Source organism: Anabaena sphaerica FACHB-251 (assembly GCF_014696825.1).
Lineage (GTDB): Bacteria > Cyanobacteriota > Cyanobacteriia > Cyanobacteriales > Nostocaceae > RDYJ01.
Genome location: NZ_JACJQU010000004.1, coordinates 346,029 through 403,699, shown reverse-complemented (window position 1 = coordinate 403,699; position 57,671 = coordinate 346,029). Strand labels below are relative to the sequence as shown.

General features: G+C 39.0%; 51 protein-coding genes and 2 pseudogenes (2 of these 53 cut by a window edge). 26 read left to right on the top strand and 27 right to left on the bottom strand.

All coding sequences use genetic code 11. The features are described from left to right. The 5 genes from H6G06_RS10695 to H6G06_RS10675 all read left to right on the top strand — a co-directional run. Nucleotides 1-1,330, top strand: partial view of an NAD(P)H-quinone oxidoreductase subunit 4 gene (locus H6G06_RS10695; RefSeq protein ID WP_190559810.1) — the 3' portion only. The gene continues 359 nt to the left of window position 1, outside the view; the window shows 1,330 of its 1,689 coding nt (coding positions 360-1,689); its start codon lies off the left edge, out of view; its stop codon occupies nucleotides 1,328-1,330. Nucleotides 1,331-1,525: 195 nt separating this feature from the next. After that, nucleotides 1,526-2,437, top strand: a complete 912-nt coding sequence (thrB, locus tag H6G06_RS10690) for a homoserine kinase (protein ID WP_190559808.1) — start codon at nucleotides 1,526-1,528, stop codon at nucleotides 2,435-2,437. A gap of 289 nt (nucleotides 2,438-2,726) precedes the next feature. Beyond that, complete coding sequence (locus H6G06_RS10685) at nucleotides 2,727-4,211, top strand: DNA cytosine methyltransferase (protein ID WP_190559806.1); 1,485 nt, start codon at nucleotides 2,727-2,729, stop codon at nucleotides 4,209-4,211. 86 nt (nucleotides 4,212-4,297) lie between these two features. Beyond that, nucleotides 4,298-4,810, top strand: coding sequence for a hypothetical protein (locus H6G06_RS10680; protein ID WP_190559804.1), 513 nt, complete (start codon nucleotides 4,298-4,300; stop codon nucleotides 4,808-4,810). A gap of 266 nt (nucleotides 4,811-5,076) precedes the next feature. Next, nucleotides 5,077-6,681: an NAD(P)H-quinone oxidoreductase subunit 4 gene (locus H6G06_RS10675; protein WP_190559802.1), complete on the top strand. Its 1,605-nt coding sequence runs from the start codon at nucleotides 5,077-5,079 to the stop codon at nucleotides 6,679-6,681. 229 nt (nucleotides 6,682-6,910) lie between these two features. Here H6G06_RS10675 and H6G06_RS28115 read toward each other — a convergent pair. Next, nucleotides 6,911-7,033, bottom strand: a pseudogene (locus H6G06_RS28115) (Rpn family recombination-promoting nuclease/putative transposase); the annotation flags it as partial. 299 nt (nucleotides 7,034-7,332) lie between these two features. Here H6G06_RS28115 and H6G06_RS10670 point away from each other — a divergent pair. Beyond that, the gene (locus tag H6G06_RS10670; RefSeq protein ID WP_190559800.1) at nucleotides 7,333-7,497 is read left to right on the top strand and encodes a hypothetical protein; all 165 of its coding nucleotides are present in this window, start codon (nucleotides 7,333-7,335) and stop codon (nucleotides 7,495-7,497) included. Between the two features lie 77 nt (nucleotides 7,498-7,574). Here H6G06_RS10670 and H6G06_RS10665 read toward each other — a convergent pair whose 3' ends face one another. The 3 genes from H6G06_RS10665 to H6G06_RS10650 all read right to left on the bottom strand — a co-directional run bounded on the left by H6G06_RS10665 (nucleotide 7,575) and on the right by H6G06_RS10650 (nucleotide 12,250). Continuing rightward, nucleotides 7,575-8,549 (bottom strand): protein rep, encoded by a 975-nt coding sequence (locus H6G06_RS10665; RefSeq protein ID WP_338422928.1) that lies wholly within the window; start codon nucleotides 8,547-8,549, stop codon nucleotides 7,575-7,577. Nucleotides 8,550-8,838: 289 nt separating this feature from the next. Further along, on the bottom strand, nucleotides 8,839-10,977 hold the full coding sequence (locus tag H6G06_RS27350) for a protein kinase domain-containing protein (RefSeq protein ID WP_338422927.1): 2,139 nt from the start codon (nucleotides 10,975-10,977) through the stop codon (nucleotides 8,839-8,841). A gap of 301 nt (nucleotides 10,978-11,278) precedes the next feature. Beyond that, nucleotides 11,279-12,250, bottom strand: a complete 972-nt coding sequence (locus H6G06_RS10650) for a pentapeptide repeat-containing protein (RefSeq protein ID WP_190559798.1) — start codon at nucleotides 12,248-12,250, stop codon at nucleotides 11,279-11,281. Between the two features lie 328 nt (nucleotides 12,251-12,578). Between H6G06_RS10650 and rpsN the strand changes: the two genes are divergently transcribed. Continuing rightward, nucleotides 12,579-12,881 (top strand): 30S ribosomal protein S14, encoded by a 303-nt coding sequence (rpsN, locus tag H6G06_RS10645; protein ID WP_190559795.1) that lies wholly within the window; start codon nucleotides 12,579-12,581, stop codon nucleotides 12,879-12,881. Nucleotides 12,882-12,971: 90 nt separating this feature from the next. Here the strand turns inward: rpsN and H6G06_RS10640 are convergent, their stop codons facing one another. Continuing rightward, the gene (locus H6G06_RS10640) at nucleotides 12,972-13,301 is read right to left on the bottom strand and encodes a hypothetical protein (RefSeq protein ID WP_190559793.1); all 330 of its coding nucleotides are present in this window, start codon (nucleotides 13,299-13,301) and stop codon (nucleotides 12,972-12,974) included. A 115-nt stretch (nucleotides 13,302-13,416) separates the two neighbouring features. On the opposite strand from H6G06_RS10640, the gene aat reads away from it, so the two are divergent. Next, complete coding sequence (gene aat / locus H6G06_RS10635) at nucleotides 13,417-13,989, top strand: leucyl/phenylalanyl-tRNA--protein transferase (RefSeq protein ID WP_190559791.1); 573 nt, start codon at nucleotides 13,417-13,419, stop codon at nucleotides 13,987-13,989. 77 nt (nucleotides 13,990-14,066) lie between these two features. Here the strand turns inward: aat and H6G06_RS10630 are convergent, their stop codons facing one another. Next, nucleotides 14,067-14,969 (bottom strand): cell division protein FtsX, encoded by a 903-nt coding sequence (locus H6G06_RS10630; RefSeq protein WP_190559789.1) that lies wholly within the window; start codon nucleotides 14,967-14,969, stop codon nucleotides 14,067-14,069. A 128-nt stretch (nucleotides 14,970-15,097) separates the two neighbouring features. Here H6G06_RS10630 and def point away from each other — a divergent pair, with 128 nt between their 5' ends. The 5 genes from def to recJ all read left to right on the top strand — a co-directional run bounded on the left by def (nucleotide 15,098) and on the right by recJ (nucleotide 20,228). Then, nucleotides 15,098-15,661, top strand: a complete 564-nt coding sequence (gene def / locus H6G06_RS10625; RefSeq protein ID WP_190559787.1) for a peptide deformylase — start codon at nucleotides 15,098-15,100, stop codon at nucleotides 15,659-15,661. Between the two features lie 12 nt (nucleotides 15,662-15,673). Further along, nucleotides 15,674-15,880: a hypothetical protein gene (locus H6G06_RS10620; RefSeq protein ID WP_190559785.1), complete on the top strand. Its 207-nt coding sequence runs from the start codon at nucleotides 15,674-15,676 to the stop codon at nucleotides 15,878-15,880. 462 nt (nucleotides 15,881-16,342) lie between these two features. Then, entirely contained in the window at nucleotides 16,343-17,146 is an 804-nt protein-coding gene (locus H6G06_RS10615) for a PD-(D/E)XK nuclease family protein (protein ID WP_190559783.1), read from the top strand. Nucleotides 17,147-17,218: 72 nt separating this feature from the next. Beyond that, nucleotides 17,219-17,860 carry a GNAT family N-acetyltransferase gene (locus H6G06_RS10610; RefSeq protein WP_190559781.1) on the top strand — a complete coding sequence of 214 codons (642 nt, stop codon included), beginning with the start codon at nucleotides 17,219-17,221 and terminating at the stop codon, nucleotides 17,858-17,860. 58 nt (nucleotides 17,861-17,918) lie between these two features. After that, a complete protein-coding gene (recJ, locus tag H6G06_RS10605) occupies nucleotides 17,919-20,228 on the top strand; it encodes a single-stranded-DNA-specific exonuclease RecJ (protein ID WP_190559779.1) in 2,310 nt (769 codons plus the stop codon). Between the two features lie 44 nt (nucleotides 20,229-20,272). On the opposite strand, the gene H6G06_RS10600 is transcribed toward recJ, so the two are convergent. Next, nucleotides 20,273-21,001, bottom strand: a complete 729-nt coding sequence (locus H6G06_RS10600) for a YdcF family protein (protein WP_190559777.1) — start codon at nucleotides 20,999-21,001, stop codon at nucleotides 20,273-20,275. 320 nt (nucleotides 21,002-21,321) lie between these two features. Between H6G06_RS10600 and ctpB the strand changes: the two genes are divergently transcribed. The 4 genes from ctpB (at nucleotide 21,322) to H6G06_RS10580 (ending at nucleotide 25,429) form a co-directional block, all read left to right on the top strand. Then, nucleotides 21,322-22,662, top strand: coding sequence for a carboxyl-terminal processing protease CtpB (gene ctpB / locus H6G06_RS10595; protein ID WP_190559775.1), 1,341 nt, complete (start codon nucleotides 21,322-21,324; stop codon nucleotides 22,660-22,662). A gap of 106 nt (nucleotides 22,663-22,768) precedes the next feature. Further along, on the top strand, nucleotides 22,769-23,737 hold the full coding sequence (locus H6G06_RS10590; RefSeq protein WP_190559773.1) for a glycosyltransferase family 2 protein: 969 nt from the start codon (nucleotides 22,769-22,771) through the stop codon (nucleotides 23,735-23,737). Between the two features lie 149 nt (nucleotides 23,738-23,886). Then, complete coding sequence (locus H6G06_RS10585; protein ID WP_190559771.1) at nucleotides 23,887-24,486, top strand: DNA-3-methyladenine glycosylase family protein; 600 nt, start codon at nucleotides 23,887-23,889, stop codon at nucleotides 24,484-24,486. Between the two features lie 247 nt (nucleotides 24,487-24,733). Then, complete coding sequence (locus H6G06_RS10580; RefSeq protein WP_190559769.1) at nucleotides 24,734-25,429, top strand: response regulator transcription factor; 696 nt, start codon at nucleotides 24,734-24,736, stop codon at nucleotides 25,427-25,429. Between the two features lie 421 nt (nucleotides 25,430-25,850). Here H6G06_RS10580 and H6G06_RS10575 read toward each other — a convergent pair whose 3' ends face one another. Together H6G06_RS10575 and H6G06_RS10570 are read right to left on the bottom strand one after the other, a co-directional pair. Continuing rightward, a complete protein-coding gene (locus tag H6G06_RS10575; RefSeq protein WP_096570543.1) occupies nucleotides 25,851-26,132 on the bottom strand; it encodes an Npun_R1517 family heterocyst differentiation transcriptional regulator in 282 nt (93 codons plus the stop codon). A gap of 68 nt (nucleotides 26,133-26,200) precedes the next feature. After that, on the bottom strand, nucleotides 26,201-26,365 hold the full coding sequence (locus tag H6G06_RS10570; RefSeq protein WP_190559767.1) for a hypothetical protein: 165 nt from the start codon (nucleotides 26,363-26,365) through the stop codon (nucleotides 26,201-26,203). A 791-nt stretch (nucleotides 26,366-27,156) separates the two neighbouring features. Between H6G06_RS10570 and ndhM the strand changes: the two genes are divergently transcribed. The 4 genes from ndhM to H6G06_RS10550 all read left to right on the top strand — a co-directional run bounded on the left by ndhM (nucleotide 27,157) and on the right by H6G06_RS10550 (nucleotide 32,392). Continuing rightward, entirely contained in the window at nucleotides 27,157-27,513 is a 357-nt protein-coding gene (gene ndhM / locus H6G06_RS10565) for an NAD(P)H-quinone oxidoreductase subunit M (protein ID WP_277875196.1), read from the top strand. A 320-nt stretch (nucleotides 27,514-27,833) separates the two neighbouring features. Beyond that, nucleotides 27,834-29,768 (top strand): protein phosphatase 2C domain-containing protein, encoded by a 1,935-nt coding sequence (locus H6G06_RS10560; RefSeq protein ID WP_190559765.1) that lies wholly within the window; start codon nucleotides 27,834-27,836, stop codon nucleotides 29,766-29,768. Nucleotides 29,769-29,928: 160 nt separating this feature from the next. Beyond that, nucleotides 29,929-31,521 (top strand): CHAT domain-containing protein, encoded by a 1,593-nt coding sequence (locus tag H6G06_RS10555; protein ID WP_190559763.1) that lies wholly within the window; start codon nucleotides 29,929-29,931, stop codon nucleotides 31,519-31,521. A 232-nt stretch (nucleotides 31,522-31,753) separates the two neighbouring features. Beyond that, nucleotides 31,754-32,392 carry a hypothetical protein gene (locus H6G06_RS10550; protein ID WP_190559761.1) on the top strand — a complete coding sequence of 213 codons (639 nt, stop codon included), beginning with the start codon at nucleotides 31,754-31,756 and terminating at the stop codon, nucleotides 32,390-32,392. 259 nt (nucleotides 32,393-32,651) lie between these two features. Here H6G06_RS10550 and H6G06_RS10545 read toward each other — a convergent pair whose 3' ends face one another. From H6G06_RS10545 to H6G06_RS10500, 10 genes are all read right to left on the bottom strand, one after another. Continuing rightward, nucleotides 32,652-34,022, bottom strand: coding sequence for a PrsW family glutamic-type intramembrane protease (locus H6G06_RS10545; protein ID WP_190559759.1), 1,371 nt, complete (start codon nucleotides 34,020-34,022; stop codon nucleotides 32,652-32,654). A gap of 203 nt (nucleotides 34,023-34,225) precedes the next feature. After that, nucleotides 34,226-34,678: a nitrate reductase associated protein gene (locus H6G06_RS10540; RefSeq protein ID WP_190559870.1), complete on the bottom strand. Its 453-nt coding sequence runs from the start codon at nucleotides 34,676-34,678 to the stop codon at nucleotides 34,226-34,228. Between the two features lie 40 nt (nucleotides 34,679-34,718). Beyond that, nucleotides 34,719-35,177, bottom strand: a complete 459-nt coding sequence (locus H6G06_RS10535; RefSeq protein WP_190559757.1) for a phosphate-starvation-inducible PsiE family protein — start codon at nucleotides 35,175-35,177, stop codon at nucleotides 34,719-34,721. 219 nt (nucleotides 35,178-35,396) lie between these two features. After that, nucleotides 35,397-37,598 (bottom strand): molybdopterin oxidoreductase family protein, encoded by a 2,202-nt coding sequence (locus H6G06_RS10530; RefSeq protein ID WP_190559756.1) that lies wholly within the window; start codon nucleotides 37,596-37,598, stop codon nucleotides 35,397-35,399. Nucleotides 37,599-37,715: 117 nt separating this feature from the next. Next, nucleotides 37,716-39,215, bottom strand: a complete 1,500-nt coding sequence (locus H6G06_RS10525; RefSeq protein WP_190559754.1) for a NarK family nitrate/nitrite MFS transporter — start codon at nucleotides 39,213-39,215, stop codon at nucleotides 37,716-37,718. Nucleotides 39,216-39,336: 121 nt separating this feature from the next. Continuing rightward, on the bottom strand, nucleotides 39,337-40,182 hold the full coding sequence (locus H6G06_RS10520; protein ID WP_190559752.1) for a nitrate ABC transporter ATP-binding protein: 846 nt from the start codon (nucleotides 40,180-40,182) through the stop codon (nucleotides 39,337-39,339). A 140-nt stretch (nucleotides 40,183-40,322) separates the two neighbouring features. Continuing rightward, complete coding sequence (locus H6G06_RS10515) at nucleotides 40,323-42,299, bottom strand: ABC transporter ATP-binding/substrate-binding protein (RefSeq protein WP_190559750.1); 1,977 nt, start codon at nucleotides 42,297-42,299, stop codon at nucleotides 40,323-40,325. A gap of 146 nt (nucleotides 42,300-42,445) precedes the next feature. Continuing rightward, nucleotides 42,446-43,288: a nitrate ABC transporter permease gene (ntrB, locus tag H6G06_RS10510; protein ID WP_190559748.1), complete on the bottom strand. Its 843-nt coding sequence runs from the start codon at nucleotides 43,286-43,288 to the stop codon at nucleotides 42,446-42,448. A 129-nt stretch (nucleotides 43,289-43,417) separates the two neighbouring features. Beyond that, nucleotides 43,418-44,743: a CmpA/NrtA family ABC transporter substrate-binding protein gene (locus H6G06_RS10505; protein WP_190559746.1), complete on the bottom strand. Its 1,326-nt coding sequence runs from the start codon at nucleotides 44,741-44,743 to the stop codon at nucleotides 43,418-43,420. A 61-nt stretch (nucleotides 44,744-44,804) separates the two neighbouring features. Then, the gene (locus H6G06_RS10500; RefSeq protein WP_190559743.1) at nucleotides 44,805-46,373 is read right to left on the bottom strand and encodes a ferredoxin--nitrite reductase; all 1,569 of its coding nucleotides are present in this window, start codon (nucleotides 46,371-46,373) and stop codon (nucleotides 44,805-44,807) included. Between the two features lie 419 nt (nucleotides 46,374-46,792). Between H6G06_RS10500 and H6G06_RS10495 the strand changes: the two genes are divergently transcribed. Next, the gene (locus tag H6G06_RS10495; RefSeq protein ID WP_190559741.1) at nucleotides 46,793-47,089 is read left to right on the top strand and encodes a hypothetical protein; all 297 of its coding nucleotides are present in this window, start codon (nucleotides 46,793-46,795) and stop codon (nucleotides 47,087-47,089) included. 180 nt (nucleotides 47,090-47,269) lie between these two features. Here H6G06_RS10495 and H6G06_RS10490 read toward each other — a convergent pair whose 3' ends face one another. Further along, nucleotides 47,270-47,470 carry a DUF433 domain-containing protein gene (locus H6G06_RS10490; RefSeq protein WP_190559739.1) on the bottom strand — a complete coding sequence of 67 codons (201 nt, stop codon included), beginning with the start codon at nucleotides 47,468-47,470 and terminating at the stop codon, nucleotides 47,270-47,272. Nucleotides 47,471-47,895: 425 nt separating this feature from the next. On the opposite strand from H6G06_RS10490, the gene H6G06_RS10485 reads away from it, so the two are divergent. The 3 genes from H6G06_RS10485 (at nucleotide 47,896) to H6G06_RS10475 (ending at nucleotide 50,640) form a co-directional block, all read left to right on the top strand. Beyond that, the gene (locus H6G06_RS10485) at nucleotides 47,896-48,336 is read left to right on the top strand and encodes a QcrA and Rieske domain-containing protein (protein WP_190559737.1); all 441 of its coding nucleotides are present in this window, start codon (nucleotides 47,896-47,898) and stop codon (nucleotides 48,334-48,336) included. A 244-nt stretch (nucleotides 48,337-48,580) separates the two neighbouring features. Further along, on the top strand, nucleotides 48,581-49,522 hold the full coding sequence (locus tag H6G06_RS10480) for a LysR family transcriptional regulator (RefSeq protein ID WP_190559735.1): 942 nt from the start codon (nucleotides 48,581-48,583) through the stop codon (nucleotides 49,520-49,522). An 80-nt stretch (nucleotides 49,523-49,602) separates the two neighbouring features. Then, the gene (locus H6G06_RS10475) at nucleotides 49,603-50,640 is read left to right on the top strand and encodes an anthranilate phosphoribosyltransferase family protein (protein WP_190559733.1); all 1,038 of its coding nucleotides are present in this window, start codon (nucleotides 49,603-49,605) and stop codon (nucleotides 50,638-50,640) included. 62 nt (nucleotides 50,641-50,702) lie between these two features. On the opposite strand, the gene H6G06_RS10470 is transcribed toward H6G06_RS10475, so the two are convergent. The 7 genes from H6G06_RS10470 to H6G06_RS10440 all read right to left on the bottom strand — a co-directional run bounded on the left by H6G06_RS10470 (nucleotide 50,703) and on the right by H6G06_RS10440 (nucleotide 57,009). After that, nucleotides 50,703-51,638, bottom strand: coding sequence for an MBL fold metallo-hydrolase (locus H6G06_RS10470; RefSeq protein WP_190559731.1), 936 nt, complete (start codon nucleotides 51,636-51,638; stop codon nucleotides 50,703-50,705). Between the two features lie 11 nt (nucleotides 51,639-51,649). After that, nucleotides 51,650-52,033 (bottom strand): aspartate 1-decarboxylase, encoded by a 384-nt coding sequence (gene panD / locus H6G06_RS10465; RefSeq protein WP_190559729.1) that lies wholly within the window; start codon nucleotides 52,031-52,033, stop codon nucleotides 51,650-51,652. A 181-nt stretch (nucleotides 52,034-52,214) separates the two neighbouring features. Then, a complete protein-coding gene (locus H6G06_RS10460) occupies nucleotides 52,215-52,727 on the bottom strand; it encodes an inorganic diphosphatase (RefSeq protein ID WP_190559727.1) in 513 nt (170 codons plus the stop codon). A gap of 224 nt (nucleotides 52,728-52,951) precedes the next feature. After that, the gene (locus tag H6G06_RS10455; RefSeq protein WP_190559725.1) at nucleotides 52,952-53,140 is read right to left on the bottom strand and encodes a TLTLP motif-containing protein; all 189 of its coding nucleotides are present in this window, start codon (nucleotides 53,138-53,140) and stop codon (nucleotides 52,952-52,954) included. Between the two features lie 737 nt (nucleotides 53,141-53,877). Next, the gene (locus H6G06_RS10450) at nucleotides 53,878-54,849 is read right to left on the bottom strand and encodes an Npun_F2552 family protein (RefSeq protein ID WP_190559724.1); all 972 of its coding nucleotides are present in this window, start codon (nucleotides 54,847-54,849) and stop codon (nucleotides 53,878-53,880) included. A 35-nt stretch (nucleotides 54,850-54,884) separates the two neighbouring features. Next, nucleotides 54,885-55,340 (bottom strand): DUF29 domain-containing protein, encoded by a 456-nt coding sequence (locus H6G06_RS10445; protein ID WP_190559722.1) that lies wholly within the window; start codon nucleotides 55,338-55,340, stop codon nucleotides 54,885-54,887. 262 nt (nucleotides 55,341-55,602) lie between these two features. Further along, nucleotides 55,603-57,009 carry an aspartate ammonia-lyase gene (locus H6G06_RS10440; protein ID WP_190559720.1) on the bottom strand — a complete coding sequence of 469 codons (1,407 nt, stop codon included), beginning with the start codon at nucleotides 57,007-57,009 and terminating at the stop codon, nucleotides 55,603-55,605. Between the two features lie 117 nt (nucleotides 57,010-57,126). Between H6G06_RS10440 and H6G06_RS10435 the strand changes: the two are divergent. Continuing rightward, nucleotides 57,127-57,671: pseudogene (locus H6G06_RS10435) on the top strand (Uma2 family endonuclease); it runs 19 nt beyond the window's last position.

The following is a 57,671-nucleotide window of genomic DNA, read 5'->3' as shown; positions in this document are numbered from 1 at the left end:
GCTGGTGCTATATTCGGCACAGGTTGGGGTGTTTGTCGCCAAAGACCTGCTGTTATTTTTCATTATGTGGGAAGTGGAACTAGTTCCCGTATATCTATTAGTTTGTATTTGGGGTGGTCAAAAACGTCGCTACGCCGCTACGAAATTTATACTATATACCGCCGCAGCTTCTATATTTATCCTAGTAGCCGCCCTAGCAATGGGTTTATACGGTGATGGTAATATAAGTTTTGACATCAGCGCACTGGCTGGGAAAGATTATCCTCTAGGATTACAATTGCTGCTGTATGCAGGTTTATTTATTGCCTTTGGGGTCAAACTGGCTATTTTCCCCTTACATACCTGGTTGCCAGATGCCCACGGTGAAGCATCTTCACCCGTATCCATGATTTTGGCGGGTGTCTTGCTCAAAATGGGCGGATATGGCTTGATTCGCATGAATATGGAACTTCTGCCCGATGCCCATATTTACTTTGCACCAGTTTTAGCCATTCTCGGTGTTGTGAATATTATCTATGGTGCATTAAATTCCTTTGCCCAAACGAATATGAAACGGCGTTTGGCCTATTCTTCAATTTCCCACATGGGTTTTGTACTGATAGGTTTAGCTTCCTTCACCGATTTGGGGATGAATGGGGCAATGTTGCAAATGATATCACATGGTTTAATTGCCTCTGTGTTATTCTTCCTAGCTGGTGTTACTTACGACCGCACCCGTACAATGGTCATGAAAGATATGGGGGGTATTGGTCAAGCTATGCCCATCGTGTTTGCGTTGTTTACGATAGGTGCAATGGCATCTCTGGCTTTACCGGGAATGAGTGGTTTTGTTGGTGAACTCTCGGTTTTTGTGGGTTTGACAACTAGTGATGTTTACAGTTCCACCTTCTGTACTGTGACAGTTTTCCTAGCTGCTGTCGGTGTTATCCTCACACCTATCTATCTGCTTTCTATGCTGAGACAGGTATTTTACGGTAAAGATGCAGCCCTGATTTGTGATATTAACAATGCAGGTTTGGAAAATCTGGAAGATGAAGGAACTGCTTGTTTTGGTACAGATTGTCTGTTACCCAACCAAGCTGTTTATAGTGATGCTAGACCCCGTGAAGTATTTATCGCTGCCTGTTTTCTAGTGTTGATTATCGGTATTGGTTTCTATCCCAAAGCTGCTATGCAGATGTACGATGCTAAGACTGTGGCTGTAAATGCCCATGTCCGCCAATCTTATACGATCATCTCGCAAACCAACCCCGGTATTTATGCAAATGGGTTATTAACTCCGAAAATTGCTGAAGTTGATGTAAATTCGGTTTTGGCAACTGTAAAGTAAACCCAACTGCTAGAACAATATTAAGTTTTGTATTGTTTGCTCGACAAAATACCAAACTTGTGAATATTAGTATTTCCCGCAACCCAAGTAAATATGGTAGCGGGTATTTTTTTTAAGCACAAATGTCCCCCTGACATGGGATGCTAGTAAAGAATCAATTGTTAATTTTTAAGTTTTTAATTTTTAATTGTCACAATGTCTGTAATTTCTACTGTTACTGTTAAAGTTCCCGCCACGACTGCTAATTTAGGTCCTGGTTTTGACTGCATCGGTGCAGCTTTAAAACTGTACAACGAATTTAAGTTTACTAAAAATGAAGGTGGGTTAATTATTCAGGTGTCTGGTACAGAAGCTGAAAAGGTGCAAACTGATGAAAGTAATCTGTTATATCAGGCTTTTGTCAGATTATATGAACACATAAAGCAAACTCCGCCATCTGTAAAAATTGAGATTAAGTTGGGTGTCCCACTGGCGCGGGGTTTGGGAAGTTCAGCGACGGCTATTGTGGGGGGGTTAGTTGCTGCTAATGAGTTGGCTCTTTCGCCTTTGTCTGAGTTGCAGGTGATGGAATTAGCGATCGCCATGGAAGGACATCCTGATAATGTTGTACCAGCTTTATTAGGTGGATGTCGTCTGGCTGCTACCAGTCGCACCGGTTGGGAAATTTGTGATCTTACTTGGCATCGAGATATAGTACCAGTAGTAGCAATTCCTGATTTTGAATTATCAACTTCCGAAGCACGGCGAGTTTTACCAACAGAGGTAAGTCGTGCAGATGCAATTTTCAATGCTTCCCATTTAGCTTTATTGTTGCGGGGTTTGGCAACCAGTCGGGAAGAATGGTTAAGGGCAGCTTTACAAGATAAGTTACATCAGCCCTATCGTCAAGCCTTAATTCCTGGTTACGATGATGTGAATGTTGCGGCTGTTGCGGCTGGTGCTTATGGGATGGTAATTAGTGGTGCAGGTCCAACACTGTTAGCTTTAACGGATGCAGCACAAGCGAAAACAGTTGTGACAGCAATGGCGGAAGCTTGGCAACAAGCAGGAATTACATCTATTGTGCGATCGCTCCCCATTGATATGCAAGGGGCGGTAATTTTGTAATGGGTAATTCGTAATTTATCCATAACAGAATTTACCCACGATTTACGGATGAAACGAACCACGAAGAAACGTTCGCGAAGCGTCTCGAAGAGATAGGACACGAAGGTAAGAGGGTTTGAGAGATTTTTTTCGTCTGTATTCGTAATTCGTAATTTATCCATAATAGAATTTACCCACGATTTACGGATGAAACGAACCACAGAGGCACAGAGAACACAGAGGAATGAGGGTTTATGAGTTTTCTTGTAAGTGGTGAATTTAATTACAATCAAAGCTATCAAGATATAAAATGCCGAATAGAAGATTTACTTTTATTGATCTTTTTGCTGGAATTGGTGGATTCAAAATTGGATTAAGCAATAATGGTGGTCATTGTATAGGGTTTAGTGAAATAAATAAAGACGCAATCAATACATATTGTGAAAACTTTCAAATTGAACCTAGTTGTAACTTAGGAGATATTACCAAAGTCAAAGAATTACCACCTCACGATTTTTTAACTGCTGGAGTTCCTTGTCAAAGCTGGTCAATTGCAGGTAAAAATCTAGGTTTTAATGATGATAGAGGACAGTTATGGAACGATACAATTTATTTACTTCAACAATCTAAACCGAAGGTATTTATTTTTGAAAATGTCAAAGGATTAGTTGATCCTCGCAATAAAAATGCTTTATTATATATCTTAGCAAGAATTGAAAAAGCTGGCTATTATGCTAACTATTTTGTAATTAACTCATTTGATTATGGTGTACCACAAAATAGGATTCGAGTATATATAATTGGATTTAAGGAAAAGGAATATTTCCAAAATTTTATATTACCACAACCCCTGGAAAATAAGCTAAAATTAGGTGATATATTAGGTTTTACGTCGCCTAAACAAATAGAAAATAAAATCATTCAAAGAGACTTATTTGGAAACGTTGTTGAATCTAAAAGTATGAGTCTTTCAACAACCAACGGATTCAACGATTACTTTTTGTTTAATGATCTGAGAAATGGTCATACAACAATACATTCTTGGGATATTATTGACACCACTCAACGACAGAAAGATATTTGCTTATTATTACTTAGAAATAGACGAAAAAGTAATTATGGTGAATTAGACGGCAACCCATTATCATTAGCACATTTTCAAAGCCTAGATCCGTCAATTACACAAGCAGAAATTGATGAATTGATTAAATTAGAAATATTAAAAGCTGAAGAGTATAGTTTTATTGTTAAGCAGTATAATATTAATGAATTGACAAAAGATGAAGAATTACTACTTTCATTTACAAATAATGAAGAAATAATTGTTGACCGATTAAAAAAACAAAGAGAATTTAAACTAGGAAAGGTGTCAATTATCAAAACAATTGAGTCTCTAAAAGAAAAAGATATTATTGAGTGTGCTGAAATTCGCTATGATTTTAAGAATACTAAAATAAGTACAGGATTATTTGGCATAAATCGGATCTTTTTACCAAGTTCTGATATTTTTCCCACTTTAGTAGCAAGTGATACCAATGATTTTATAACTTTAAAAACAATTGCTGCTCAAAATCATCATGATTTTAAACAGAAATTCATCCAGGAAGTTTATAGGAAAAAAGAATTTAGAAGAATTACTAAAAGCGAGGCTTGTTTAATACAGGGATTTCCCAAAGATTTTAAATTACCAGAGTCAAGAGCAAGATGGATGAAACTAGTTGGAAATAGTGTTTCAGTACCCGTAATTGATAAACTGTGTAAAGCGATTATTGAAACTGGGGTATTTGCAAATTAAGTGCGATAGCGAAGCACTCCGTAAGAATCACCAATCTTGTAGACTGGATTAATGAAATGTAATCCTAAATTATCCACAATATATATATGGAAAAGATTCAACAAGAAATAAAAGAACTTAACTCACAAATTCAGGCACTCCAGGAGGAAAGGGCTACACTGACGAATAATAATGTAGAGTCCGGTGAAAATGATTCAGCTTTAGCTGTAGTTGAGGCTTATCGTCGTCAAGCTAGAGAAAATGCTCAATTATCTGCTGAACTAAAGGGAATAGATGATGCGATTAATTTCCTAGAACAGCAGAAACGACAGAAGGAAGCACATATCAATAGATCACTAACTTTCTCAAAGCGCCTTTCTCAACAACAAGAAGAATTAGAAGCAGCGAAAAAAGTAGCTGAAGTTCATGCCCAGCGGGTTAATGAACTCGCAAGAGAACTAGCACAGGAAATTAAAATGCTCAAAGCTTGTGCTGATGAACTTAGTCCCATGTATTGGCAGGTTTACTATAAACCGTTCATTACCGGATTTAAAACCATCTCCGTTCCCTATGTCCGTTCTGATGGACAAGTGTGGACTATTGTCAACCGCATTGTTTAGGTAATAAAACCCAATAATAAATACTTTACCAAATCAACATCAAAAATTTGGCAAAAAATTGTAACTTAAATTAGCGGCTGATAAAGCCGTTTTTTTGTTGACGTTACAAAAATTTACTATTAAGATGGCAACGAGAGGATTTTAGTAAGCATTTATTACTATTTATCCTCTCGATTGAAAATATGTAAAGGAAAATGTTTACAAAAGTAACGATTCCTTAATATAATGTAATTAAAAGAAAAACCAAAAATTGATTGTCAACAGTGATGAATCCGATACAAATCCCTTGGCTATCAGCCATAATTTTCTTGCCCTTGGTGGCATCCCTAGCAATTCCCCTCATTCCCGATAAAGACGGCAAAACAGTTCGCTGGTATGGTTTGGGAGTAGCATTTGTAGACTTTGCATTAATGATTTTTGCCTTTTGGCAAGGTTACGATTTCCAAAGTTCAGCCCTGCAAATGACAGAAAGCTACCCTTGGATACCCCAAATTGGTTTTAATTGGTCTGTAGCGGTTGATGGCTTATCAATGCCCTTAATACTGTTAACAGGCTTAATCAACACACTCGCAGTATTCGCGGCTTGGAAAGTAACCAACAAGCCGCGTTTATTTTATGCGTTGATGTTGGTGATGTACAGCGCCCAATTAGGTGTATTCCTCGCCCAAGACTTGTTAATGTTCTTCTTAATGTGGGAAATCGAGTTAGTACCTGTTTACCTGCTGATTTCCATCTGGGGTGGAAAAAACCGCCGCTATGCAGCTACCAAATTTATTATTTACACCGCCGCCGCATCTATATTTATTCTGGTAGCTGGTTTTGCAATGGCTTTCTATGGTGATAACTTCACCTTCAACATGACAGAATTGGGAATGAAAGAATATCCCCAAGCTCTAGAACTCGCACTATATACAGGTTTCTTAATTGCTTACGGTGTAAAACTACCAATTTTCCCCTTCCATACCTGGTTACCTGATGCCCACGGTGAAGCATCTGCACCTGGTTCAATGGTATTAGCTGGTGTGTTGTTGAAGATGGGTGGTTATGCTCTTATCAGGTTTAACGTTGAAATGTTAACCGATGCCCACGTTGTTTTTGCCCCCATCTTAGCAATTTTAGGTGTAGTAAATATTGTTTACGGTGCTTGTTGCGCTTTCGCTCAAACCAACCTCAAACGCCGCTTGGCTTACTCTTCCATTGCCCACATGGGGTTTGTATTAATCGGGATTGCATCTTACACAGAAATTGGTATCAGCGGTGCTGTGTTACAGATGGTTTCTCACGGTTTAATTGCTGCTAGTTTATTCTTCCTCTCTGGTGTAACTTACGAACGTACCCACACCTTGATGATGGATAAAATGGGCGGTATGGCTAAGGTAATGCCCAGAACCTTCGCTCTGTTCACTATCGGTTCAATGGCTTCTCTAGCTTTACCTGGTATGAGTGGCTTCGTAGGTGAGTTGATGGTGTTCTTGGGTATTGGCACCAGCGATGTTTATAGTTCTAGTTTCAAAGTTGTAGTCATCTTCCTATCAGCAGTTGGTGTGATTTTGACTCCCATCTATTTACTCTCGATGTTGCGTCAAGTGTTCTACGGTCAGCAAAGTGAAGAGTTACATTTAGATGCTGTAGTTGCTGATGTTAAACCTCGTGAATTGTTCATCACTGCTTGTTTGTTAATTCCTATCATCGGTATTGGTTTCTATCCTAAGTTAGCTACACAAACCTATGATGTGAAGACTGTTGAAGTTGCGGCTCATGCTCGTCAAGTGTTGCCTGTTGTGGCTCGTCAACAACCCACTAACTTGTACTCACAAATCTTTATTGCTCCAACTTTAGCTAGTTCTGAATTTGTTAATATTTCTGAGTAATTATAAAGCTCGCAAGGGCGCTGGTAAATCTTAAATAAGAGGGGTTTTAGGGGTGGTTGTAGAAACTACCCCTATAGTTTTTTAAATTCCAGAAATTGCAATACTTAACTTAATTAAACGTGAATTCGATGAACCTCTCCCCAACCCCTCTCCGACTCGGAGAGGGGCATTTTAATCATTCATCAGCAGTGTAAAATTGTGTTTTTTAAGCCTCTCTAATAATAAAAGCTAAACCGGGAACTGTGAGAAATTTCTCTGTTGGTTGTTCCCACAAGCGGATGATATCAAACTCGTGATAAGTTCTTTCTAATTTAAAGCTGTTTTCATTGACTAATTCTGATCCTGTTTTTCGCTAGAAATTTACAGATGTTGTCATACATGGGTATATTTATTTAATTGCTACATAATCGGTTTCTTTACAAATAAAGGAAACAAGCATTACTTTTAATTATTTATTGTCTTTAATCTATCTTTATAGCCGTTATTTCCTGGTTTAAATTGAAGATGATACTAAGTTTCTGTTAGTTTTAGGTAGCTTGACTACATACATATAAGGAATATATTTAACTACCTCTTACTTTAGCTTAGTATTATTCTTCTTTCTCATACGCTATCTTGTTTACCTTAGACAATAAACATTCTTTTCTTACTATGCTTACAAAAATCACTACTTTCTTTGGTTTAATTTTAATACTTGCTGGTATTTCTACTTTGCCCCTCATTGATAGAAACGATTACTTTATCTCTATGCAGGTTGTTCAAATTGGTGTTACTTTGATTACTCACAATTCTAAACAACAGTCTAATGATGATTAGTGCTTATTTACATTCCTGATTTTGTATACTTCTTTTAGTGACTGCTTTTTAGGGCTTTACTTCTCTCTTAGTTATCACTATAATTTGTACTTTTGTAATCTTTCATCCCATCTGAAAAATAAACTATCACCTGTCACCTCATCTATCTCTTCACTTTCACCAATGAGGTCTTGATTTTTCTCCTCTAATTCTCGCATATAATGTCTGAGAACTCCACCAACTGCGATCGCTCTAGTTTTGTGTAGTTGACGGGTTAACTCTAGAAACCATTCCCTATCATCCAATAAATCAGACTCTTTTACCTGATATTTCAGAATTTCAGGAATTAGCACTTTTGGATCATGGTGTTTTGCGATCGCTCTCACATCAACTACTGGCTGATAATTAACCCTTAAACACTGCTGCCATAATGATACCCATTTAGCTTGAGAAAGATAGCCATGACTGAAATATGAAGGTTTAACCATCGCTAAAAGGTGTATATGTGGGTGTGCTGATATTCTATCTTGACCTTTGGTGACTTCTACAGACTTTACCCAACCTTTAGCTGGCCATGCTTTCAATTCTGACAAACGTTTAAAAGCTTTGTTTATTTCATCTAAGGTTTGTCTGAGTTCTTCAATTTGGCAATTTCTGACAGTGAGAGTGATAAACAACCAACGGTATTTAGGATAGTCTGTAACAACTTGGGGGAGAATTTGATAAGCTTTTGCTTTCCACATCATAGAACGTCGCCACTGACAAACTGGACAGTGACGCACTCGACAAAATCGCGCATTAGTTAATTTTAATTTGAGAATATCTGCTGATTCTTCTGATACTAAGCGAAACTCTAGCCACTCAGAACAGCTTTTCAACCGATAAGCATACTCATTGAAAGTATCATTATCTGCTTTTGCGTAATATTCAGCAACTTTATCAGCATTAATTCGATGCTTTTCCCAAGTTTTACCTACAGGATCAATCTCCGTTAAATTTGGTAGATTTTGACTTGGTTGAGATTTTTTGGGAGGAGAAAAATTCAAGCTTTTATCTGAGTTTGGAGTAGACACAAATTTATTGAATGACTTTTGGAGAGAAATTAGGGATTTTTAATTATGCTTTGGTTGGGTTTCCTTGAGTCAACCCAACCTACTACTACTTACTTTTGTTTTACTTTAATTATCTCTAGTCTTTCTACTTTGCTCACCTTTGATAGACAGGATTACTATATCTCTATACAAATAGCTGTTAAGTTAGTCACCTATAATTCTAATCAGCCTTCCAATGATAACTAGCTTCTGCTTACTTATTTACATTCCTGATTTGCTATACTCCTTTTAGTGACTGCTTTTTAGGTCTTTACTTCTCTCTTAGTTTCCAAGTTCTAATTTGGATTTGGGCATCTCTGTAAGCAGAACTACCACGAGGAATTAACCTTGCAGTTTCAATACTTTTAGGAATATCAAACTCGCTTTGAGAGCGTGCCATTTGTAATATTTGCTGACTCCATTGATCAATACCGACATTAACATCCATGCGTAAAATGTTACGCTTGGGAACGCGATCAGCGATGCGGATGGCCTCAGCTAAATCTTTTGGTGTACCAGTAACAGCCACTTCTCTGGCTTTTCTCCAGTTTTCTCTAGCGCGGATCTGTTGTTCTTGCCAACTATCCACTGCTGTTTGTGCTTCACTAGCAAGCGCCCTTCCTGATGAAGCAATTTTTTGAGCTTCCCAAATGGCGGTATTTAAATCTCCGCTTTCAGCAATAATCTTTGCTTGATCTAAATAAGATTGGTCTTGAATGCGTTGAATCTTAGCAGTCCAATTGTTAATTTTTTTCTGTGCTTCTGGATATAATGCACGGACAGAGCGAATTTGACTAGCTTCTGTGATCGCTTTTTGTAAGGAAGCAATATCCTCATCATAGAATACGATTTGTTCCGCACGATATAAATATGGTGCATCTTCTTTAAGTTCTAATTGCCAACGCGCAATTAATTGTTGTGCTTCATTATAAACATCCCTAGAAGCATCTATTTGTTGAGCTAGGGAAATTGCCGCTTCTAACCCAGCTACAGTACCAATAAAGGCAAATCTTTTCGCTTCACTTAACACTATAAAATCATCAACTTCTGCCTGTAATTCAGGATTAGGAGGAATTCTGCGAGCAATTTCTAATGCTGTATATGCATCTTTCTCATTCATTTTCTCCTGTGCTAATTTGAGCATTTTTCTAACAAATTCAGATTTTAACTCTTGGGATTTTTGATATACATAACTTTCAGGTTGAATCGCCTCAGCTAATCTAATAGCTTTGAGTAAATTATCTACATTAGGACTTTTCGCTAAATCTTCTGCTTTGTAAAGTTTATCCCAGTCTTCCCTAGTTGTGACAATAATTTTGTTATTAGGTTGGTTCAATGCAGCAATAGCAAAACATCCCACACCTAAACTAATTAACCATTGCCAAGGGTTCTGTTTTTTCTGAGTTGGTTTAGTAGCCGTTGTTGTGACTGGTTTACCTGGACTAACCGCAACAGTCACAGACGCACTATTTTTAGATTGAATCTTAGTATTGTTTCTGAAAATATGAACTTGATTTAACCCTTGTTCAATTTCCTTTAATCTCTGTAAAATAACTCTTGTATTTTCAGGACGCTGATTAGCAGTAGGAGCAATTAAATTATCAATTAAATCTGCTAAAAGCGGAGAAATATTAACTGCATATTTTCGCCAATTTAACTCATTAGTCAGAGGATCATAAATAGCTTTATCCTGTGGTTCTTTACCAGTCAGTAAAAATATAAAAGTCCGTCCCAAAGCAAAGAAATCAGACTGTTGTACAGAATAACCGTTTTGTTGTTCTGGTGGTGAATAACCTTGTGAAATAATTCTAGTATGGGAATTTCCCGCTAAAATTGTGGTGGTGATTTGTCGCACTGCACCAAAATCAATTAAAACCAGTTGCCCACTAGGTCGCAGCATGATATTCTGAGGTTTAATATCACGATGAAAATATTTTTTAGCGTGTACTAAAGCCAGAATTTCTACAATTTGTTTTAACCAATTAAGAGCTTGAGTTTCAGAAATAGTTTGATAATTACGAAATTCCATCCATTGCTCTAAATTTACCCCTTCAATTTTCTCCATTACTAAACAGTGCAATGGTACAGAGCTATTTTTAGGTAAAACGGTAAAATAACCATCCGCTTCGACTTTGGGAATACCTGCACTATTTAACTGACTCAAAACCTTAGCTTCTTGTTGAAATAGTTCCACCGCTTTAGGGTTATTCTCCGTCAGCACTTTTAAAACTTTGGTTTTACCACCGTCGTCAATTTCAAAGGTATTCCCAAAACCACCTTGACCTAGTTGTTTAAGTACCCGATAGCGATTTTGCAGCAGTAATTGTGACCCACAGTTACGACAAATAGGATTATTTGCATTTGCTAGGTCAATAGGTTTTGGACAGTGCGGGTTGATACAATAGCTCATTACGCAAACATCAGTCCCATCAATAAGTGACTGTGATTCATACCCAGTAGAGGATTTAATATTTAAAGAAAGTAATAATATGTTTAAATACGGTATTAGTATAGTAACCTTTACTACGTCTTTTTGGCAACTGGTTATAATATTTAATTTTAATATATCTTTATTTAATTTGATTAAATGTCATTTGATATGCTTATGCACAGAAGATAGTTCTTCCTCATCAAAATAAGCATAACTGGGTTTTCAGTCCGTGTCAATAGATTTGACTATCACTATTGCGAAAAAATGGCTTTTTAATGAATTACTCCAACGGGGTAATTTTCCGTAAAATTAAATCTGTATTTTCTATGATTTTGTGATACAAACTGGCAAATTCTCCAGGTACAAAATTAACATTTATAGGTCTGCGTTCAGTTTTATTCTCATCGTTAATTTTCATATACACATATTCACAAATAGCTTTTTCTAGATTTGTATTACTGTTAATATGCCAATCTTCTATACAAGCACCTGTGAGGTTTGCAGCGTGAAAGTTTGTAGAGATTATTCGTGCTAAACGTAAATTAGCATTAGTGAAATTAGCAAAACTACAATTAGCCTCACTAAGGTCTGTTTCAGTCAAGTCTGTTTCACTCAGGTTTGCTGAACTGAGGTTTGCTTCATTGAGGTTTGCTCCATAAAGATAAGCCCCTCTCAAGTTGGCTAAACTCATATTGGCTGAAGTGAAGTTAGTTCCACTTAGGTTAGTGTGACTAAAGTTAGTTTCACATAGGTTAGCTCCACTAAAGTCAGAGGCAGTGAGGTTAGCTTCACTGAAGTTAGATGCAGTGAGGTTAGACCTACTAAGGTTAGCGTTAGAGAGGTAACTTAAACTGAGATCAGTCCCACTAAGGTTAGCTCTATATAAATTTGTGTTCATCAAGAGTGCGTTACTGATGTTAGCTTTCGTGAGGTTAGCTTCACTAAAGTTAGCCGCAGTGAGATTAGCGTTATTAATATCAGCGCCAGTTAGGTTAGCATGACTGAGGTTAGCACCGATGATTTCAGTGTTGCTGAGGTTAGCATAACTGAGCTCAGCCCCAGTCAGGTCACTTTCAATGAGTTTAGCTTCACAGAGATTCGCACCTTGAAGATTAACTTGTTTAAGATTAGTCCATCTCAGATCAGCTTTTATCAGATAAATATCTATGTTTGGGTTTTCATCTCTCCATTTATTCCAAACCTGGAAACCTTGTCTCAGTATTGCCAATTGTTCAATGTTTGCATACATCATTAATTGTTATAAAAGTATAATATACAGAAAGCTAAGTGTATTAATTCATCTGCATTTTTTCTTTACTCACGTTGGAAGATGACAGGGTTTGTTTATATCAATAACCGTGCTGACTTATTGTTTTGTATTGCTTTTTGATTTATCGTGTTAGTGCAGTATGGATATATAAAAAATAATTACATCAGGTTTTTAGGTGCGCGTCAATGACCTGTACTGACAAAATGCGAAAAAATTTTGTGAAAAGATTTCTTTTTTGCTCTTGTAGAGACGTTCCAGACGCAGAGAGTGTAGAATAGAAAACGCTGCCTTTGAGTACATTAGGGATTTTATGGCCAAAAAGAGTATGATTGAGCGCGAGAAAAAACGCGCCAAGTTGGTGGAAAAGTATGCTGCAAAGCGGGAAGAGTTGCTAGAAGAGTTCAAATCAGCAGAATCTCCTTTGGATAAGCTGGAAATTCACCGCAAAATTCAACAACTACCTCGCAACAGTGCGCCTACTCGTCGCCAAAACCGTTGCTGGTTAACAGGTCGTCCTAGAGGAGTTTACCGTGATTTTGGACTATCTCGGAACGTTCTCCGGGAATGGGCGCACCAAGGTTTGTTACCTGGGGTTGTCAAGTCTAGCTGGTAGTCAGTGGTCAACCGCTTCGCGGAAGTCAAAAGTCAAAAGTCAAAAGTCAAAAGTATAATGACCGATGACTAATGACTAATGACCAAATTATTATTGACCACAACAATGATCAATTCCCAGGCTATCTAAGAGTAGATCGCTAACGGCGTTGGCGATCGCAAACTCTCCATAAAAGCTTTTAGAAAAATCAAATGCCTGCATCTCTGTGACAATAGCAATAACCAGAGAACCTAAATCATTTTCGCCTTCCATGCGTTGTCTAACAAAAATCTGCGCTGCACGTTGGGCAATTTTTTGATTAACTACTTCGGGAAGAAATTCTGTATCCAGCCACCGCAACAGGCGCTTTTGCAACCATTCGCCTTCTAGTTGAGGATTTTCAGATGGTGGTAGGGTAATGGGTGGAATTGGCTGAGTCATGTTTGTATATCTTAAATAGATTTTGTGTACCAAGGTAAACTCAGAAGAACGCATAGGAAAGTTGATAACAGCAAGTTGTTTTCCTCTGAGGCTTATTGTGATTGTTAACTGAACTATGGAATATGATGTTGCTGCTATTATTCGAGGTTATGCTCAAGGCTATTTTCTCATGGCTGATGAGTATGATCACCTGGGATGGTATGGAAGTAAGGAACATACTTTGATTCCCTTAGATGAGAAATTTCGCTACCCTAAATCATTAAAGCGCGTTCTTAACCAAGAAAGGTTTACAGTAGCGATTAACCGTGACTTCCTGGGTGTAGTTGCTGGATGCGCTAACCGTAAAACAACTTGGATTTCTCCAGAATTACAAAAAATTTACTGGCTACTTTACCAAACTGGTTATGCCTATAGTTTTGAAACGTGGCAAGGTGATAAACTTGCGGGGGGAATTTTAGGGATTGTGATTGGTGGTGCTTTTATTGGTGAATCGATGTTTTACAACATTCCCGAAGGTTCTAAGGTAGCAATGGTCAAGTTAGTAGAAAGGTTGCGCCAAAGGAAATTTTTACTGTTTGATGCACAAATGATGAATCCTCATTTAGAGAGATTTGGCGCTTATCCCATCAGTAACCAAGAATATGAGACTTTATTGAGACAGGCTTTACAAATACCTTGTTCTTTATGATTGGGGACTGGGGACTGGGAAAAATATAAATAACTTCCCCCTGCTCCCTGCTCCCTGCTCCCCTGCTTCTTCACCTGTCACCTGTTAGCAAAACGGTGGACAGCAAACAAGCTGCCCATCAATCCTACAGATGCGCCAAAACCCAAGAGAATCAGGGGTAATAGTAAGGTTTGGGAAACAGTTAGCTGTAAACCGTGACTAATAAATTGGATAAACTCAGGCTGATTAACTAGTAAGCGGTTGATAAATTGTTGAGTGACAGAAATAAAACTCCAAGCGATCGCCCCACCAACCAAGCCAAAAGAAATTCCCTGTAAAATAAATGGTAGGTAAATCCAAGCGTAAGTAGCACCTACCAGTTGCATAATTTCAATTTCTCGACGACGCGCCATGACAATTAGGCGTATAGTAGTTGTAGTCACAGCTATGGCTGTTAAAGTCAAAATAACGGTAATTGTCAGAGTCAGCCAACTCAGACCCTGATGTAACTGTCCAATACGTTTCACCGCTTCATCTACGTACTGCACCACATCTACACCTTGCAACTTTGCTAACTGTGTTGCTAAATCGGTTACAACTTGGGGATTTGCGGCTTTTACCTTCATCTCATCCACCAGAGGATTACCCCCTAGTTGCTGGTTAGCACCTTCAATATTAGTCAAACCAAGTTCTTTAACCAACTTAGTCCAAGCTTGTTCTTTAGTAATTACTTCTACTCCAGCCACATCTGGTAAATTTGCTACTAGTGGTTCAATATTAACAGCTTGAATACCTGATTTCAAATAGACTGATAATTCTAACTGACTACCAAACTGGTTGAGAAGTCTTTCTACTTGCCAAGAAGTTTGCAGACTTAAGCCAAATAAAAATAGTAACACTGTCATGGTACTGACAGCAGCCCAATTCATCCACCCTCCCCGTAACAACCCCAGGAAAGTTTCTTTAAGTAGATAATCTAGTTTGGTAAAAAATTTAAGCATAAATTGGTAATTCGTAATTCGTAAATGATCTCCTATATTCCCTGTCACCTGTCACCTGTCACCTTAACTCCTGTCAACTAACGATAGAATTGAGTGAGTAAGACATTCATCATTAAGCCACAAGAATCATGCCCTTGGATATTGCTGTAGAGAAGAAAAAGTTAAAAAATCCACCTTTGAAGCTTCATTATTTAGGCGATCGCGTCCTGCGTCAACCTGCAAAGCGGGTTACAAAAATAGATGATGAACTTCGCCAACTGGTGCGGGAAATGCTGCAAACTATGTACAGCGAGGATGGTATTGGTTTGGCTGCACCCCAAGTCGGAGTTAACAAACAACTGATTGTCATCGACTGTGAACCAGACAAACCAGATGCGCTTCCGCTGGTATTGATCAACCCTGTCATAAAACAGGTTAGTAGTGAGCTTTGTGTGGCTCAAGAAGGTTGTTTAAGCATCCCTAAAGTTTATTTGGATGTCAAACGCCCCCAAGTGGTAGAAATTGCCTATAAAGATGAATATGGTCGTCCTAAAACCTTAAAAGCTGATGACTTACTAGGGAGATGTATTTTGCACGAAATGGATCACCTCAACGGTGTCGTATTTGTAGACCGTGTAGAAAATTCCTTGACTTTGGCACAGGAACTATCTAAAAATGGCTTCTCGTATCAAGCGGTGAAACCAGTAGCATAGGGTGGTCTAGTTGTGTATTTAACTCCAAAAAGCGGTTTATTTTTAGGTGGTTCTTGTTTTACAGCGATCGCTGCTGTTGGTTCAGTATTTGAACTCAGTTCTGGACAGCCAGATTTAGGTGTCCAAACTACTGCCATTATCCTAGCTTTGAGTATTCCTCTCACCGTATTATTTTTTATTGCGGCCGTCAAGGATGCACGGGCTAACAACTCTAACTAAATAGTTGGATCAACAGAGAAGTTGTTACACTTGTGATAACGCGAAAACCAGGTAAAAAATAGAAGGCTTGAGACCCTGTACAAAACTTCTGAGAGTAGGCCACCGGCTTACAAGCGGTTGAGAAATCCAAAAACCTTAATGATGCTGAAAATAATGAACTAAAGTAGCAAATGTCCTCTTATTTTCAACAGTGCGACTAGGGTAAGCCGTATCTGAAGTCAAGCCTGGAGACTGGTGGATGCCGACACTGCCAGAAGGAAGCAGCAAGCAATCTGAGCAATATTTAACTTTGTTAAACTTTGTTTCTCTTTGCCCAAGTCTTGTAGAGCGGCTAACATGAAATAAGCATCAGGTATATAAAAAGGGTAAGAGGATGAAAGAGAAATGTAAAATTCAGCCTTTTACCTTTTATTTTTCTTTGGGAATAGGGAAGAGGGAATTTATTACACAAACAAAGCAAAAATGCTATCAACATCTACTCAACTATTTCGACTTTCCCAAGGACATCTCAACTTACTTGCAGCTTGTCCTCGTAAATTCCAGCATACCTATTTAGAACAACTTACCGCACCCACAGACCCCCAACAGGAAGAATATCAGACTTTAGGTAGTCGTTTTCACCTGCTCATGCAGCAGCAAGAAATGGGTTTACCAATTAATAGTTTCTTGCAAGCGGATACTCAACTGCAAACTTGGATGACAGATTTTGCCAATGTTGCACCAGAAATATTAACACCTGATAACGATAGTCAGACCTTCCGCGATAGTGAACACTATCGGACTTTGCAAATTCAGGATTACTTACTCACAGTAATTTATGATTTATTAATAGCAGATCAAGAAAAAGCACAGATTTTTGACTGGAAAACCTATCCTCAACCACCGAATAAAAGCTATTTAGCTAAGAATTGGCAAACCCGACTTTATATGTATGTTCTGGCAGAAACTAGCGAATATTTGCCTAATAATATATCTATGAATTACTGGTTTGTTCAAGCCAAAGACCAACCTAAAAATCTTCAATTTAAATATGATACTCGCAAACATAAACAAACAGAACACGACTTAAATGAACTGTTGAGTAATTTAACTAATTGGTTAGAACAATATCACCAAAAGGGGCCATTTCCCCAAGAACCAGCATCTAAAAAATCTTGTGAATATTGTCAATATGCTGTCCTTTGTTATAGTCAAACCAATAATCCAGTAGAAATATCGTCTCAAATTTTACCAAATATTGATAATATCCAAGAAGTATCACTTTGAATATATGAGAAAAAAGAATTTTTTTTGATAGAAAATAAGGAAAATTAGATAATAACAATTAAAGCCATAATCATGAAAGCCTTTGATGAAACTGATACCATTTATGTCCGGGATTTAGGAATTGATGATATTGCGCCTGTTTACCACTTAGGTGAAGAACTATTTACCAGCGATTTATATCCTTATTTATATCGCACCTGGGATGAATGGGAAGTAATTGGACTTTACAACACAGATCCAGAATATTGCCTGGTTGCAGAAACAGATAGCGAACTAGCAGGATTTATTTTAGGCACTATTATTAGTAAAGCATCTTGGACTTATGGTTATATTTTGTGGTTAGGTGTAAATCCTAAATTTCAACGTCAGGGAGTAGCAGACAAATTAGTTGATAAAGTTGTAGCGCGAATGATTGAAGATGGGGCGCGGTTTATGTTAGTAGATACAGATCCTACGAATATTCCAGCAGTTAAATTTTTTAATCGTAAAGGTTTTGGTAACATCCGACAACATATTTTCTTATCAATGAATTTGAGTAAACATCCATATTATGGCAGACTAATAGATTATGAACATCAAAAAGCAGAAAGGGCAGGTTATAGGCGCACTCGTCCTACTATTCGTTCTCGTAAATCAGAAGGAATTCCTGGTGAAGTAGCTATCAATCCCTTGGAGAATGAATCACCAAGAGATTTAATTATAAATGATGAATGAATTTTGGTCAGGAGTCAGGAAAAAGATAATTAATAATTAATAATCTTGAATTAATTAAATGCAGTGGATTTTATTAGAAACAGAACAAATTCCTGAATGGTTCATCCAAGCAGTTAAACAGTACACACCGCTATCAAGTGGAATTTACGCGTCCCAATTACTTTGGCAAAGAGGGATACAAAGTGAATTACAATTAGCAACTTTTGTTAACTATCAAGCTTATCAACCAGCAAAACCTGATGAATTTGGGCAAGAAATGGGTTTGGCAATGCACCGTTTAAAAAAAGCGGGTGAAGCTGGTGAAAAAGTTGCTATTTGGGGAGATTTTGACGCTGATGGTATTACCTCAACTGCTGTTTTGTGGGATGGTTTAGGACAATTTTTTATTCAAAATAAACAATTAACTTATTACATTCCTAATCGCTTAACAGAATCTCATGGACTTAATTTAGCAGGAATTGATAATTTAGCTAAACAAGGTTGTCAATTAATCGTCACTTGTGACACGGGAAGTACAAATATTGATGAAATTATTTATGCTCAAAAATTAGGTATAGATGTAATCGTTACCGACCATCATACTTTACCTGCTGAACGTCCTCCAGTCGCTGCAATTATCAATCCTCGTTATTTACCAAGAGAACATCCATTATTTCATCTTTCTGGGGTAGCAGTTGCTTATAAATTAGTAGAAGCATTATATGAAACTTTGCCAGATATACCACAACATCCCTTAGATGATTTGTTAGATTTAGTAGCGGTGGGATTAATTGCTGACCTAGTACAATTAAATGGTGATTGTCGTTATTTAGCGCAAGTGGGAATTCAAAAGTTACAAGCTGATTATAAAAAACCAGTTGCAGAGAGAAGACGGCCAGGAGTAGGTAGATTATTAGAATTATGCCAGAAAAGTGGCGATCGCCCTACAGATATTTCCTTTGGTTTGGGTCCTCGTATTAATGCAGTCAGCAGGATTCATGGTGATGCTAGTTTTTGTGTAGAACTGTTAACGAGTCGAGATATTCAACGCTGTCAGCAACTTGCAGAAGAAACAGAATTAGCGAATACCCGGCGCAAATCTTTACAAAAAGATGTGCAGAATCAAGTATTTAAAAAACTCTCCCAATTAGATTTATCAACTACTAGTGTAATTGTTTTAGAAGACCCGCAATGGCCTAGTGGTGTTTTAGGTTTAGTTGCGGGTCAAGTGGCGCAAGAAACAGGTCGCCCAACGATTTTATTAAGTACGGAAAATGGAGAATCGCAGACACTTCTAGCGCGTGGTTCTGCGCGTTCAATTAATTCTGTTGATTTATATCAATTAGTCAAAGAACAAGCACATTTATTACATCGTTTCGGTGGACATCCCTTTGCAGCAGGTTTAAGTTTATTAGTTGAGAATATTCCTTTATTTACAGATGCCATTAATCAAAAATTACGGCAATCTTTAGGGGGAATTAATCTTACACCCACAGTCCAAGCTGATGTAGTGGTAACAGTTGCAGATTTAGGGAAAGAATTATTTTTAGAACTGAAAATTTTAGAACCTTGTGGAATGGGAAATCCTGTTCCAAAATTGTTGATTAAAAATTGTTGGTTTGAAAATGCTTGGCATCGTAATCAACAGGATTTCAAGGGCAAGAAAATACAATATATTAAAACCGAGTTTGATATTCGGGATGATTCTAGTAAAAACTCTTTTCCGGGTATCTGGTGGGGACATTATAAAGAAGAATTGCCTATAGGTAGATGTGATTGTATAGCGGAAATAGACTACAACAGCTTTAAAAAACGCTATGAAATTAGATTAATTTCTGTACGTCCGTGTGCTGATTTAGAAGTAAAAACTGAGAAATCAGCGATGATCTTAGATTGGAGAAATCAGGATTATTCACAATTTCAAAAAAATAACTCCATATTGATTATTAAAGATTGTCCAACAAGTTGGGATGATTTACGGGTATGGTTGAGAAGGTCGGTTTATAATCAACAACAATTAGCTATAGCTTGGTCAAAACCACAAAAACAAACACCCAATGATATTTGGTTTACCTTAGTAGGAATTGCTAAATTTATAAATCGGACAAATCAGCTAGTTACCCGTGTGCAACTTTTAGAAAAACTGGGAATCAGCGATGTAAGTTTACATTTAGGCTTGAAAGCTTTAAAATATTTAGGTTTTACAGTTCAACGTCAAGATAGATATTTACAAATCACTTGGGATGCAATTATTAGCGATGAAAATAAAGCTGATAATGCTATTAAGCAATTTTTAGCCGCAGTCCGAGAAGAACAATTTCAAAAGGAATATTTTACCACGGTTCCTATATCTATGATTCAAGCGATCGCCTATAATGGTTTAATTTGATAAAACTATACAGGGTAGTTAGGACATCGGTTATGAAACTCCGACTACAAGAGGGTTTTACTCCTAACTCCTGCTTTGATTTTTAATTGTCCCTGATGTTCACAGTGAAAACCGCGTTGTTGCCAAGCTGGCATATCTACATCAACCAGTCTTGTTAGGTTTGAGCATTGGGGATGAATAAAGTGACTGAAAACCGCCCAAAATAAGCTACGGATAACATCTAATCCAGTTTTTATCAAAAATTCTTTATTACCAGGAATACCTTGTTCCTGAACAACATCAGGCTCTACCCAAATTCCCTGAGCGCCTAAAAGAATTTGTGCCATTAATTTAGCTCGTGATATATGAGTTCCAGAAGTAATTAATTTTACTTTACGCACTCCCCAGCGTTGCAAAATTGGTATCCCGTAATAAAAATTTTCAAAAGTAGAATGAGCGCAATTTTCTAACCAGACCTTTTGTAAATCCGCTGCTTCCCGTTTAAAAATGAGCCAAATACAGGGTGCTGGGGAACCTTGAGAAATTAAAATAGGTATTTGGGGAGATTGTTTAGCCAGTTGAGCAACATAAATCTCCCTACGAATACTACCCCCAAGCACGAAAAAGGCATCTACAGGCTGTGAAGAAGCAGAAACTAAGGTTATAGTGGTGAAAGTCAGCCAAATCAGCAGGATAAAACACAAACCAAAAGCAATATTTTGTAACAATCGCCACAATTTTCTCGATTTACCCTTCCAGGAAATTGATGATTTGCTCGTAAATTTGTGCTTCATAACATAGAAAATTAAAACTTTATTGTTTACTATTGAAAAATCCTGCCATCAAATCAACAAAATGCTATCTTAGGAAAAGGATTTAGGGTGTAAAGAGGATACAGTGACGAGATTCACAGCGTTGCTGTCGTTGTTTTTACAGTAAACCCACCAAATCTAAGCGATAACTATTAATAAAAAGACGGTAATTTCAACATCATTTACAAAGGAAAAAAATGATTGATTAAGCATAGCTGATAAGTAGAGTATAAAAACTTCAAAATCTCAGGAAGACCTGATTGCTAAACTGTCAACAATACAATTATTCCATCTGAATATACATGAATCAATCTGCGAAACGTCACTCACCGCTCCAAGCAGCCTTGATTGGTGGAGCGATCGCTACAACTGCCACTATATCTGTGTTTGGTCAAGCTTGGACAAGATGTGTTCACGCCGCTTTACAAGATAGTCCAAAAGCGTTAGTTGACCAAGTATGGCAACTAGTGAATCGTGAATATGTTGATGGCAAATTTAATCAACAAAATTGGCAAGCAATTAGGCAAAGCCTGTTAAGCAAAGACTATACTTCCAATGAACAAGCTTATGTAGCCATCCGCGAAGCCCTGCAAAGATTGGGTGATCCCTACACGCGGTTTATGGACCCCAAACAATTTGAAACCCTCACCAATCAAACATCTGGTGAAGTTTCTGGAATTGGCATTCGCATGGAAATAAACGAAAAAACCAAGCGATTGACCGTTGTTGAACCTATAGAGAATTCTCCAGCCCAGAAAGCAGGTATTCAAACAGGGGATGAAATTTTAGCGATTAACGATCAATCCACTCTCAAGATGAAAGTGGATGACGCATCTAATTTGATTCGCGGCAAAGCTGGCACTAGTATCACCTTACGACTGGTAAGACCCGGAAAAAATCAGTTTGATGTCAAGCTGACAAGGGCAACTATCGAAGTTCCGACAGTGCGTTATACCCTCAAGCAAGACGGTGGCCGTCGGATTGGCTATATTCGATTGAGGGAGTTTAGTGGCCACGCCGCTGATCAGATGCGACGAGCTATTCGTGAGTTGAACAGTCAGAAAGTCGATTCCTATGTATTAGATTTGCGAGGAAACCCAGGCGGTTTGTTGCAAGCCAGCATTGAAATAGCGCGGATGTGGCTGGATAATGGTGGCATTGTCAAGACAGTGGATCGTGTGGGAGGTAGTGAAGAAACTAAAGCCAATCGCACAGCCTTGACAAATCGACCCTTAGCTGTTCTTGTAGATGGTAATTCCGCTAGTGCTAGTGAGATTCTCACCGGCGCACTCAAGGATAACAACCGGGCGGTAGTAGTAGGTAGTCAAACCTTTGGTAAAGCCTTGGTGCAATCAGTCCATGAACTTACAGATGGCTCTGGGTTAGCTGTGACTATCGCTCACTACTACACCCCCAAAGGTACAGATATCAACCATAAGGGGATTATACCTGATATTCAGCTAGATTTGACGGAAGCACAAGAGCGTCAGTTGGCTGCTAATCCCAACTTAATCGGGACTTTGAGTGATCCACAATATGCCCGTGCTATTGTTGCTCTCTCTAATAGCAAATTTGCCCAACCCCTAACACCTCCTCAAACTTCCCAACCTCTAAGCGTTCGGGCTGAAGATTTGAAATTTTAAGTTTTGTTGCCAGGTGTTTATACAACTTGATCCCCGCTTCTCTAAGAAGTCGGGGATCTTATAGTGATAGTATAAATATTCGTAGGTAATCGACGAACTCAAATATATGAATCATCAGCCTGTTGAAGCAACTACCGCCCAAAGCTTTCTCCCCAAGGTGTCGGTGGTGATTCCTATTTATAATGGTGAGGCAGATTTACCAGACTTGCTGAGTTGTTTGTTGTTGCAAACTTATCCAAAAGACCAGGTAGAGTATCTATTAGTAGATAATAATAGCAGCGATCGCACCCTCCCTATTTTGCAAACAACAGCTGAAAATTCCCCAATCACCATTCGTCTTTTAAGTGAAAATAAAATTCAAAGTTCCTACGCAGCCCGCAACACTGGTATTAAAGCCGCTACAGGTGAAATTATCGCTTTTACCGATGCAGATTGTCGTCCTCAGCCCCAATGGTTAAATAAATTAATTCGGCCTTTCATTAATTCAGCAGTTGTAATTGTCGCTGGAGAAATTGTCGCCCTACCAGGAAAAAGTTTATTGGAACAATTCGCAGATAAACAAGAAACTTTATCTCAAAAACATACTCTTGCTCATAAATTTTGCCCCTATGGACAAACCGCAAATTTAGCAATTCGTCGTCAGGTTTTTACTAAGTCAGGTTTATTTCGTCCCTATCTTACCACAGGAGGAGATGCCGATATTTGTTGGCGGATTCTCAAAGCTAATCTGGGTAAATTAGAATTTGCGGCTGATGCTATTGTTCAACACCGTCACCGACTGACAATCAAAGAATTAGCTAGTCAATGGAGGCGTTATGGGCGTTCTAATCGCTATTTACATGAATTGCATCATATAGAATTAACGCGAGAAATGAAAACTAAAGAATATGGTTATATTCTCCTGCGTTGGTTATTAAAAGAAGTACCAAGGGAAAGCATTAAAAATATTATTGGTAAAGCTGGTTTTGTAGATTTTTTAAATACGCCCCTTGGTCTATTTACTGGTAGAGAAAGAAGTATTGGACAAAGAGAAGCAAAATTACCAGAAAATGCCCATATAATTGAATGGTTGTAAGTTTGGAAATTTAAGATAGGGACTTGCAAATAAAAAAATATCCCATCACTTTTAGAGCAAGGGGAGGAAAAGCCGTTATAATTTGTTTTTTGTAGTTCCCTAAAGCGATGGCACAAGAGCGATCAGCATTTTTATAGATTTAATCATCAATGTACTCAGTTGCGATTACAACACTTAAACAAGATTCTATTTTAGCCGAAGTGATATTGCACGTAGGGGAATGTCGGCTAAATCAGGTACAGCAAACAGGGGATTTATTAGATTGTTTGTGCCGGTCAATTATTTACCAACAATTATCAGGTAAAGCCGCTGCCGCTATTCACAACAGATTTTTACAACTATACAGTGATTCATTGACAGCTAGTGATATTATTAACACCCCAGATGATGTTTTACGCTCGGTGGGCATTTCCCGTCCCAAGATTTCATACCTCAAGGATTTAGCACAACGGTTTGAGCAATTACCAAGCTTAGATGACCTACAAAAAATGGATGATGAATCTATTATTAAGTGTTTAACTACAGTTAAGGGTATTGGACGTTGGACTGTGCAAATGTTACTAATATTTAGATTACATCGTTGGGATGTTCTACCAGTAGATGACTTGGGTATTCGTAATGCTATCCGTCAACTCTATGGTTTAGCTGACCTCCCCAATAAAAAAACTGTAGAACAACTAGCCCAACAATGGCAACCTTACCGCACTATAGCTTGCTGGTATCTTTGGCGGAGTTTGAATAATTCTTGAGGGAAATTTTGAGCAAAAATTTTGGTTTGGACTCAAACCCTTTATACTATGGGCAATAGACATCGCCAGAAATTGGGTATGCGTTTTTCAAAACCCTTGTAGAGACCTTCCATGGAACGTCTCTACATTCTTCTTCGGAGATGTCTAAGAGTATCCCTTACAATACCTCAAATCTCCCCTATCCCCAGTACCCAATCCTGACCAAATTTCGCTAAATTAGAAAAACGTACACTCATAGGAATTTTCAATGTCAGCACAACTGTTACTGGTAGATGATGAACCAGGGTTAAGAGAAGCCGTCAAAGAATATTTACAAGAAAGCGGCTTCAGTGTTCAAGTTGCCAGTAACGCCCGTGAAGGTTGGGACTTGATGCAGCAAAATACACCTGATTTAGTGATTTCTGATATTATGATGCCCCAGGTGGATGGCTATCAGTTCCTCAAGCAACTGCGAGATGACCCCCGCTTTCAGTCCTTACCAGTGGTATTTTTAACAGCTAAAGGCATGACAGGCGATCGCATCCAAGGTTATCAAGCAGGTGTTGACGCTTATCTACCCAAACCCTTCGATCCGGATGAATTAATAGCCATTGTTGAAAATCTTCTAACCCGTCGTACTGCTCAAGCACCAGCTATAGGTGAAGATAGTGAAAACATGGACATTGCCAAATTAGCCCATGAAATTTCCAAAATTAAAGATTTGTTAAGTCCAAGAACTGGTATTTCTCAATCTCCACCTCCATTTAAAATCGATTTGACCCCCAGAGAGCAAAGTGTATTAAACCTGGTAGCGCAAGGATTGATGAATAAAGAAATCGCGCGCCGCTTAGAAACCAGCGTCCGCAACGTCGAAAAATACGTCAGCCGATTATTTAGTAAAACCGGCACTAACAGCCGTACAGAACTAGTGCGTTTTGCTCTAGAACATGGACTTGCTCAGTAGCTGCAACACGCCAACACACCTTCACCTCTCTCAAGAGAAGTTATGGCGACAGCTTTCGTATTCAATGGGAATAAAAAGAATAGGTAAAATGCACCTGGTTGAGTTTGCTACCAAACTCCACTATATGGGTGGTTGTAATTGAAACGGAATCCTAGTTTTTCTGAAATTCCCCTGAGTAAAAATTTTAAACAACCCTAACCCAAATTTTAAGCAACGGATGACCGCATTAATAGACATCCAGGTTTTGTTGTGGTAGTGCAACTGGTATGGGTTAATGTAGATGCTGACTTGAACTTCTAGGTAGTCTTCTCACTTGTAGTTTTAGAGTCAGATTAGACAAGTCAACTTATGATTCAGATCAATTTTAGTTAGGCACAAACGTAGATACAGCATTTGCTACTACTCAAAACTAAATCTCTAACTATTGGCTGTTATCAACAAAGTTTCTTAAGCGCATTAGTTGTCTTCTCATTTGAGGTGAGGCTTTGAACTCAGAAACCTCCTGCGCCTTCACAGACGCTTGTAATGTTTCCAAAAAGTCATCAGATCCCTCAGTAAGTGCGTCTAATAGCACCTGCAAAAGTTGTTCGCGATCGCCCAACAGACTCTTTTCCTCAATCAAACGGAACTTGAGATGTATTTCGCACTCATAAACACCTACTTCGAGATTATTGATTTGGCGCGGTAAGGCTTTGGAGTTCATAGTCTTGAGGATTCCTTTACTTGGTGTTTATACAGGTGAGGAGCTAAAATATCCAGAAAAAAAATTCTTCATATTTCTTTTAAATACAAAGAAGTGTTTGAATGTAAGAGTGTTTTCTCATCCATCAAATTTGCATTCCATTTCTCACTCCCCCCTATTTTTATTGCAAATCGCTTTTTACGGTCTAGATTTTGATGTTCCTGTGGTAGTTTTGGCATATCTAAGTCATACACTATTATTCAGTTTTTAAGATTCTATACAATAAAGTTTCTGTAAGAACTTGTCCAACCTTTTTAAAAGTTTTTACACTAACTTTATCTAAACGTCAATAACCGTTTAACTTATTACAATTGAGTCAGTAATTTTACTTAAATAATGTGCTGGATTTTTTCCTGGAATCAAAGCTAGATCAAATTTTAAGCACTTTAGATGAAGTCAATAGAGGTAATCTTTCTTCTCAGCAAATTTTGGAAGGGTAAATCAGTAAATTTATTAACTGTAAAAATTCGGTTGTGGATGATCACATACACATTGAACCAGATTATTTTAGCCCAGAATTTGACAAAATAGCATTCTTGGTTTCAAATCAGACAAGCTATACTGAAGGAAATCATCAATTTTAACAAAATATCTGTTTTAGTTTTCGATTCTTGCTCACAATATTGCTCGACCAATTCTTTTTCCGCTTCAGTAGTTCAATAAGTGATTAATTTTTCAGGTATGCCCACAATCAGATACCGCTATTCAGGGTATGCTCTATGGGTGATGAAATGAAAACTCTGGACTGGGGATATGGGGAGAATAACATTCTAACTCTTGCCTCTTACCTCTTGCCTCCTGTCTATTGCCTTTTTCCACTGACGACTAAACTAATGTAAAGAAATATGAAAAACTTAAAACGCTCTAGGCTGGCTGGGAAAATAAAACTGCGCTCAAAGCTAAAGCTTGTAAGTTGAGACAATTAAGCTCAGGCAGAGCCGTTAAAATGATTGCAGTGTAATTAACCGAAATCTTACACCTTTTTATGGATAACCCGATGCTGCTCAAGTCCACAACCCGTCATATTCGCATTTTTGCGGCGGAGATGGACAAGGATGAACTAGTTCCTAGCAATCATGTCTTGACGTTAGATGTTGACCCAGACAACGAATTTAACTGGAATGAAGACACGCTACAAAAAGTTTATCGTAAGTTTGATGAACTAGTAGAAGCTTCAAGTGGTGTAGACCTAACAGATTATAACTTGCGTCGGATTGGGTCAGACATAGAGCATTTTCTGCGATCGCTCCTACAAAAAGGTGAAATTAGCTACAATCTCTCTAGCCGAGTTACTAACTACAGCATGGGACTACCCCAAGTTGCAGCCAACGCAAATCAATAAGGTTGAGAGTGATTGTTGATGAGTTACAAAATTTATAACTCCTGTTATAAATCCATAACTCATAACTCACAGACAAATTAGAGGTATGGCAAAACCAGCCCCTAAAAGGTAGCTATGCTGAAAGGCAGGGGAGAAAAGGCAAGGGAGCCGGGGAGCCCAGGAGCAGAGGAGAATAACTTTCTATCTAGTCCCTAGTCCCTAGTCCCCCTAGTCCCTAGTCCCCAGTCCCCTATTATGTTGAGGACAAAAACATCAGCGGACTAAATGACCGCTGCCCATGCTGTTGAATAAATTGCCAATCGCTGATCGGTGCGACAAATATGGAAAATGATGCGGCAACGCTGTACTGCCCAAATGAATATTGTCAAGCTGCCAACCCCTTGACTCACAAGTTTTGCCAGCGATGCTCCACACCCTTACCCAAGCGTTACCTGTGGGTAGTGGGAGATAGTTTGAGCCTGGGTAGTCCTGGAGAAATTTTAGCCGATCGCTATTTAGTCCTTGGTCAATCAATTATTTTTGATCTCAAACCTGGGTTATTACCCCAAGTACCTGAATTAGATAATTTAGAGAAAATAAAAGCTTATCTAAAACTAATCCCCTACCGCTTACATATACCACAAGTATATGGGGTGCTTTCTCTGAATCAGGGACAATCTCAGCCAGAAATATTGCTTCTGGAAAAACCGCCCCTGTTAGCTGATAGTACAGATACTCAAGTAAATCTGTGCAGCGAGTTAACCGCAGCTTGGGGTGATGCTTCATCAATGCGGCAAATTAATTGGCTTTGGCAAATAGCTCATTTGTGGCAACCTCTAGCAACTGAAGGAGTAGCCTCCAGCTTATTAGACCCCTATTTAATCCGAGTAGAAGGGTCATTAGTGAGGTTACTAGAATTGCGTTTTGATTCTTCCCAAACATCACCAACATTGTCACAATTAGGAGCATTTTGGCAACAACTCCTCAAAAATGCCAAGCCAGCCATAGCTGGTTTCCTCAAGCAAATTAGCGATGCTCTAATTGAAGGTGAAATCAACTCATCTGAGCAATTAATTACAGTTTTAGATCAAGCACTGGCAGGATTGGGGACAGCCTCCTGTGGACGAAACTCGCCAATCCAAAGCACCACCATTAAAATTATCACCCAAACAGATACAGGGCCTAGTCGTCAACGTAACGAAGATGCCTGTTACCCCCCTAGCGGCGTTATTGTCAGTAAACCTCCCCAGCAAACTGCCTTAGCTATTGTTTGTGACGGCATCGGTGGACATGAGGGAGGCAACATAGCATCAAACTTAGCCATTGAAACCATTCAGCAACAGGTCATCCAACTTACCTCAGTTCCTTTTGAAAACATAGACCCCTTAATACTTCTGAGTGATTTGGAACAGGCAATAGCACTTGTCAATGATAAAATCAGTCAGCGCAACGACACTGAACATCGCCAAGGGCGGCAACGGATGGGAACTACTCTAGTCATGGCCTTGCCCATCGCTCACGAAATGTACATTACCCATATTGGTGATAGTCGTGCCTATTGGATTACGCGCCACGGTTGTTATCAAGTTACCCTGGATGATGATGTCGCTTGCCGCGAAGTGCGATTAGGCTATGCCATTTATCGCGAAGCATTACAACATAGTGGTTCTGGCTCTTTAGTCCAAGCTTTAGGTATGAGTAAGAGCGCCTCATTGCATCCTACTTCCCAACGATTTATCATTGACGAGGATGCTGTTTTCTTGCTCACTTCCGATGGATTGAGTGATTTTGACCGCGTAGAAGAGTGTTGGGAAACAGAGATATTACCCGTTCTCAATGGGGACACAAATATAGAAACTGCTGTCTCCCGACTGATGGAAATCGCTAATACGAAAAATGGACATGATAATGTCACCATCGCTTTAGTACATTATCAAGTCAAATACTGCGAACCAGATATCATTCTCAAAGCAGAAATTCCTGATATTTCAGCCAGCAACACGGTAAATTTGACACCAAAAAGAACAAATGGAACAGCTTTGGGCAATTCCGACCAGCCAACTCAAGTAATTCCAGAAACCAAGCCTGCTCGTGCTTCCAAACTGCCACTACAGTTACTAATTCTTTTAGGGGTGCTTTTAGCAGCCGGTTCCCTGGGATATTGGCTCAAAATCCAACGAGAACCCCAATCTACATCCGAGCCACCAATTCCATCTCTCAGCCCACAACCAACTACAACAGCAACACCGACACCACAAAGCTCAGAAAACCAATAAGATTTATCGCCATCACCAGTGACGAAGCGCCAAGCGCCTGAGTGATACTCATCACCATCATAGGATATGATAATTCAGGTGATCAACAAAATCAAAATTTTCCGCCCAGACAAAGTTTGTTGTCAATTACTGCTTTTTAAAGTTTAGTTTCCACAAATCCATGTCCTGCCTGAATGTGGCGATCGCTCGTCTGGTAAATACTGGCACTGATAACTTCGCTATTTGGGTGGTTAAAGCTCCCTATCCTAGTGGTTATGTTTTGCGTGACTGTGTTTTTTCTCCTGAACTCGGTCAAATTTGGCAAGAATGGCAGCAAATGTTTGCTGGTCATAGTCCCCTCGATATTGCTTTGGTCTCAACATCACCAGGAGTAAATACATTACCAATTGATTTTAGTTCACCCCTAGTCGGTCAAACTACAAGTCCCTACAGTAGTCGGTTGATGCAATATCTGGGCATTAGTTTATGGCGCTGGGTATTCGATGGACAAATTCTTGGTAGTCTGGAACGTAGTCGCGGTATGGCTATGGGTCAGAATAAACGGTTGCGTTTTCGCTTGGAAATTCGTGACCCTGATCTGATTGCTCTACCTTGGGAAATTATGCAGCGCGAACCCGGCCAATCAGCAATATCTCTTTCCCAAGATATTTTATTTAGTCGGACTACCAGTGAAGTTGAACCCCTGCCAAATTTGCGAACAGACGCGGCTTTAAATGTCTTGTTGGTTTTGGGACATGATGACAACCTAGAATTGGAAACAGAAGCTGCTATTCTGGAAAAAATCTTGTCAGAATGTAGTCCGTCTGGTAAAAATTCTGTATCAGCCTGTATGGTCAAGACACTCTTGCAACCCACTCCACAACAGTTAATTCAAGAGTTGGAAACCAAAGCCTACAATGTCTTTTTTTACGCTGGTCATGGATTACCTGCTCCCGATGGTGGTTTATTATTTTTGGGACCAAATATGACCCTCAATGGCATAGAATTAGCCCAAGTATTAACCCGCACAGGCGTAAAACTAGGGGTGTTTAATGCCTGCTGGGGAGCGCAACCAGCGGCTATTAATCAACAGGCTATACCCGCTAGCAGTTTAGCAGAAGTCCTCATCCGTCATGGTGTACCTGCAGTATTAGCAATGCGGGATGAAATTGCAGACCAGGAAAGTCATAGTTTTATTAAAGCTTTTACAGAAGCATTGCGATCGCGTAAACCAATTGATGAAGCAGTAGCTGCTGCTAGGCAAGAACTGTTAACAATATATAAGTTCAATCAACCAGCTTGGACATTACCAGTTCTTTACCTACATCCGGATTTTCGTGGTGACTTGATTAAAAGTGTTGATGAAGGAATTACGGAATTACCCGATACTGCTATCTCTGGTATAACTTCCCCAGCACCCATTGCTTCTTTACGATCGCTTTCATCAGAAGGTAAAACTTGGTTACTGCGTTCTGGTGTTACCCGTATTGGTCGCACGAAAGATAATGATATTGTTATCCCCGAACTATATATTTCCAAACGCCATGCCGAAATCCTCTGCCGTAATATTCTCACTGGTTCTAAATCAGTTACCACTTATTACTTGCAAGATTTCTCCACCTACGGTACAACTTGGTGTCTAAGCCCAAATGGTTGGCAACAAATTCTCCGTGAGCAAGTACCTCTGAGATCAGGAATGAAATTAAAGTTTGGCAGTGCTAAAGGCGAAACATGGGAGTTCATGATTGAAGACCCCTTGACAGGTGACGGATGACTGGGGACTGGGGACTCGGTAGCTGGGGAAATTGGGAAATTGGGAAATTGGGAGATGGGGAGATGGGGATAATAACCTTCTAACTCTTGCCTCCCGCCTTTTGCCTTCTTCTACTAACTAACGACTAATGACCAATGACCAATGACTAATGAATTGTTTTTGCGGAAATTTGAATCTTCCAGTTGTAGCTGTCAACAGAGTTAATTAATGCTAATTAATTGTGAGGTGAAACATGATTAATAAAATCAATGGTTTAGATACTTGCCAATTTTTACCATCGACAGTCGATTTAGAGTTATTAGAAGCACTACTACTACCTGAAGATGCGACTTATCCATGGAATCTAGCTGATCAAGAATCGGAAGCTTATTTTAATCAACTAGAGCAGCAGTTTGAATGTGAGGATTTACTAGCAGAAGACCTGACTGGGCGATCGCAAGATTTTTATCACAATCTAGACGAAATTTGGTCTCAAGTTTACCATTCTAAAACTGACCATGATGAACAGCCATCTAAAAGTCTAAAAGCATCTTTAGATAGTGCTTTTGCTGCCTCTGTTCCCTCAAGTTGGCTGAATGCGATCGCTCAAAAAGCATCGGAAATTATCAATTTAGAACAGTCTGCCAGTGAAAAACTAGTAGAATGTGTTCAAGCTTTGCTGCCAAATTGGGGAACAGACGACTTACTAGTTCTAGCCCGTCCTTTTGCATACTCCATGCGAAGTAACCAACAACAAAATCTGGCATCTATAATCAGCAATATTGAAAATCGAGAGTGGACAGGTTTATCGGAAATAGAACAGGCAAAAGTCAGTTTAGCGATCGCACATTATGCCTTCAAAGAAATCTCCAGCTTACAAGAAGAATCTTAAATTTCAGCCCTCATGAATGGGAGGGTATTAAAAGGAAGCAGTAATTATTTTCGATGGCGGCACGGTTGTTCTGTGTCTTAAAATCTTTTGCTGAACTTTCATTTTTTACTCATATTCCCTTCAGCATAGACTAATATATAGACTGATCGCAACGATTGAGACATCTATCCTAAGGCATAGAAAAGTAATTAAATAGTGTGGATAACAGGACACAGAAGGCACTGATAAAGGCACTGATAACTGAGAACTGATAAATGTTTTATTTGGGTTCAAGAAAGCGAGTAGCGAAATTTTGCGCTCGTGTTGGTGATAATACCCGTGCTTTGAGAATTGCCGCCATCAAAAAGGCATAAGATAAAACACCCACAACTACCAACAGCAGGGCATTAATAGAACCCGTAGCATTCCATAAGGCATGGAGGGCGGAGGCACTTAAATAACCAACCGAGAGAATCTGCCAACCCATTAAAGGCTTGAGGACGGCCAACCCGATAAAATAGCCCAAATATCCGCTGTAAGCCATGTGTCCAGCGACAGAACCTAAAATTCTGGGAATCAGTAGCTGCAAACCCACCAGTTGACCAGCACCCACTCCTGCTTGTTGGGTGACATTTTGGGTAATTACAGGCACATATTGACCAAGAGTTTCCAGCAAGGTAAAACCCACAGCAGAAGCAGTTCCCAAGAGAATACCATCTAGTGGTTCCCAAACTCCTATACGTTCCCGCCAGGGTGATGGCAATGAGTTACCTATGAAATATGCAGCTAATACTGGTAATGCCTTGAGAAATTCTTCCATCAACCCAGCGCCAAAAAACATTCGCACCAGTAATTCTGTGAAGGTAATCGAATCTTGAGATAAGGGTAGACTACCAGGCAAAATCACGCGAAATACAAAGATAAAAAAATCTAATAAAGGACTGAGCAAAATTAGCATTGTACTCAATGCCATAGCAATGAGTACCCACCAAGGCTTCTGTTTACCGCAAAGTCGGTAAACAAAGTAATAAGCAGCAGAGGCGATATAAGACCCTACAATTACTTGATTTGCTTGGGGATTGCCTACAGTACCGAACATTAACACTACGAAGATAACTGTTAATATTCCCGGTACAAGGTAGGCCTTGCGAGTTAAATCTTTTCCCGTGGAAATAATTGGAAATAGCTGTGTGAAACTAACTGAGTCATGCGGTGATTGCAGTTGCTTGTTTTTGGCAGAGGCTATTACTGTACCTTGATTAGCGGTCATGACTGTGGGTTGAGGTATGAATTCATACTCAAAAATGAATTGCGGACCATCAGCACCCAAAGAAATGTGATCTCCCTGGTGTAATTCCTGAGAACCTTGCAAAAGTTGACCATTTAAAAAAGTGCCATTGGCACTGTTTAAATCGCAAATAACCCAGCTGAACCTCTTATCTGGTGATAACGAGAGGGGACGAACTACTGCATGACGACGAGACACCATCCTGTACATCATGGCATCCAAGACAACTTGGCAGCTGGGGTCGCGTCCAATGACCATCTCTTGATTGGGAAGCAGCGAGTAGCGAGATTCTGGCCTGGAAGCTACTTCATTACTAGACACTAGCCGCAGAAATGCATTATGTCTTGCGTTTTTGCCTGTCATCGAGTTAGTGAGTGTGTCTGAACAAATTTTGAAAATGTTTGGTTAGTAGACTTAACCTTAGCCTTATGAACAGCAGCACCATTGATAAATACACTATAACTTCAGCAACCGTCGCTTTGCTCCAATTAAAAATACAAAATGCCAAATTCACGCTAATCCAGCAACAGATGTCAATTTATGGTAGTTTTACCACTGACCACTGACTAAATCAGATTAAATTCTGCCATTGCGTTGGGAAAGTTTTTGTTTTCATGTCCGGGACGACTAAGTTTAAGCAGAGCAAACCGTTGTAATGGAGTTAACATTTCCCACTGTTGTAACGTGATGGTAACACCTATTTCTTGTGCTTTTTCCTGAACGCTAGGTGGTACAGTTGTAGAATCCATCCAAGGGGGATGAGGCTCAATTGGTAATTTACTAGCTGGTTTGCCTGTATGTTCTAAAATTAATTTTTGTAGATACTCTTGGTAAAATTCAATCTCTGTTTCTGTTGAGCAGGGTAATTCAACTAAAGTGGTACGTTGTGATAAAGTTATCTGATTCCAATCAGACAATTTGAGTTTTATCCCACAGGTATCTAACTTACAACGTACCTGCATCGGTATGCAACGGAGAGCGTCAACAAAATCTGCTTCAAATTCAAAAAATTCGGTTATCATATAAAATTTGATATTTTAAACCTCATCTGGTAATTAGCTAATCTCTATTATGGGATTTGCTAGAACGAATTATTAAATAACTAATCGAGAGAGCAAGTATAGCAATTCCTAATCCTATAATATCAATTCCTGTTACTTTTTCTAAATCCAGAATAATAATTTTTCGGGCGATAGCAATTAAGGAGGTAACAATTACTAACTCAACCTGAAAAACGTGTTTTTTTAGATAAGCTGTGATATTTTCTAAAATTTCTAAAGCAATTAGAACATTTAAAAATAAACCAAATACCTTAAATAAAATGGTATTAAATTTACCGTAAGGTGCATCGAATAACTCTTTAACCAGAAAAATACTCAAATCTGCAATAGCCACAAAAATTACCAGCACCATCAAAATAGAGAGAATCTTAGAAACTACCACTTCGATGTTTTCAATGAAGTGCATGAAGTTATCATCGCTGGTCAAGGCTTTAATTTGCTTAAATAATCTCTTCATTAGTAGTGTCCCATGCTTCAATCAACATTCAAAAATAAACCCTCATTGAGACAATTGCTTTTTTGGTAATCAGACTTAAGCAGGTTTAACTGACAAAAGTCAATATAAAAACAGGCATTCAGGTGCTTATTTCTCCAAGTCAAGAATCAAAAAAAATAATTGTAACTATAGATTATTGACTCTATTGGCAATTCACTCTTGAGGAATTTACTTAGAAGCTTACCATTGTGAGGACTGAAGCTGATAATTTTTGGCTGTAGATTCTACAAAAATTGGGACTAGCTGCACAGCACAAGCTTTTAATTCTGGTTGGAGGGAATCAGGACAAGATTCTGAATGGGTGAGATTATTGGCTTCAGCATCATCAGCCCATAGCTTACCCCAGTGCATGGGGACAAAAACAGTACCAGGAGAAATAGCTTTTGTGACTTTAGCAGGAAACTTAGTTTTACCACGACGCGATCGCACTTCTAACCACTGATGATCAATAATTCCCAACGTCGCAGCATCACGGGGATGAATCTCAATAAACGGTTCCGGGTGCATTTGGCGAATTTTCTCAATTCTACCCGTGCGCGTTTGTGTGTGCCAATGTCCGTAAAGTCGCCCAGTAGTTAATACAAAAGGATAATTGGGATCAGGTGGTTCTGCGAGTCCTTTTGAATAATATGCGCCAAACCTAGCGCGTCCATCAGGGGTATGAAAACGTAAATCCGTGTAAAGACGTTTCCCCGCGTCCCTGCCTCTCCGCGTCCCTGCCTCCTCTTTTGGGTGTGGCCATTGAGTCGGTCCTTGTACTTGTAATTTTTGGTGACTCAAACCTGACATATCACAAGGACGGTGACGAGTTAATTGTACAAACTCCGCATAAACTTCCGCAGAATTATTAAAAGCGAACTTATCCTCAAAACCCAAGCGTCGTCCCACTTCTGCAAAAATTTCCCAATCTGGTTTTGCTTCCCTTGGTGGTTCACGAAAAGCTGAACACAGAGTTACTCTTCTTTCTGAATTAGTCATTATCCCAGTTTTTTCGCCCCACTGCGCCGCAGGTAATAAAACATGAGCATAAGCTGATGTTTCCGTAGGATAATAAGCATCTTGATATATAGTAAAAGGCGATTTTAACAATGCTTTTTTAGTGCGTTCTAAATCTGGCATACTCACAGCGGGATTAGTGGCAGCTATCCACAATAAACCCACATTTCCAGATTCCAAACCAGTAATCATATCCCAAGCTGTTAAACCAGCAACAGGTGAAATTTTACCTCTTTCTAAACCCCAAAAATCTTCAACTTCTGTGCGATGTTGTTCATTTTTTACCAGACGATAACCCGGCAACAAATGCGCTAAACCTCCCGCTTCCCGTCCTCCCATTGCGTTAGGTTGACCAGTGAGAGAAAAAGGGCCAGCACCAGGTTTACCTATTTGCCCCGTCATTAAATGTAAATTAATAATAGTTCTAACTTTAGCCGTACCTTCTGTAGATTGATTGACACCCATCGACCATAAAGAAAGTACAGATTTTGATTTTCCCCAATATTTAGCAGCAGTTTCTAAATCTGCAATACTAATACCACATCGACTAGCTACCACATCCGGCGAATAATGGCGAATTACTTCGGCATAAGCTGGAAAATTGCTTGTACAATCATCCATGAATAATGTATCAATGTAATTCCAGCGCATTAATAAATGAGCAATCCCATTTAACAAATCAATATCTGTACCAGGACGAATAGCTAAATGTAAATCTGCTGCTTCTGCGGTGGGAGTGCGACGAGGATCAACAACTACCATTTTCACATGACGATTTTTTTTATGATATTTTGCCAAACGGTTAAAAATAATCGGGTGACATTCTGCTGTATTTGTGCCAATTAAAAATGCACAATCAGTTAATTCCAAATCTTCATAACAGCAAGGAGGCCCATCAGCACCAAAACTTTGAATGTACCCAGACACTGCACTAGACATACAAAGACGGGAATTAGCATCAAAATTATTAGTACCTAAACAACCTTTGAGTAATTTTTGAGCAAGATAATAATCTTCAGTTTGAAATTGTCCAGAACCATACATACAGATAGAATCTGTTTCATCACCATTTAAGCGTAATGTTTGAATCCGTTGGGTAATTTTATCAAAGGCTTCATCCCAACTAACGCGACGAAATTCTTGTTTTAAAGAATCGCGCATCATTGGATAATTCAATCTATTTTTATCTAAAGATTCAGCAATAGTGGCACCTTTAACGCATACCATTCCTTGACTAGATGGATGTGATTTATCACCACGTACCCGCCAAGTTGGAGTTCCTTCACTATCTCGATTTGTGGCTTTTCCATGTTGGGCTGGTGGGGAAACTTCTAAACCGCAACCAACACCGCAATAAGGACAAAGTGTTTTTGTGAATTCATTCATGGTATTTATAATTTTTTTATTTCACGCAGAGACGCAGAGGCGCAGAGAGAATGAGGAAGGATGTGTGATTTTCAAAATTTCTTTGTGTTCTTACCTTTGTGCCTCTGTGTGAGAAAATTATTCTTCAGTTATTAATGCTGGTTGATGATTAATTGTTTCTTCTTCGCTTTCATTATCAGATGCAAATGAATCTTTTGGTTCTTTAAGGAAGAATGCACACATAAATGAGCAAATCATTGCCGCTATACCCATTGTGGCAAATAGGGTTGATGGGTCAGTTAAGCTGTATATTGTGAGATAAACTACGCCACCAAAGTTGCCGTAAGCGCCAACGTTTCCTGCTATTTGTCCAGTTGCTTCTTTTTTGATTAATGGGACTATTCCGTAAGTTGCACCACAACCTGCTTGAGCAAAGTAAGCAGCAAACATTGTTGCAGCAATTGCTAAGGGGATAGGCCAATCTTTGTTAATGAAGTGCGCCATCAAATAGCCAAAAGCAATCCCAGCGGAAACAATTGTCATTGTCCATTTACGAGATTTTAATTTATCAGAAATTAAACCTCCACTAGGACGAGAAACTAGGTTTAAGAAGGGATAGGTTGCGGCGATCATTCCGGCTACTACGTGTTCTAAACCAAAGGTTTTTTCAAAGAAGGAAGGTAGCATGGAAACGACTGCAAGTTCTGAACCAAAGTTGGTAATATAGGTAAATTCTAGTAATGCTACTTGACCAAATTGATAACGTTGATTTGCAGGGTATGTTTTTTGTCCAGTTAGTAATTCTTTATTGACTTGGTAAGCTTGATAACTTTGGTAAGCAAATAATCCTGCTAATGCCAACCAAGCTATATACATCTGACTGAGTGTAAGGAAGTGAATATTTTTTTGTTCTAAACGCCAAGCTAATAAGCCTAATGCGAAAATTAACCCGAAGTTAGAAACAATCATCGCCCAAAAGCTTTTGATCGATGTTACTTCTAAAGAGCCATTTTTCTTGGGTTTTTTATAAACTTTACCAATGGGTGTATCTTGAACGCTGTTGTAGTAGATTACGCCATAAATTCCGGCTATAATTCCTGTTAAGGCGATTGTTAATCTCCAGTTAGAACCACCACCACCTAAAAAGCTGGTTGCAATTGCAATTGTTGGTAAAGCAAATTCTGCTCCAAATGCTCCAAAGTTGCCCCAACCGCCATAAATACCTTGAGCAATTCCCATTTCTTTGGGAGGAAACCATTCCGCTACCATGCGGATACCAACAACAAATCCAGAACCGACTATTCCCATTAATAAGCGACTTATAACTAGTTGGTTAAAGTCTTGGGCTAATGCTGTTGCTAAACAGGGAATAACAGCAAACATCAATAACAGGGAATAGGTAATTCTGGGGCCAAATTTATCCAGTAACATTCCGATAATGATGCGGGCCGGAATTGTTAAAGCTAAATTACAGATACCTAAAGTTTTAATTTGTTCAGGTAATAAATTTAATTCTTTACCAATTGTGGTAGCGAAGGGCGCAAAGTTAAACCAACAGACAAAGGTGAGAAAGAAAGCAAACCAAGTCTGATGTAAAATCCGATAACGGCCTTTTAATGAAAATAATCCTTTTAGCATTTAAAGTTTCCTGTTGATTTATAATAGCTTGCATAGCGTAGCCATACTTACTTATTGAGGTAGGAAACGGGTAATTTTTCCCCATTTCCTGTGGCTTTTTCCCAATTACGAATTATGCCAATTACTCATCAACATGAGCGCAACGACGATAGAGAAAGTCTAGGGCGTAGTTTCGCAGGTTGTAATATTCTGGATTTTCCATGATGCGACGACGGTTGCGAGGACGAGAGAAGGGTATTTCTAAAACTTCGCCAATATTTGCCGCAGGGCCGTTTGTCATCATGACTAATTTGTCTGCTAAGAAAAGTGCTTCATCAATGTCATGGGTAATCATTAAAACTGTGACTTGATGTTCTGACCAAATTTGCAGTAGTTCTTCCTGTAATTCTTCTTTGGTGATGGCATCTAAAGCGCCGAAGGGTTCGTCTAAAATGAGGAGTTGGGGACGGATGGCTAAAGCACGAGCGATCGCTACTCGTTGTTTCATCCCTCCAGAAATTTGACTCGGTTTCTTTTGGGCTGCTTCTGTTAGTCCTACCATTGCTAAATGTTCTCTGACTATTGCCCGTTTTTCAGCTTGGCTTTTTTTGGGAAATACAGAATCAACAGCTAGGTAAACGTTATCAAAAACGTTTAACCAAGGTAGTAAACAATAGTTTTGAAATACCATCATTCGGTCTGGACCTGGTTCGGTGATGGGTTGACCTTGTAACCAGACAACACCGTTGGTAGGTTTATTAAACCCAGAAACCATGTTCAGGAGTGTTGATTTTCCACAGCCGGAATGTCCAATCAAACAAATAAATTCACCTTCACGTACTTTGAGGTTAATGTCATCTAGTACGGTGTAAGGCCCTTCGGAGGTGGGATAAATTTTATTAACACCTTCAATTACTAAAAAGTCTTCTTTTTTCTGAGTTCGTAATTGTTGGCTTTGGGTTTTGTTATGGAAATTTAATGTTGTCATGATTTTTTGGTAATGGGTAATTAGTAATGAATAATTGGGAGTTTATTATGTTACTTTGACCAATGACTAATGTAAGGGCGAAGCATTCGGAGAACAGTCTTTGGTAAAAACCGAGAATTTATCGCCCGAATGCTTCGCCCCTACGAAATAAATACTTCTTCAACCCGAAGTTGACGTTTGATTTCCAAACTTTTTAGATACTCTATTGGTTCTGAAGGATTAAAAACTTTGCCATCAAATAATTGAATTGGTTCTTCCCGTCCAATATCTAAAATGCCTCTTTCTCTTGCGGCTGCACCAAATATATCTGGACGACAAACTCTATCAATTACTTCTACCCAGTTTTTCGGGAAAGCTACTAAACCCCAACGGGCTAGTTGGGTTAAAATCCATAGCATTTCGTTACGGTCGGGATAGTTAGCTTTATTGAAATAAAACTGATGGGAAGTTTGGGTTTGTTGATGATGATTATGCTTGTAAGTATCTATTAAACCTGGACGAAGAAGGAGAGAATTACTACCAAGATAGTCAGGTTGAGAAATTAATGTGATAACTTCTTCCCGGTTGCGAATATCGTCGCAGTATTCACAAGCTGCTAATAGGGCTTTTACTAAAGCTAAATGTGTTTGGGGATTTTCCTGCGCCCAATCTTCTCGTACTCCTAATACTTTGTCTGGATGTCCATTCCAAAGTTCTGATGTAATAGCGGTGATAAAACCCACATTTTGATCAACTGCGTGAGAGTTCCAAGGTTCACCAACACAGTAACCATCTATTTTCCCGTCTTGGAGGGCGGTTAGCATCTCTTCTGGTGGAATTACCATCAAACTGACATCTACATCAGGTTGAATTCCAGACTCTGCTAACCAATAGCGCAATAACAGGTTTTGCATGGATGCAGGATGGACAATTCCCAAGGTGTGGGTTTTGTCTAAGTCAGCGTTGATGGTGGTTTGAAAGTCTGCTAGGTTTTTGACCCCAGCGTTGAGTAGTTCTTTGCTGAAGGTGATGGCGCTACCATTGCGGGAGAGGGTCATGGCTGTCACCATTGACACCGCATTTTTACCTCCTGCACCTAAAGTCATGGCTAGGGGCATACCTGCGACCATTTGGGCGGCATCAAGTTTGCTAGTTGCTACACCTTTGGCTATGTCTTTCCAGCTAGTTTCAGGGTTGAGGTTGACTTCTAAACCGTATTCAGCAAAGAAACCTTTTTCTTTCGCAACTATTAAGGGCGCGGCTTGGGTGAGGGGAATATAGCCAATTTCTAAATGAACTTTTTCTAAGTTATTGTTGGAAATAATTGCTGGTGCTGTGGGTTGTTTTTGGCGTTTTTTTGCTTGTTTTTGTTGGTTGAGGAAGTAGATTATTTGATTCCGCAAGTTGTAGTAACAGGGATTGTTAACTACTTCCAAACGTTGACGGGGACGGGGGATAGGAACTTCGAGGATTTGTCCAATGTGTGCTTCTGGTCCGTTGGTGAGCATAACGATGCGATCGCTCAACAATAGCGCCTCATCGACATCATGTGTCACCATCACACAGGTAATTCTGTGTTCATTACATATAGTCATTAATTGCGCTTGCAAATTACCCCTTGTCAGCGCATCCAAAGCGCCAAAAGGCTCATCTAGCAACAACAACTTCGGACGGGTAGCCAAAGCACGAGCGATCGCCACTCGCTGTTTCATCCCTCCCGATAACTCACTAGGACGCTTATTCGCCGCACGGCGCAGCCCTACCATATCGATATGTTCTTCTATAATTCCTCGACGTTCTCCCTTAGGTAGATTTTGATGTACTTCATCCACAGCCAAAGCGATGTTTTCCCGTACAGTGAACCAAGGAAGCAACGAGTAATTTTGAAAAACCACCATTCTATCTGGGCCTGGTTCTCTCACTTCCCGACCTTCCAACGTCACTCCACCAATACTGGCTTGATCTAACCCGGCAATAATGTTGAGTAAAGTGGATTTACCACAACCAGAATGTCCAATTAAAGAAATGAATTCACCTTGGGATATTTTCAACTCAATATTTTTTAAGGCGATATATTTACCACCATCGGGTAGGTTAAATATTCGGTCTACATGGTCAATTTCTAAAAAAGTATTCATGGGTAATGCGTGATTGGTGATTAGGAATAATTCAGATCCCCGACTTCTTTTTGAGGGTGTGATTAAATTATGAATTGATGTGCTAAGTCGGGGATCTTGGAATAATGAATTACGTTTACGTAGCGTGCCGGAGGAACTATTACAAATTATTTTTGTTCTGTTGTGACAACCTTTTGGGCAACAAAAGCCACCATTCTATCTAAAACTAATCCCACCAAACCGACATATACTAACGCGATAATAATCTCACTCAAATTAGTTTCTGTAGTTGTGTTATAAGCATCCCAAATAAAAGAACCAATACCCACACCACCAACTAACATTTCTGCTGCGACAATTGCCAACCAAGATAAACCGATACCAATTCTCAAACCCGTGAAAATATAAGGAACAGTTGCCGGAAACACAATTTTTAAGAAATAATTTTCCTTACGCAAACGCAAAACACGAGCCACATTTACATAATCTTGGGGAATATTCTGCACACCCACAGTTGTATTAATCACAATCGGCCAAATCGAAGTAATGAAAATTACGAAAATTGCCGATGGGTTAGCTTGTTGAAAAGCTGCTAAAGAAATTGGCAACCAAGCTAAAGGAGGGATAGTTCTTAATACCTGAAAAATCGGGTCTACAGCATTATACAGAAATGTATTAGAGCCAATTAATATTCCTAAAGCAACCCCTACAACTGCTGCTAGAGAAAAACCTAAAGCAACCCGTCCTAAACTGGTCAATATCTGCCAACCTAAACCCTTATCACTGTCACCATTATCGAAAAAAGGATGAATAACAAAAGGGTCCCAAGTTTCACGAATTGTTTCTATCGGACCAGGTAATTGAAAACCCGGAATTAAACAAAGTAATTCCCACAACATCAAAAAAATAAATAATCCAAACAGCGGCGGTAGAACCTTATTGATCAAAAATTTATTAATAGCCTTCTGCTGTTTACTAATAATTCTACGACTTCCCACAATAGCAGCCATTTATTTCTCCTAAGTAAATTATTAAAAATCTCTTTTCTTGCTCTTCTCTGCGTCTCTGCGTGAGCCTCAAAAGTCTCATTAATCTAGTAGATATTGTTGGGTGGCGCTGTCGCTTAACCCAACCTACAATTACACCTTCTTAATTTGCAAACTCTTTAAATATTCCTCTGGTTTTTCTGGATCGAACTTCACACCATCAAAAAATGTTTCTACACCACGAGAAGAACTGGCTGGAATTTCCGCAGCAGCTACACCCAAAGCCTTAGCAGCTTGTTTCCATAAATCTTCTCTATTTACCTGCTCAACTATTTCCTTCACCTTGGTATCTTTAGGTAAATAACCCCAACGAATTTCTTCAGTTAAAAACCAAGTATCATGACTCTTATAGGGATAGGAAGCATTATCAGCCCAATACTTCATCCGATATGCGGAGTTTTTCTCCTTGCGTCCATCACCATAGTCAATATTACCTTTAGCCCGTTCTAAAATGTCAGATGCCGCAACATTAAAGTATTTTCTATCAGCGCAGATTTTACACATTTCTTCTTTATTTTCTGCCTGATCACACCATTGTTGTGCTTCCATAATTGCCATTAACAATGCTTGTGTAGCATTTGGATTTTTATCAACCCAATCTTTACGCATTGCAAAGGCTTTTTCTGGATGATTATTCCATAATTCACCTGTAGATAAAGCTGTATAACCTAATTTTTGGCTGACCAATTGAGCGTTCCAAGGTTCACCTACACAAAAAGCATCAACAGTCCCAACTTTCATATTTGCCACCATTTGTGGTGGTGGTACTGCTTCCAAAATTACATCTTGATCAGGATTAATACCGCCAGCAGCTAACCAATAACGCATCCATAAATCGTGAGTACCACCGGGAAAAGTCATGGCAACTTTGATGGATTTTTTATCAGCTTTGGCTTTATTTACCGACTCTTTAAGTGATTTACTTTGTAAACCAACTTTCAAATCTTTGAATTTTTCAGCAACTGAAATGGCTTGACCATTGATATTTAACCGCGCCAAAAGATACATTGGTACTTTATCATTTATGGTCAGAAGATAGGGCATGGGTGTAAGAATATGTGCGCCATCAATACCACCACCAGATGAGCCAATTTTTAAGTTATCGCGGGTGACTGGCCAAGATTTCTGTTTGCTGACTTCAACATCTGTCATCCCATATTTAGCAAAGAAGCCTTTTTCTTTAGCAATAATTAAGGGTGCAGAATCTGTTAAAGCAATAAATCCTAATTTGGCTGTGGTTGTTTCTACTTTTGGGGCATTAGTAACTGTGGAATTGTTAGCCAGTTTTGTATTAGACGAAGCAGCACTATCTGTTGTAGCTGACTTAGAGTTACTGGATGAACAACCGTGTACCAAGATAGAAGTTGCTGCTGCTACGCTTGAGGTAATAATAAATTTTCTGCGAGAAATATTGCTCATTGTTAACTCTTAGTCAGGTTTAATTATGATTTGCGATTATGTCTGGATTGTGGCGCTTGATTTAATGGGAAATTAAAGCTTGTTCCCTAATTTTTGCGCCAAATTTCTGAATGAGTAAATCTCTTAAGACAGGTTGCAAGTCTTCACAGGGAATACTTTTTTGTACACAAGTTCCTAAATGTGCGTCTTTCCCAACTTTGCCACCCATGTAAATATCCACACCTTCTGCCATTTGTCCATTTTTACGAACTTTAGTTCCCATTAAGCCAATATCTGCTACTTGGGGTTGTCCACAAGAATTAGGACATCCTGTCCAATGAATTCGCACGGGATGAGATAAAATTAATTCAGATTCCAATGATTTAATCATTGCTAAGGCGCGATTTTTGGTTTCTATTAATGCAAAGTTGCAAAATTGTGCGCCAGTGCAGGATACTAATGATCGCATTAATAAACCAGGATTAACTGCAAATTTGTCTAATATTGGTTCTGTGAAAAATGTTGTTAAACTGGTATCGGGAATATTGGGAATAATGATATTTTGCTCTACCGTAAACCGGATTTCTCCACTTCCATAAACTTCGGCTAATCGGGCAATTTCAAACATATCATCAGCATACAATCTCCCGACGGGTATATTTAGACCTGCGTAGTTCAATCCAGGTTGTTTTTGTTGATATATCCCCACGTGATCACGCTTTTCCCAGTCAATTTCATCTTTGGCTGCTGCGGGTAATAATGATTTACCAAAACGCTTTTCTACTTCAGCGCGAAATTTTTCTATACCCCATTCATCAAGTAGCCACATTAAACGGGCTTTTTGTCTATTTGCGCGTAAGCCATGATTTCGGAAAATCTCAACAATGACTTGGCATAATGAGACAACTTCTGTAGGAGATACCCAAACATTTAGAGGAATAGCAGCTTCACAACGTTTTGCTGAAAATAAGCCGCCGACAATGACGTTAAAACCAAATATTGGTACTTGATCTGGATTTCCCCAAAAAGCGGGAATAAAGGCTAAATCGTTAATTTCTGCGTGAACTGAATTATCCCTTCCTCCGGTAATTGCAATATTAAATTTGCGGGGAAGATTGCTGAATTCTGGATTACCTTCACCGCTGTTAGTAAGCATATCTTGGATTTGCTGCACCAATTCCCTGGTATCATACAACTCATCAGCATCCAAACCTGCTACGGGATCACCTGTAATATTGCGGACGTTATCCATCCCGGATTGAATGGTGGTTAACCCAACTTTGTGAAATTTATTAAAGATATCTGGAATATCTTCAATATTGATCCCGCGTAGTTGTATATTCTGTCTGGTGGTAATATCGGCGCTGCCATTTTCACCGTAACGCTGTACCACTTCCGCTAAAGCAGACATTTGATTGCTGGTGAGAATACCGTTAGGTAAACGCATCCGCATCATAAATTTACCGGGAGTCACTGGACGGAAGAATACACCTAACCATTTTAGGCGATGGTTGAGGTCGTTTTCGTCCATTGCTTCCCAACCGATGTGGGCAAAATTTTCTATTTCGTCTTTAACTGCAAGTCCGTCTTTTTCAGCTTTGAATTTCTCGAATTTATTGAGTTTTTCGGTGGTAGTTGCTGTTTCTGTCATGGGCTGTTTTCTGGGGAACAGGACTTAATTAATTGTGTATCCGTGTTCTTATCGGTTCTGTACTTGCCACTTTGAGGAAATAACTGTTAGTAGTTTCCGCTTGGTGGTTGTAACAATTTCGATATTGTTAAGTTAAGGTGAATTTTCATAACAATTCGTATAGCTTGTTACGAAATTTGCATAGCTATGCAGAAACCGGATATCAGAGTTGCGGTTTTTGCATAATAGATTGTTGGCGTTGCATAAATGCGGGATGAATTGGCGGTTGAAACCATTGAAAATTCGTTCTAAATTGGGCGAAATCATCCCATGATCCAGCAACGCCAGATTGTTTTCTATGGGTGAAAGCGAGGATAACAAGTAACCGTTAAAAATTTGATAAAATATGAATAAATGATTGTTTAAATGGAGGAAATATTATGCTATTAACTGAAAATCAACAAGAATCTATGAAAACAAGAATCGAGAAAATCGTAAATATTTTGATGGAAGAACGTCCTTTATTTAAGGAAGAACTAAATGCAGAGGAAATGGTTCAAGAGTTATGTAACCTATTTCAGCAAAACTTACCTATTGAGGAGTTTAATAGTATGGAGGACCAGGAATTGAAAAAACATTGTAGCGGAATTATGGTATTAGAAGCAGTTGCAGGGACATTAAATGAATTAACTCCCGAACAATTAGCGATTTTTGATGAAATGATTAAACGGAAATAAAGAACATGGCGTATTTATTAGATACAAATATTGTTTCCTTAGCACTGAGAAATAATTTGCAAGCGATTATAAATCGCGGCTACACAGACAAAACCCACCTTCGTGGGTTCAGAAGCCTTGATTTTTCATTAGTCCACGAAGGTGGACTGCGCTTGTGTAGTAGCGAATTATATTCGCTTTTCAAACATCCTCTAAAGCCGCATAGACATCAGATAAAGTAATACTAGGATAATGGTAGATAATTTCATCAGAAGACATTCCCATTTGTTCATGCCAAATCACAATATCCTGAACTCGGATACGATGTCCAGCAATGCGCGGTTTTCCTCCACAAATACCAGGAGTGATTTCGATATGTTCTTTGATGATGTTAATGGACATATTATTAATTAAATTATTTAGGCTCTCCCAGACTAGACATGAAAACTTAATAATAATACTTGCTTGAATTCATTATGTAGCGAGAGATTCAATAAAATTAAAATTTATTTTTATTAAATCTGTTGTTTTTAGGACTTACGCAAGATAGGACTGAAAGCCTTATTCTTGCGTAGGGGTAATTCATGAATTACCCCTACTTTCGTGCTGTTTTGCGTAAGTCCTGGTTTTATATTGATACACTCCTTGCATCACAATGTTTTCAACCATTATTTTTTATTAAATTATCATACCCAGTCTAGGAGAGCCATTATTTATAGTAATTAAATCACTACAAATTAAGTTCTTTAATATTCCATAATGACAGTTTAAAAATTATCAGTAATAATGATTGAGAGTTAAAAATAAAACCATAAATTACAACATCTATGAAACGTCGTGAATTTTTGAATTGGGTAGGTTTAGGTTTATTAGCAAGTTCCTTACCTGTCGCACTTGCAGCCTGTTCTACCGACACAACCACAACAGCATCTTCCCCTTCTCAGGCTGCTACTCAAGACTGGCAGAAGGTAGGTACTGTGACAGAATTAAACAAGACTGGGCAACTATTAGTACAAGATTCTCCAGTGGGTGCAGTATTGGTAGTCGGTACATCCAAAACTGCCAAAAATTTGATTGCTGTTAATCCTACTTGTACTCACAAGGGTTGTACAGTTGCATGGAAAACTGATAAAAATCAATTTGTTTGTCCTTGTCATGATGCAGAATTTAGTGGTGATGGCAAGGTACAAGAAGGGCCAGCCGAAAAACCACTGAAAACTTACATAGCTAAGATTGAAAGCGGTGCTGTGTTTGTTAAACCAACTTAATACATCCGATTGTTGGTAAATAAAGTGCAAAATTTCCATCAAAAAATGGCTTACGCTGCGCTATCAAGCATCAAGCTGTCTTTACTCCTCTACAGGTTCAGTAGTGCTAAACTCCTAGTGACTTCTAAATAATGCTCCTCTACTGCCAATTAATTCTAAAATTTGTATCAAAATCTACTAAACTGAGGAGATAAATTCCTTTAGGGAATGACAGCCTTAAATTTAATTCAGGCTACTACTTAAAATGCGTCTAGAGCAGTTGCAAGCTTTTTTAGCGATCGCGCAAACGGGCAGTTTTCAACAAGCAGCAAGACAGTGTGGTGTTACTCAATCGACTATCAGCAGACAAATTCAGGGATTAGAAGCAGATTTGGGGGTAGAACTGTTTCATAGAACAAATCATGCCAAACTGACACTAGGCGGTGAAAGGTTGCTACCCCGTGTCCGCAAAATTTGCCAAGAATGGGAAACTGCTACACAAGAGTTGGCGGATTTAGTAGCGGGAAAACAGCCAGAATTGTGTATTGCGGCTATTCATTCGGTGTGTGCGTCTTACTTACCACCAGTTCTGCAAAAATTTTGTCATAATTATCCAGATGTGCAGTTGCGTGTAACATCATTAGGTAGCGATCGCTCTCTGAAAGTTCTCAAAGACGGCTTGGTAGATTTGGCAATTGTCATGCATAACCGCTTTTTAATCACTGGTAGAGAAATGGCGGTAGAAGTACTATATGAAGAGCCGATAGAAGTTTTAACCGCAGCTAATCATCCCCTAGCGCAGCATGAAGCTATCCCTTGGTCAGATTTAATTCAATATCCACAAGTGGTATTTAAAGATGGATATGGGATGCAACGCCTCATCCAAGATAGATTTGAGCGACTAGAAGCCACACTACACGCAGCTTTGGAGGTAAACACCTTAGATGCTTTTCGGGGAGTAGTCCGTCAAGGGGAACTAATTGCTTTGCTACCCCAGTCAGCATTAATAGAAGCAAGATGTGACCCTAGTTTGGCAGTTCTTCCTCTAGCCTGCAACACTAATTTAGCTGATAATTCGAGCTTGACCCGTCGGGTAGTTATGGTAACAACTCAAGACCGTCTCCAAATTCCTCCTATTCAGCACTTTTGGCAACTAGTTAAGGAAAACATTCCCCCGCAACTTGACCAAAAACTTTCTGCTTCTTGATAGGGAAGATGGGGACTGGGGACTAGGAAATTTCCCTAATAACCAATGACCAATGACCAATGACTAATGACTAATGACTAATGTCTAATATATTTAGAGAATTATTAAAAAAAGTAGGTAGCGGCAGCCACACGTCTGAGAGTTTAACTCGTGCGGAAGCTGCTGCTGCTATGAAAATGATGTTGTTGGGTGAAGCGACACCAGCGCAAATTGGCGCATTTTTGATTGCTCACCGCATCAAACGTCCAACTGGTGAAGAGTTAGCGGGAATGTTGGATGCTTATGAAGAATTGGGTCCAAAGCTGCAACCCATCAATACTAATAAAAAACCTGTAATAGTTTTAGGTATACCCTATGATGGTAGAACTCGGACTGCACCAATTAATATTATTACGGCTTTATTATTAGCATCTGCGGGACAACCTGTAATTATGCACGGAGGCGATCGCTATCCGACAAAATACGGTTTACCTTTAATTGAAATTTGGCAAGGTTTGGGAGTAGATTGGACAACTCTATCACTAGGACAAACTCAGCAAGTATTTGAGCAAACAGGAATTGGTTTTGTTTACACACCACAGCATTTTCCATTAACTCAAGCTCTTTGGCAATACCGTGATCAACTTGGTAAGCGTCCACCATTAGCGACAATGGAGTTAATTTGGTGTCCTTACGCTGGTGATGCTCACATCATTGCCGGTTTTGTCCATCCACCTACAGAAACCATGTTTCAGGTAGCTTTAGGATTGCGTGGAACAACAAAATATACTTTTGTGAAAGGTTTAGAAGGTAGTTGTGACTTACCGCGCGATCGCACTGCCATTATTGGCTTATCTTCATCAAAAACACAAGAATTGGCACGGTTACACCTCGTACCCCGTGAATATGGCTTTACCACCAAAAACGTCCCCCTTGGTACTACAGAAGAACTAATCAAAGATATGCACTCCGTTATGGCTGGAGAACCAAGTGAACTAATGCAAACAGCCTTATGGAATGGCGGTTTTTACCTATGGCATAGTGGCATTTGTCCAGATATTCAAGCTGGTGTAGACCAGGCCAGAGAATTATTTAGCAGTGGTGTAGTAGCTGCTAAACTGCAAGAACTAATTTGGTAATTGGTAATTGGTAATTGGGAAAAATCTTCTCCCTTACTCCCTGCTCCCTTTCGGCTTCACTGTCACCTGTCACCTGTCACCTGTTCCCTCTTCCCTACAGGTAATATCATACCTTCATAAGCTAGTAACACCTTGGGAAGAGCAGACTTAACTTCGTCTTGAATTTTGTCCAGAAAATCATCATCATCATCTGGGTGATGGTGAGATATCACCAATTTTTTCACACCAGCAGCTTGAGCTAAATCCACTGGAGTTTTCCAGAGTAATTCAGCATATTCATGATTTTTATCGGTCGGTGGAGTATAGGTAGCATTGACAACCAATAAATCAACATCTTGAATAATTAGTAAAATCTGGTTTTGCTCTTCTAGATCAAGACTCTTGTGTAAATCTGTCGCGTAGGCAATGCTATAGTCTCCCCAACTCACCCTGTAGCCAATTGATCTCTGAGCTTTATTAATTAAGGCTGTTTTAATTTTTACTTCACCTAGTTCCACTGCATTGCCAGGAATCAAATTATAAAAAAGCAACTCTGACTGCATCACCTGTAAAGGGTAAGGAAAGTGAGGTTGGAGCATCTGATCACACAGGCATTGTTTGATTGATGCACCATTTGAAGCTGCTGTACCGTAAATATGAAAGCAATTATCGGCAACAAATGCCGGAGCAAAAAAGGGAAATCCTTGGATACGGTTGGATTGGCAGTTAGTAAAAAATAAATGGGCTTCTAGTGGCTCTTGTTGTTGTTGTTGTTGTTGCCACATTTTCCCCAAGATGCGTAAGCCAGTACCTCCATCAAAAATTAAGCGTTGCCCTGCTACATATATTTCTATACAAGCAGTATTACTACCATAGCGGCAGGTATGACTGTTTGGGGTGGGTATTAAACCACGGACACCCCAAAATTTAACCCAAAACTCCCCAGCAAGGTAATTAAGCGGAGGAGTTAATTCATCATTGACGTAGCTTTGGGAATCAGAACGCTCAATATTTGACATTTTCCTTGAAATTAGAGCTTACTGAGCAGATCATCGTAGTTTCGTACTTCCAACATCCGGTTTTTTTCGTCCACAATGACAACTGTAGGAGAGTAATGTTTTAACTCCTCTAGTGTAAACTGCCCGTAAGTCATTATAATCAAGCGATCGCCGATAATGCCTAGACGTGCGGCCGCTCCATTTAACTCAATTACTCCTGAGTTAGCTGGAGCCGGAATTGCATAAGTAATAAAACGCTGACCATTAGCATTATTCACTACTTGTACTTGCTCATAAGGTAAAATACCAGCTTTATCTAAAAGAACTTGATCAATGCTGATACTACCCACGTAGTTAATATTTGCCCCCGTGAGGGTACAGTTATGAATTTTAGCCAAAAGGAGAGTGCGCTGCATTTAGTTTTGGGTTGTTCCGCAACAACCGGGAGTAGTTTGATTCTATTTAGCCGATTTATGGGTCATTGTTGAAATTGTAACATCGGTAACGGGTAATTGGTAATTGGTAATTGGTAATTGGTTTATTAACCTCTCCATCTCTCCATCTCCCCAGTCCCCGATCCCCATTACCCATCATCTATTATTTTTTAGCAGCCGCGATGAATTTCTCTACTAAGGGTTGAACCCTCTCTGCATCTTGCCAACCGAGAATTTGTGTCACCTTCTTTTCCAGATTTTTATAAGAACGGAAAAATTCGGCGATTTCTTCCAAGCGGTGGGGAGCTATATCCTTGAGGGATTTTACATGGGCATAGCGTGGATCTTTGTCGGGAACACAAAGAATTTTTTCATCGCGATCGCCACCGTCAATCATTTCCAAAAAACCTATTGGTCTTGCAGCAATGATGCAACCTGGAAAGGTTGGTTCATCCATTATTACCATACCATCCAGCGGATCGCCATCATCAGCTAAGGTATTGGGTATAAAGCCATAGTCATAAGGGTATTTTACTGAAGAATAAAGTACACGGTCTAAGGCAAAAGCTTGTAAGTCCTTATCGTACTCATATTTATTTTTACTCCCGCCTGGAATTTCAATCAGAACATTAATTACACCCGGTTTAGGTTGGGCAGGAATAAGAGATAAATCCACAACAAAACTCCTTTGCTAACAGTTAATCTAGGTAGAACCCAGTTTGGTTCCCCGTGTAAGATTTTAGGACAATTGTGCATCTGTTCCCAAAATCTTTGTCCAAAAAACGCAGACCCCTGACTTCTTTAAGAAATCGGGGATCTTGTTGTCTGGCTAAGGCCATGCTGCGCCATCACGTTTAATTTAGAATTGCTATAGCACAATTAAACTTAGTTTAAAAACTATTACTTTTGGCTTCTGGTTAAGTGGTAAGTCAGGTTTTGCTGATAATTCTGAACATTAGGTGAAGAATAGTGGGAAATAATAAATACCGGTAGGGTAAGGGTTACGAGAGCGATCGCAGTTCCCACAATGTCTGCCAAACGTTGGGAATATGTATCGGGAGTATTGGCAGACTGGCTATTTGAATTCATACAAAATTCTGGTTGTTCCTATCACTTCTAGTTACACTCTCCAAAAAGAGAGTCTCATTCCTATTTTAGCTATTTTTCTCAGGTAAAGTCTGTAGCTTTTAATAAGCTTATCCAGTTCCAAAAGTGGAACAGAAGGTTTTTATACATGGTATTTTTGTTACAGATGAAATATCAATCATTTTATCCTTGATTGGGTAACTAATATTTTCACAAAATGCCTTGATTTATATCAGTATTACCTGATTTAGTGATCACGGTCACAGAATTATTAATTACTTTGTGCATTTAACTTCACGTTTGACTATTCAAGTAGGTTAATCTGAAGTTTTCTTCAGTCTAACACCTGAAAATGCTTGTGTTTAGGTTAATTGAGCCGTTATTCTGAGGTTTGATTCACCAGAAGATTAGCTAAACCTACCCAAAGCATATTTGGTATTTTCAATCGCTCAACTGTAGATACAGTTAAGGATACGAGTATTCCGGAAAATTACAATAAGTGTCACCAGAGACGGAGTTTTATCTCGTTATCTCGTTGCCAGTGTCTAAGTGGGAATATTGTCCAGAGACTCTGCTTCTACCTAAAGGTATATCCTTCTAAAATTCATTTCCATACCATACAGAGTATGAGAACGAGAAATCAAATATAACCTTTGAATCCATTAATTTTCACCATAAAAAAAGATACCCCTTTTATTTGAAAAGTCAGGTATCTGTAGTTTTCAATTCTATTTCAATTTTTATCCCTTACCATAAGCACTGATGGGTTCTTTAATAAAGCGGATATAAAGATGCTTAAAGGTGGACTTAATCACACGTGGCATAGCGAAATCAATCGGCATTAACTGATCAGGTAAACGCCAATCTTCTATTTGTAACAAATCTGGGGATAAATTAGGAAACTCAATTTCACTGAGTTCAGGACAAATGCCCAATCTTTGAGAAGCGGCAATCGTAGGAACTTGCAGAGGATCAACTTTGAGAACTACTAACATTGCCCGATCTAAAGCAAATACATTATTTGATGCTGCTAAAACTCCTAAATCACGAGGTTCACCACCACTCGGACCATTACCTTCATGACCAATAATACCATCTAAAATGGTTAAAGTTGGATTAATTGCCCTGGCAGTTTCTACTAACATTTCCCCAAAGCGGTTAGCATCTTTTCCCGCTTCCATGTGCCACCAAGCTTTCATTTTTCCGGGAACACAACCAAAGAGGTTTTTCACACCCAAAGTTATAGTTAATTGCATATGAGATTTAACTTTGGGTAAGTTAATAATGACATCTACTTCCATTGCTTCTTTTGATAAAAGCAAATGATTAAAATTGTCGTTGACGGTTTGGTAACGTTTACCGTGAAATTCCACAATAGGAATATTCAACTCTTCTAAAATTGGTAATAACCCATTTGCTTCTGCTACACCTTTAGCACTACCAAAAGCGGGACTATCTCCTAAAAATGGTTTACCACCAACTTCCATCACCATTTGGGCAACTGCACGAACTAATTCTGGGCGGGTGGTACACTCTTTAGTAGGACGAGAACCTGTGAGTAAATTGGGTTTGAGTAAAACGCGGTTTCCTGGTTTCACAAAAGCGGCTATTCCCCCTAAAGGTTCTAGCAGCGTTGTCAAGGATTCTCTTAAAGCCTCTTGTTCGTAAGATTTAGCCCTAATTAAACTAACAGCGGGTTTTGGTGTCTGCATACATTATTAATAATTGCGTATACTATAACACTATATTACATTTCACCAGGAACCCAGGCGATATCAAGTAATTTCTCCAGGGAGTAAGGGCATTTTGAGGGAAAATTCACATAATTTTGAGTTTTGATTTTCACAAATCCTAACGCATCTTTGTAAATAGAATCTAATTCAGATTCTAAATAATTACGCAAGGTGGTATTAATTCGGCGGTTTAATTGAGTTCTAAAAGTATAAATTTCTCCTTGCCAGTGAACCGCATTATTTTCTTGTTCACTTGTCCAATATTGCAGTAGTAATAAATGACGGATAATCTGTTCTAAAAGGCTGACAACAGCATTTCTATCTCTTTTGCCCAAATCTTCTAACTCCTCAATTAAATTATCTAAGTCTAATTTTTGAAATTGCTGATTTTTCAACAATTTGATAGTTTCTTCTAACCATTGAGAATCATCAATTTCGTAAAGTTGTTTTAAATCATGAATAGTTTTCATAACTCTAACCTCAAGAGAGTATTTTAATTATATTATCTTTGCGCCTCTGCGCGGCAGTCGCTTCAAGTCAGCAAAGTCGCCCAACGCGCTGCCTTGTCTTTGCGTGAGCTTAAACAAAGTTAGGACTTACGCAAGATTGAACTCAAAACCTGATTCTTGCGTAGGGGTAATTCATGAATTACCCCTACTTCCGTTCTGTTTTGCGTAAGTCCTGAAAGTATTTAATTTCTCAAGGGTTTAGCAATGCTAAACCCCTACTAATTTACAGAGGAACGATTGCGCTCATTTGTTCCAAATCTAAGACAGTTGCTAATTCTGCTTCTGTCATTAAACCTTTTTCCAGAACTATCTGACGCAGAGATTTTCCTGTTTCTAAAGATTCTTTGGCCACAGCCGCAGCGTTAAGATAACCAATGTGGGTATTTAAGGCAGTAACTAATGCTAAACTACCTTCAGCATAAGTTACACATCTTTCTTTGTTGGCGGTGATTCCTTGAATACAATTTTTAGTTAGGGCAGAAATTGTATTCCCTAAAATCTCGATGCTGTGAATTAAATTATAGGCAATGAGGGGCATCATTACATTTAATTCTAATTGTCCTGCTTGGGCTGCAAGAGCGATCGCCTGATCATAACCCATCACCTGAAAACATACCATTGATGTCATCTCTGCCATCACCGGGTTATATTTCCCCGGCATAATCGAAGAACCTGGTTGCACTGGAGGGAGTTGAATTTCCTTAAACCCGGTTTTGGGTCCTGAATCCATTAACCGCAGGTCATGGGAGATTTTTACTAGATCCTGTGCTAAATTTCGCACCGCGCCAGAAACATTCACAAACGACCCCATACTCTGCATCGCTGCCATCAAATGTGGTGCCGGTTCTAAAGGCATTTCTAATAGTTGGGAAAGCACTTCTACTACCCGTTGACGATATTGAGGATGGGTATTCATTCCTGTCCCAGCCGCACTACCACCTAAACCGAGTACCATCAAATCCCCAGAAGCAATGTATAATCGGTTTTGATGTTCTGTGAGAATTTGCGCCCAAGCCCGAAAGTTTTCACCTAAACGCACAGGTACAGCATCCTGTAAGTGGGTTCTCCCAGATTTGACAATATCTTGAAATTCAACCGCTTTGGCTTCTAGGGTGGAAATTGCTGTTTCTAAAGCAGGGTGTAAGGTTTGGGAAAGTGCCAATAAACCACCGATGCGGATAGCGGTAGGGATGACATCGTTAGTGGACTGTCCGTAGTTTACATGATCGTTAGGGCTAACCAGCTTGTAGTTGCCTTTTTCGTCTCCCAGAATTTCTAAGGCACGGTTAGCGAGAACTTCGTTAATATTCATGTGGTGGGAAGTTCCCGCACCTGCTTGATAAACATCAACAACGAATTGATCACGGAGTTTACCTGCTAAAATTTCATCAGTAGCTTGGATGATGGCTTTGCTGATATCTGCGGGAATACAATCTAATTCTCCGTTAACAATTGCAGTAGCTTTTTTAATATATAACCCAGCATCTACGTAAGTGGCTAAAGGCTTTAAACCGCTAATGGGGAAGTTTTCGATAGCGCGTTGGGTTTGAATGCCGTAATAAACATTACTAGCAATTTGGCGATCGCCCATCGAGTCCCGTTCAATGCGAAATTCTGTATTGTCAGTCATAGTATGATTTGGATAATCTCAAAATACAGATCATCCCATGCAAGTACACTAAAAGCCTAATTTAGCAATCTTTTGTAGGATAAACTTGAGGTTAAATACAAAGGAGGTAAAAATATTATGGTAGCAACACCAACCCGTCAATTAAGTTTAGAGGAATTTTTACAACTACCAGAAACTAAACCAGCAAGCGAATATATCAACGGAGAAATAATTCAAAAACCCATGCCTCAAGGTAAACATAGCAGATTACAAGCTAAATCAGTTAACGCTATTAATAATCTAGTAGAAACACCAAAAATTGCTTTAGCTTTTCCAGAATTACGCTGTACTTTTGGTGGACGTTCCATAGTTCCAGATGTGGCTGTATTTGCGTGGAAAAGAATTCCCGTAGATGAAAAAGGCAATATTGCTAATGTTTTTAATACCTATCCAGATTGGACAATTGAAATCCTTTCTCCTGAACAAAGTGCAACTAAACCTACTAAAAATATTTTACATTGTTTAAATCATGGTACTAGATTAGGTTGGTTAATTGATCCTGAAGAATGTAATATTATAGTTTATCCACAAAATCAACAACCAATATATTTATAAAATGAAGCGGATATATTACCAGTTCCAGATTTAATTAGTGATTTACATTTGACTTTGGGACAATTATT

Excerpts from the sequence above, each read along its gene's own strand:
- H6G06_RS10450 (WP_190559724.1), bottom strand. The coding sequence starts at position 54,849 with ATGCAGACACCAAAACCCGCTGTTAGTTTAATTAGGGCTAAATCTTAC.
- H6G06_RS10550 (WP_190559761.1), top strand. The coding sequence starts at position 31,754 with ATGATTAATAAAATCAATGGTTTAGATACTTGCCAATTTTTACCATCG.
- H6G06_RS10505 (WP_190559746.1), bottom strand. The coding sequence starts at position 44,743 with ATGAGCAATATTTCTCGCAGAAAATTTATTATTACCTCAAGCGTAGCA.
- H6G06_RS10555 (WP_190559763.1), top strand. The coding sequence starts at position 29,929 with ATGTCCTGCCTGAATGTGGCGATCGCTCGTCTGGTAAATACTGGCACT.
- H6G06_RS10485 (WP_190559737.1), top strand. The coding sequence starts at position 47,896 with ATGAAACGTCGTGAATTTTTGAATTGGGTAGGTTTAGGTTTATTAGCA.
- H6G06_RS10560 (WP_190559765.1), top strand. The coding sequence starts at position 27,834 with ATGGAAAATGATGCGGCAACGCTGTACTGCCCAAATGAATATTGTCAA.
- H6G06_RS10525 (WP_190559754.1), bottom strand. The coding sequence starts at position 39,215 with ATGCTAAAAGGATTATTTTCATTAAAAGGCCGTTATCGGATTTTACAT.
- thrB (WP_190559808.1), top strand. The coding sequence starts at position 1,526 with ATGTCTGTAATTTCTACTGTTACTGTTAAAGTTCCCGCCACGACTGCT.
- H6G06_RS10675 (WP_190559802.1), top strand. The coding sequence starts at position 5,077 with ATGAATCCGATACAAATCCCTTGGCTATCAGCCATAATTTTCTTGCCC.
- H6G06_RS10680 (WP_190559804.1), top strand. The coding sequence starts at position 4,298 with ATGGAAAAGATTCAACAAGAAATAAAAGAACTTAACTCACAAATTCAG.
- H6G06_RS10495 (WP_190559741.1), top strand. The coding sequence starts at position 46,793 with ATGCTATTAACTGAAAATCAACAAGAATCTATGAAAACAAGAATCGAG.
- H6G06_RS10600 (WP_190559777.1), bottom strand. The coding sequence starts at position 21,001 with ATGAAGCACAAATTTACGAGCAAATCATCAATTTCCTGGAAGGGTAAA.
- H6G06_RS10475 (WP_190559733.1), top strand. The coding sequence starts at position 49,603 with ATGTCTAATATATTTAGAGAATTATTAAAAAAAGTAGGTAGCGGCAGC.
- rpsN (WP_190559795.1), top strand. The coding sequence starts at position 12,579 with ATGGCCAAAAAGAGTATGATTGAGCGCGAGAAAAAACGCGCCAAGTTG.
- H6G06_RS10610 (WP_190559781.1), top strand. The coding sequence starts at position 17,219 with ATGAAAGCCTTTGATGAAACTGATACCATTTATGTCCGGGATTTAGGA.
- H6G06_RS10440 (WP_190559720.1), bottom strand. The coding sequence starts at position 57,009 with ATGACTGACAATACAGAATTTCGCATTGAACGGGACTCGATGGGCGAT.
- H6G06_RS10630 (WP_190559789.1), bottom strand. The coding sequence starts at position 14,969 with ATGCTTAAATTTTTTACCAAACTAGATTATCTACTTAAAGAAACTTTC.
- H6G06_RS10480 (WP_190559735.1), top strand. The coding sequence starts at position 48,581 with ATGCGTCTAGAGCAGTTGCAAGCTTTTTTAGCGATCGCGCAAACGGGC.
- H6G06_RS10590 (WP_190559773.1), top strand. The coding sequence starts at position 22,769 with ATGAATCATCAGCCTGTTGAAGCAACTACCGCCCAAAGCTTTCTCCCC.
- H6G06_RS10490 (WP_190559739.1), bottom strand. The coding sequence starts at position 47,470 with ATGTCCATTAACATCATCAAAGAACATATCGAAATCACTCCTGGTATT.
- ntrB (WP_190559748.1), bottom strand. The coding sequence starts at position 43,288 with ATGGCTGCTATTGTGGGAAGTCGTAGAATTATTAGTAAACAGCAGAAG.
- H6G06_RS10520 (WP_190559752.1), bottom strand. The coding sequence starts at position 40,182 with ATGACAACATTAAATTTCCATAACAAAACCCAAAGCCAACAATTACGA.
- H6G06_RS10535 (WP_190559757.1), bottom strand. The coding sequence starts at position 35,177 with ATGAAGAGATTATTTAAGCAAATTAAAGCCTTGACCAGCGATGATAAC.
- H6G06_RS10445 (WP_190559722.1), bottom strand. The coding sequence starts at position 55,340 with ATGAAAACTATTCATGATTTAAAACAACTTTACGAAATTGATGATTCT.
- H6G06_RS10575 (WP_096570543.1), bottom strand. The coding sequence starts at position 26,132 with ATGAACTCCAAAGCCTTACCGCGCCAAATCAATAATCTCGAAGTAGGT.
- ctpB (WP_190559775.1), top strand. The coding sequence starts at position 21,322 with ATGAATCAATCTGCGAAACGTCACTCACCGCTCCAAGCAGCCTTGATT.
- H6G06_RS10650 (WP_190559798.1), bottom strand. The coding sequence starts at position 12,250 with ATGATGTATGCAAACATTGAACAATTGGCAATACTGAGACAAGGTTTC.
- panD (WP_190559729.1), bottom strand. The coding sequence starts at position 52,033 with ATGCAGCGCACTCTCCTTTTGGCTAAAATTCATAACTGTACCCTCACG.
- H6G06_RS10585 (WP_190559771.1), top strand. The coding sequence starts at position 23,887 with ATGTACTCAGTTGCGATTACAACACTTAAACAAGATTCTATTTTAGCC.
- H6G06_RS10670 (WP_190559800.1), top strand. The coding sequence starts at position 7,333 with ATGCTTACAAAAATCACTACTTTCTTTGGTTTAATTTTAATACTTGCT.
- H6G06_RS10455 (WP_190559725.1), bottom strand. The coding sequence starts at position 53,140 with ATGAATTCAAATAGCCAGTCTGCCAATACTCCCGATACATATTCCCAA.
- def (WP_190559787.1), top strand. The coding sequence starts at position 15,098 with ATGCCCTTGGATATTGCTGTAGAGAAGAAAAAGTTAAAAAATCCACCT.
- H6G06_RS10530 (WP_190559756.1), bottom strand. The coding sequence starts at position 37,598 with ATGAATGAATTCACAAAAACACTTTGTCCTTATTGCGGTGTTGGTTGC.
- recJ (WP_190559779.1), top strand. The coding sequence starts at position 17,919 with ATGCAGTGGATTTTATTAGAAACAGAACAAATTCCTGAATGGTTCATC.
- aat (WP_190559791.1), top strand. The coding sequence starts at position 13,417 with ATGGAATATGATGTTGCTGCTATTATTCGAGGTTATGCTCAAGGCTAT.
- H6G06_RS10500 (WP_190559743.1), bottom strand. The coding sequence starts at position 46,373 with ATGACAGAAACAGCAACTACCACCGAAAAACTCAATAAATTCGAGAAA.
- H6G06_RS10470 (WP_190559731.1), bottom strand. The coding sequence starts at position 51,638 with ATGTCAAATATTGAGCGTTCTGATTCCCAAAGCTACGTCAATGATGAA.
- H6G06_RS10580 (WP_190559769.1), top strand. The coding sequence starts at position 24,734 with ATGTCAGCACAACTGTTACTGGTAGATGATGAACCAGGGTTAAGAGAA.
- H6G06_RS10515 (WP_190559750.1), bottom strand. The coding sequence starts at position 42,299 with ATGAATACTTTTTTAGAAATTGACCATGTAGACCGAATATTTAACCTA.
- H6G06_RS10685 (WP_190559806.1), top strand. The coding sequence starts at position 2,727 with ATGCCGAATAGAAGATTTACTTTTATTGATCTTTTTGCTGGAATTGGT.
- H6G06_RS27350 (WP_338422927.1), bottom strand. The coding sequence starts at position 10,977 with ATGAGCTATTGTATCAACCCGCACTGTCCAAAACCTATTGACCTAGCA.
- H6G06_RS10615 (WP_190559783.1), top strand. The coding sequence starts at position 16,343 with ATGCTATCAACATCTACTCAACTATTTCGACTTTCCCAAGGACATCTC.
- ndhM (WP_277875196.1), top strand. The coding sequence starts at position 27,157 with ATGGATAACCCGATGCTGCTCAAGTCCACAACCCGTCATATTCGCATT.
- H6G06_RS10545 (WP_190559759.1), bottom strand. The coding sequence starts at position 34,022 with ATGACAGGCAAAAACGCAAGACATAATGCATTTCTGCGGCTAGTGTCT.
- H6G06_RS10640 (WP_190559793.1), bottom strand. The coding sequence starts at position 13,301 with ATGACTCAGCCAATTCCACCCATTACCCTACCACCATCTGAAAATCCT.